This is a genomic window from Pseudobdellovibrionaceae bacterium (genome assembly GCA_023898385.1).
Lineage (GTDB): Bacteria > Bdellovibrionota > Bdellovibrionia > Bdellovibrionales > UBA1609.
On sequence record CP060220.1, the window covers coordinates 3,055,907 to 3,113,577 of the forward strand.

A 57,671-nucleotide genomic window follows, 5' to 3' on the forward strand; every position below is an offset into this window, starting at 1 on the left:
CTTGGTTCACCCAATCCAAATCGAGTTCAATAAGATCTTTTTCGGTGTCGAAAAAATCAGTGAGGTACCAAGGCTTGCCATTAAACGATGTGGATAGGGAAGAGTATCTATATTGCTCCGCCCGCCTGCAGATTCCAGCCTTCACCGGGTTTAGACATACATATTTAAGGGCATTCCAATAGTAGAGTTCATTTTCAATAACAGACCACTTGTATTTGCCGCCATAAAAATGGTTGATTTTGCCCATTGCACTGTTGGCGGATCGAGAAATTTCACGGTGGAGATACCTCATGGCAGAGTCAATGTTGCTGTTTGGGGTGTCTAGAATAAGATGGTGATGATTGCCCATCAAAACAAAGCAATGAAATCGGCAGCCAAATCGGTCGTGCACCTTTTCTAGGGTACCTAAATAGATATCCCAAAGCCTATCTAACTCTAAGTCGAACATCTCCTGGTTATTGGAGCGATTATAAATATGGTAAGGAAACTGATCGGTTCTAATTGTGTTTTTTCGTGGCATGGGGCCATACAAGAGCAAGGTAGATGCCAATGTCTAATGCTTTCTAAAAGAGTTTCGCATCCGAAGATGTCCGGAGTACTCTTATACTCCGGACATCATCACCGGCACTCCGCAACGCAAAAAGGAAAGGGATACCTTTTCATCCCGGGATACCTTTTCAGGGTTGCTTCATTTTATAGAGGCGCCTTGCGGCTTCGATCAATAGGCCTAGGCTGATCAGTGAGGAAATGCTCCATCCTAGGAGTTCGGTGCCTCTGGGGTCGGCGCGAAATGCTTCCATAAACATTCGGTTAAGGGCATGCAGCATAATCCAAAACAGAAACACACCGCCGCTTTTAAGCCATCGCGGGCGACGGCGTTCGATTTGGAGGAGAAAAATAGCAATACCCAGCTCTATAAGAGCTGCGTACAATTGAGTGGGGTGACGGAGACCCTCAAGGTGGGGAAATTGCACTCCCCAGGGCCAATGGCAAATTTCGCCATAACAGCAGCCATTAAAAAAGCAGCCCAAACGCCCCAGTGCATAACCGCCCGCTGCCACTGGCGCCATGAGATCGGCCCATTGACCGACGTTTTCCTTGCGCCAATTTGTATACAATAATCCAGCAAAAAAGGCGGAGATAGCGCCCCCGTAATAAACAAAGCCCCCTTGCCAAACCTTCAATACCGCCAATGGATTTTGGAGGTAATATATGGGCTCCTCATAGACAACATGAAATAGTCTGGCTCCGATAAAACCAAACACCATAATTACCAGGCACAAATCCAAAGCAAAAGAGGACGAAAGCTCGCTTTTTTTTGTCCTATATAGGACCCAAAATAACGCCAAAGAAAAAGCACTGCTAATAATCAAAAGATATGTGGGAAGGATTATCTGATCGGTGACAACTATCATCGGAAACAAGCCGCACTCCCCCCTGATGTGAAATAGTCGAAGCAGCTGTTAATGTTGCCTAGGCTTTGGCCTGGCTTTGAGCTTGTTGAGCCTTCTTTTTGGCCTTTTCTTCTTGGCCTTCTTTGTACATAAGGTACATGAGTATGCCAATGCCTACAACAATAGTGGAGTCGGCCACATTAAATGCCGGCCAGGCGTATTTATTTTTAATGTGAAAATCCAGGTAATCCACCACAAAACCCAGGCGAATACGGTCGATGTAATTGCCAATAGCACCGCCAAATACGCCGGAGAGTGCGTAGATTTGAATCTTATCATGGTCAGGAACAGTGCGAAGAATAAACAGGATGATCAAACACGCAATGGGCGGCATCGACATAAAAAAGATGGTACGGAAGATCTCATGACTATCTTTAAAGATCCCAAAGGCTGCACCCGTATTGGGAACATAGGTAAGATTGAAAAAATCTTTAATCACCGGAATCGATTCATGAAGTTGAAAATGGGTATGCACATAGAGCTTCACTATCTGGTCGATAGCAATAATAAACCCTGAAATGGCGATCAGCAGAAGGTACTTTCTTTGAATCATTGTAAAGCCTCGACGCATTTAGGGCAAACGCCCGGTAATGAGTCAATCTTACCCAGTTCTTTCGAATAATGCCAACAACGAACGCATTTTTCTCCTTCGACGCGCTGGGCTTCTACATGATTTTTCTCAGCAGAGATAATTTCAAGCTGGGAGACAATAAAAATCTCTCGCAAATACTGTTTGTAGCGCTCGAGCCGCTCAAACCTTGCAGGTTTGGCCGATAAAGTGACTTTTGCGTCCAGGCTAGAGCCGATCACTTTCTCTCGCCTTAGATCCTCTAGGACTTTTGAAATTTCACTTCGGACTTCCAGAATTTCCGGGAAATCTTCTAACACCGCATTGTTCTGCCACTCTGCTCTGGGTTTTGGAAATTCCGTAGTGAAAATACTTCGAGAGGTATCCACACCTGGAATATATTCGTAGGTCTCTTCAGCAAGAAAACTCAATATAGGCGCCATTAAACCAGAAAGGGTGGTGGCCATGGTATGCAAAACAGTTTGCGTGGCACGGCGTTCTCGCCCATCAGCTTTCCATGTGTAAAGACGATCTTTTATGATATCAAGATAGGTGGCCGAGAGCTCAACGGTGAAATAATTGTTGAGTGCGTGGTACACCTTGTAAAAGTCGTAGTTGTCATAGGAAGCTGTCACTGTTTTTATAAGCTCATTCAGTCGAAGCAGCGCCCATTGGTCAAGGGGCGGCATTTCGGCAAAGGCCACCTGATCTTTAACAGGATCAAAATCGTTGATGTTGCCCAAGAGAAAGCGAAGAGTGTTTCGAATTCGTCGATAGGTTTCAGTCACGCGGGTGAAAATCTCAGGGCCGGCACTGACATCTTGACCGTAGTCTTCGTAGGCCACCCAAAGCCGAAGAATTTCTGCCCCTGATTTTTTAAAAACATCCGCCGGGTCAACCACGTTGCCCTTACTCTTGCTCATCTTATAGCCTTGAGCATCGTTCACAAACCCATGCGTGATTAAAGCTTTAAAAGGCGGGGCATCGTAAGCCGCCACCGAAGAGAGTAAACTCGTCTGAAACCAGCCACGGTGTTGGTCACTGCCCTCAAGATAAATATCAGCTGGAAAATCCAACTCCGTTCGTTGTTTTTGCACAGCTGTGTGGCAAACGCCACTGTCAAACCATACGTCAAGAATATCCATGCCTCGGCGAAACTGTTTTTCACCGCAGGAAGCACAAGCTTCATCGCCGACAAAGGTGGCAATGTCTTCATCGTGATAGGCCTCAATACCTTTCTGCGAGGACTCCATGGCATCGGCCACTCGGTGCATGATTTTGGAAGAGACCAAAGCTTCATCACATTTTTCACAGTAAAAAACGGGAATCGGTACGCCCCAAATTCTTTGTCGACTCAAGCACCAATCAGGAGCGTGGCTGAGCATGGCTTGCAACCGTTGCTTTCCCCACGCCGGAAAAAACTCGATGGTTTCATCTACATAACCTAGTGCTTTATTTCGCAAGCTGAACTTTTTATCGTCCATACGAATAAACCACTGGGGAGTGGAGCGAAAAATAAGCGGCGTTTTAGAGCGTGGATTATGGGGATAGCTATGCACAATGTCTTTGTGAGCCAACAAGTGGTTTGATTTTTTTAAGTCTTCCACAATAGTTTTGTTGGCATCCCAAATGGACTGTCCCTCATATTGTGGGACATCTTTTGTGTAGCGTCCGGCCGGATCTACAGGACTGTGAACGGGGAGCTGATACTTCAACCCCACAACATAGTCTTCAAGTCCATGCCCAGGCGCCGTGTGCACACAGCCGGTTCCCGCTTCGAGTGTAACGTGATCGCCGAGAATGATTTGTGACTCTCTATCCATGAACGGGTGTTGGGCTGAGAGTCCCTCTAAGGAGTCACCCTTTAGAGGTTGCACAAGTTTTAGTGTAAGTCCGGTGTCTTTTTCCACGTTTTCTTTAAGATCCGTGGCAACTATGAGGTACTCCGCTCCCGCATCAAATACGCCATATTCAAACTGTCCATTCAAAGCAATGGCATAGTTGGCAGGTAAGGTCCACGGAGTGGTTGTCCAAATCACAAAGGCCACTGGTTTATCCCCGGGCAAAGAGGCGCTCTCTGGAGCATTTAAATAAAATTTGACATAAATGGATGGGCTTGTGTGGTCATGGTATTCCACCTCGGCCGCAGCTAAGGCTGTTTGTAGAGCCGGGCACCAGTAAACGGGCTTTTCGCCACGATATAAAATTCCATTGTCGAGAATTTTCGCCAAAACGCGGACCTCGGCGGCTTCGTATTCGGCATTCAATGTTAAATAGGGGTTTTCCCAGTCAGCAAACACTCCCAGTCGTTGAAACTGCGATCGCTGTTGCTCCACCCAGTGCAAGGCTTCCTTGCGACAAAGATCTCGTACTTGTTTGTCGGAGAGTTCTTTTCTCTTTGGTCCGAGCTTTTTAGTGACTTTTAATTCAATGGGCAGGCCATGACAGTCCCAACCGGGTACAAAAGCCGCCTGATAGCCCTGCATGTTTTTGTATTTAATAACAATGTCTTTAAGAACCTTGTTGAGCACATGACCCACATGGATATTTCCATTGGCGTAGGGTGGTCCATCGGGCATGACAAACTTCGGGCGCCCGGCATTTCGATCAAGCATTTTTTCATAGGTGTTTTGGTCTTCCCATTTCTTTAGTCGCTCAGGCTCTGTCTGAGGTAAATTGCCCTTCATGGGGAAGGCAGTATTTGGAAGGTTGAGGGTGTCTTTGTAGTTGGGGGTGTTGTCGGCGGCCACTGAAATCCTCTGTGGTAAAAGTCGGCAAAATCAAGCCTAGAAGCTATTCAGTTGCTGTGGGGCTGTCAAGTCTGCCTCAGGGGCTTTCATCAGGCGGGAGTATGCTTTTTAGGCTGTTAAAGCCTTGGGCAATCAGCATACGAATAGCTTCGGTTTCTGAGCTGAGGTTAAAGGCACTTTGAACCTTTTGAATGGCTGTTGTCGTTCGTTGATCGAAGTTAAAAGCACTGGCAGGTACAGGGGAGGATGCCGTTTTTTTAGGTGGCACTGGGGCGGGTACTTCACTGCGTGTTGACCTTGGAGGTTCAAAGTAACTCTCAGGCTTTGGCGAAGTGAGCTGCTGGGGTGGTGGCATGGCGGCTGTTGTCTGTGAGGGCTTTGTTGAAAAGGTGGAGGGCTTTTCGTCAACAAAGGCCGGGCGCGAGGGAATCCCCGTCCCCTGTTCTAAATCAGATGCTGAGGACCGTTGGGCCAAGCCCGCAAGATGTTGGCTAGAAAATCGCTCCAAGCCCTCAGCGAGCCCCTTCAGCTCTGTTTTAAATGCGGCTGAACTGGCAAGGTCTGACGTGAAATCACTCTGCATCGAAAGACGAGTTTGCAGATTGGCGCCTCGTTTAGATTGTAAGTAAAGGCCCACAAGATTGTCGGCCGAAGTGGCCAGTTCGCGCACAGATGGAGGTTGGCCCTTCAGCCATTCGTAGGCATCGGCCAGCACTTCTCGGGTATAGGCTTGAGGCGGTAAGGTTGTATTAGCCATGAGGCGAAAAAAATTACTAACAGATCACAAATACATCAATACAAATGCGCCGAGCGAGAGGGTATTTTTATAGGGGTAGTGTGTCATTCGCTGAGGTAAACGAGGCACGGCACATAAACGCGCGTTATATCAATCCATTAAAAAGACCAAAGTCAAAATAATGGTTGACTTGGTCTGCGCCACTTTTCGTTTTTAGACTTTCAAATGCGATTTATTGATCCGCGTAATCACGAGCCACGATTCCATATTTTTCAATCTTTCTAAGCAGTGTCTTTTTTGGAATGTTCGCATGCAGAGCGGTTTGATTAATTCGACCCTTAAACATCTTAAGGGCCTTCACAATAAATTCCCGTTCAAAGGCTTCTTTGTGGCGGTTGAAGTCCAAATTGTCGGTTTTTATCTGCACCAGATCCTCGGTTTCGCTTCCAGAAATAGGGGCCGTTGCAGCGTCACCATCGCCGTCGCTGTCTTCTGCCGAGGATGGCTTAAGATTTACAGCTGTGGGGCTTATGCCCGTCGCTGACAAGAATGATTCAGGAAGCGAACTTAAGTTAATTTGTGGACTGTCTTCTAAAATGAAAGCGTGTTCTATGACGTTTTCAAGTTCACGAATATTTCCGGGCCAATCATACTTTTTAAAACAAGCTAGTGCCTCTGGGGATAGGCCAGTGATTTTTTTATCATGTCGATCATTAAATCGTTTTATAAACATCCCTACTAATTGATCCAAATCACCTTTGCGCTCCTTAAGGGGCGGCAAAAATATGGGCATGACATTGAGGCGATAGTACAAATCTTCTCGAAAATCATTTTTTTGGATCATATCTTCTAAGGGACGATTTGTAGCCGCAATGATTCGCACATTTGTTTCTATTTCGCGGTTTGACCCTACTGGTGTAAAGACCCGCTCCTGCAACACACGCAGCAGTTTAACTTGCATCAATTGAGGCATGTCGCCCACTTCATCCAAAAATAGGGTGCCACCTTCGGCAAATTGAAATTTACCGATCTTACGTTGATCAGCACCGGTAAAAGCACCCTTTTCATGGCCGAACAGTTCACTTTCAAACAAATTTTCTGGTATGGCCGAGCAGTTAATAGCTACAAATTTTCCGGTTCTCTGTGCCGAGTTCATATGAATGGCGCGGGCCACGAGTTCTTTCCCGGTTCCCGAGGCTCCACGAATGAGTACGGGAGTTTGAACTTTCGAAAGTTTATTAATGATGTGAAACATTTTTTTCATCTGAGCCGTGTTACCAATAATTTTTCGCCCAGACTCCATAGTTAAAACAGGAGAAGAAAGGGCCACGTCAGAAATTAAACTGTGCGTGCGGAGGGCCTGGTCGACCATGTCCACAAGCTCGTCACCCTTAATGGGCTTTGAAACGTAGTCAAAGGCTCCTTCTTTAACGGCCTTGACCGCGTCATCAATGCGGGCATAGGCCGTCATGATTATGACTATTATTGACGGATCATGTTCTTTGATTTTTTGAAGTGCCTGCAAGCCATTCATGCGAGGCATATCCACATCCATCAACACCATATTATAATCATCGCTGGACTGAATTTTCTCTAGCGCGTTAACCCCATCAAAGGCCTCATACACCTCGAACTGGCCAGCCCCATTAAGGGCTTTTTTTACTGATAATCTAAGGCCAGCATCGTCATCGACGACTAAAACTTTTAACATGACTCCTCCTAAGATAAGTCCGTTGGCAATGACACGGTAAATGTTGAGCCATGCTGGGGCTCGCTTTCAACAGAAATAGTACCGTGGTGCAAATTTACAAAATAATTAGACAAATAGAGTCCAAGACCTGAACCTTTTATAGGTGAAATCTGAGCATCTTTGCTTCTATAAAATTTCATAAAAATATTTTCTTGTTCTTCTTTCGGAATTCCAACTCCCTGGTCAGCGACTTGGACTAACACTTGGCCCCCCATTTCTTCGGTGCTAATCAATATTTTTGATTCTTCAGGGCTATATTTGATGGCATTTTCAAGCAGGTTTGTAAACACTTGTCTTAACAGATCCTCATCCACTTTGATGCTAAATAGAGGCTCAAATTCAGTAATGATTCCTATGTTTTTCTTTTTTGCTAGGTAGTCGAGTTTTTCAATAATTGTTTTTAGTAAAGTGTTGATGTCCTTGCTTTTTAGCTGCAGGCGAATTTCCTTACTTTCGATACGGCTTAAGTTAAGTATAGAGCCAATAAACTCGTTCAACTCATCGGTGGATTTTTGAATGGTGTAAAGGGCTTCGCGCTGACTGTCGCTAACGGGCTGGGAATCCGTCATGACCATATGGGCCATGCCCTGTATGCGGGCGATGGGTGTTTTAAGGTCATGTGACATCATCTGCAAAAAATTGCTCTTAAGTTCTTCCACTTGTGTGAGTAAGGCATTCTTCTGGTAGTACTCCCAGCTTTTTCTATTTTCTATAATCAAACGGTAAGGAATAAAAAAGTAGTAACATACAAAAATAGCAATCAGGGGGTGGGTCATACCTAACCAAACGCCGGCGCTTGCAAATAACAAGTGCGACACGCCAATGAATATGGCCAGAGTGATGCCGAGAATAAGTAGTCCCTTTGCCGGTCGAAGCATTAAAACCACCATCACGGTGAGAAGAGAAATTAAGGCCGTAACTAAGAAATTAACCCACGCAGGCGGCAAAATAGGGGCTCGATTAAGAATGAATGTGTCAAGAACGTTGGCGTGATATTCAGCCAGACTCATGGCCGTCACATCACGCGAAAAGGGAGTAGTAATATAATCGTTAGCTTCTGCTTTAGTGTCTCGCCCAATCAGAACAATTTTATCGCGAAATCGGTCAGCGGGAATTTCATCATTCATCACAGAGAGAAAGCTTGCGGCTCGATAGGTTCCAGTGGGGCGAAAATCCACATAGGCCTGAGTGGTTCTCTTAAATTTAAATAGTCCGCCGTAGTCATCGGGCTGCAAGCCATTTACCGACGACGCCAGCGCGGCGTTCAGCACGGGTTCACCCAAAAATGAAAAAATCGCCCGGCGGGTCACGCCATCGTAGGCAAAGCTTCGATCATCACTTGTTTTTGGGGAAGACACCACTTTAAATCCATCGAGCGGGTACGGCAGTCGGTATTGGTCGGCTAATTCATCCTCCAGCAACATGGGATGGGCCATATAGACAGAAAACTCTTCAGCTACAGTTGTTAACTCTGCCAACTCCAAATCACTGCCGTGAATTTGACTGGGATCAACGACGTAAACCACGGCCCGCGGCTGGGCTTTGAAAAGTTTTGTTAGCAGCTTTCTGTGATCTTTGGCGTCGGGAATTCGCTCTAGGAGTCGCTGAGTGTGTTGGTCGATATTAATAATTTCAACGTCACCAGAGACGGGTGACGTGGGTTTAAGGCGAACTCTAAAGTCGTAAGTCAGCGCCTCGATGTTATCTACGCGAATTTGCGTTAATAACGCCGCAATTCCCAAAGCCAGGCCCACACGCAAAGCGTGCGGCAGCCATGGTTTTATGGTTTTGACAAACGACATTAAAGTTTTATTCATGCAAATCTCTTAAAGTTCAGGACATGCATGTTCAGCAACGGCATTTTGACGAAGCTGAGCGCGAGCACTGAGGTCTTTGTCTTTTTTCTTCGGAGTTTCTTTTATCTCAGGCTTTTCAGTTTTGATTTTCTTAACATGCTTCATTGTTTGTTCCTTTCGTTAAGGTCTTTAAATAATAATCAATGGCAGTGGCTGCCAAAAATCGAGATCGATTGCAAAAGTGGGGGTCTTTACCATGTTTGTCGCCAGTTTTGGTACGGTTGACAAACATACATCCGCCGCCACACAAATGTTTAGCCCAGCAGCTGTCACAGTGATTGAGTTCTATCAACGAGGGCGAGTAATGCTCAAGGGCCTTCTGGTCAATATGGTCAATCACACCCACGCGATCTTTGGCGTCGTTCATAAACCAGTTGCAGACGTGCAAGTCGCCCTTGGTGTCGGTTTGCAATAGAGACTTGCCAGCACCACAATAATTATGAGTTCTGGTTTTGGTCTCAAGCCGGGATAAGGGTCTTTTAAATTGATCAATGCGAACCAGCCCCATGAGGCCCTCTTCAGCAAAAGCGTGTTCGGCCACAGCCCGCATGCCTTCAACATAGCGGGGGCTAAAGGTCTCATCTTCATCGGAGGCCGCGTAGTTCAGATTCATACTGTCAAACTGAAAGGGCTGCAAAAATTGGTATGAACTCAGTACGTCGGTGTTGTGAGATCCAAAAACACTATTTACATGCAGGCCTCGAAGCCGATGGCGAACCTTTTGAATTTCCTTAAGGCCGTCAAGAATCAATTGGGTGGAGCTGCCACCTGTTTTCAACCGCCGAACTTTATCATTGGTTTCTGCAGATGCATCAAGGCTTATGGTCACGTTACAGTGAAGCTGCGCTAAAAGCTCCACATTTTCTGGAGAGAGCAGCGTCCCGTTGGTGACGATTGAAAATTGCAGTTTGATATTTCGTCCGGCCACTAAGAGTTGCGCAAAATGAGAGATTTCCCGAATCAGTTTCGGATAGAGTAGCGGCTCACCGCCCAAAAATCGAATTTCAAAAGACTCGTGGGCGGGGAGGTCGCCTAAAAGTCGACTGAGCTGACGGAAGACTTTGGTTGTATCAGCTTTCGGCACTCGAGCGCCGTAGGTGCCGTCACCATCAGCACCGCAATAGCTACACTTTAAGTTGCACACTTGTGCTATGTTAATTGAAAAGGCCCGAATACCTTTTGGAGTCTTAAGATCCTCAGTCTCGTTGCCAATTTCTTGGCTCCACTCATCGAGCTCATTTAGCGCTTCAGAGTTGGTTTCAGCAGCCATAGCTTGCCAAGCCTCTTGATCCAGTTCAGCCACGTCCAAGTTAAGGCGATGAAACCCCCAAATACGATGGGGTTCTGACTGAATGGCCAGAATGTTTTTGTATCGCCGAATTTCCATCAACGCTCCTCTATGATCAGGCAATAGAGCAAACGGGCTGCCAAGGTGTGGGATTTGTCTAAATGATAATAATTCATGTGATTTCAATGGGTTAACATTATTGTCGATGCGGCCAGGCTGGGCCATTCTGGAACTTTTTACACGACAGTGTCAATACTGGTGTCAATTTGCCCCTAAAGTTTAGTTGGCGGCGGATAAGATCCTGTTTTATTTGTTCTTTTTCTTTTGAGATTCGGCTTTTTCAGCGCGGGCCTTTTGTTCGGCGCTGCGGTCTTTTTTCATATCCCGACGATACACGAGGTAGGCCGTGCGCTGGCCAATTGTTTTTTCATTGTCTTCGTCACCTTCTACAATGGGAGCAGAGACTTTGATAATTAAGATACGGCCTTGGCGAGTCTTCACGCTCACAGTACCTAGGCTATTTGCATCTTCATATTGAAAATCTTCCGAGATTCTGGTTTGAGCATTTGAAAATACGCCCATGATATCCACGGTGCCGGGCTCGGAGACAGCTGCCCCAAGAGTGGTTTTGTTGGCGAGAGCTTTTTCAGCGTCGACCATAAGTTCAATAGATTCACCCACTTCGGTGTTTTTATCGTCGTTGACCAACATTAAAGGGGCTTTAAGGTGCAATCTGTCCAATAAAAAGTCTTCGGCCGTTGCGCTACTGTATTCAACCGACTGATCGTTGAGACCCAAGTTGTCAATTATGACATCATTGTTTTCGTTACGGGCCCGAACGAAGGTTAGGGCCTGTTTTAGAATCTCGTCTTTTGCCACTTCAGCTGTAGTGGTCTCTGAATTTGCGTTTTGCTTCACAAAATGAGTGGCCACATAAGATAGGTAGTAGGTGCCTTTGATGGAGTTATTGTCCCAGCTAATGTTTTCAGAAGGCTTTTTTCCAAGGATTCGGGCCAGTTTTTCTGCCATGTATTCGGGAGTGATCTGTACGGGGGTTTGATAAAGATGGGAGTCCGCTAAGAGCTCATCCATTTCTTGTATAGCCTCAGCCTCGTCTTTTTTCGTGGCCTGAACTGGCGTTTGCCCATCTCGAATAGAAGAACGAATCTGAGTTTTTCCCTTAGTGTCACCACAGCCAGACACGAAAGCCAGCAGAGCTAATGCAACCACGATTGATTTGTAAGAGAAGTTAAACATTTACGTTCCTCCAGATTTCCTGTGGTCCCGCAGGTTCAAGGATCATGCCTCATTCAAACCAAAATTAATAGGAGATGAGCAAAAAGTGGGTGTTGTTTCGGGCCTATTTTCGACGAAAAGAGCCCAAAAGTGTCACCGGATGTTATTAATTTTAAGTGTTGGAATTCGAATAGAACGCGGACTCTTGCAGCGGGATTTTTATTGTAGAGCTGCATTTTTACCCAAGTTTTTTGGTTCAATAATCCTCAACGCTGTTTGCAAGTTGCGATAAGTATCGCCACGTTACAATAGGTGCGAAATTGGCAAGTGTCACAAACCAGAAGTTTGTGGGGAGTGGTCCCCATTTCAGTCTGATTTTAGTGCTGCCAATGAACGAATAGGAACCTCAGTTAAAAGAGCATTGCGGTCTACAGGTGTGGGATTAACCCTTTCAACCCATTTAGTGAGTTGGCCGCGTGTTTTCAATTGAAGTTACCTATATTGTAGCGTATCAATATCGCAAACGGCCGGCGCGGGTACGGTAGGCCGAAAATTGGCACTCAAGTCGATTTCTTTGACAGCTCGTTCACATCAAGGCTCACTTATCGCCAAGAGAAATCAATAGAGGGTGGTACGGCAGCTGCAATAAAGGTCCAGGATGTTTAAATATTATGGAGAGACTATGAAGAGCTTAACGTTTCTTATATTAGGATGTGTTGTTACCGGGACAGTATCTAGCCCGACCTTTGCGGCCTCAGTGTCAAAAAAACAGGATTGTCAGCGACTCATTAAAAAGCAGTACCACGTGGTGGATGCCTACGACGTTTGGTTGAAAAAGCCTGGCATTGAATGGAATGCACCCGTGGCTTTAGAGCGCAATTATTTCGGCGTGATTGAGTCAGGGTATTTGGGCCAGCCGGGATTCGTATGGTCCATAAAGTTAGGGCAGACGAACTCAGGCGTCGATGAAATGTTAAGAGCAGCCAAAGAAATTGTAGAAAATCGGTCCTTTTACAATCGGTTAAATTCCAAGACTGAACTTAGAAGGCTGGTGAAACATTCTCTGTATTCTGTTGAAAATTCGCAGATAAAGGCAAAAGAAACAGTAGACAATGCTGTTCAATATATCGGTGACTCAGAGAAACCCGTCCGCGACAATCGTGTTCGCAACAAAGACAACGTTTACTCTGCACTCGAATGGGCCAACTTTTACTTGGCGATGACGGCAGACAATAGCCTTAAGTGGTTGGATATGAAGGCAATAGAGGCGCTGATCGAAAAAGCGGACACAGATGATGTAGGAAATGCCGTACGCACAATCGTTTATGGTCTGTATTTTAAAACTAACCGAGCCCTTGAAGCTAGCGATGTATTACCAACTGTGGCTTCCATGGTTCCTGGTAAAGAAAATCTTCTTATTTTAAAGGCTGTTTATCAGGCTACAAAATTGCAAACAGAAGACGCGAAGTTAGCCGTATTAGAAGCAATATGGAATACCTATTTTCATAACACTTACCCAACAGTTCAATATCCTCGACCAAAGCTGACAACCGAGCAGGGCGAGGAGCTGTCATTGGAACAGTACATTCTTTATATAAGCGGAAAGCCTTACTTGTCGGAAACAGCGGAAATTCAGAGTATGGTGAACAATTTTGGCTATAGATCTTGGAGTGAGATTTTCCGGATTGTAGACTAATGGACCACTTCATCTTGGTTTTGCGGAAGTGATGACCGGGTTTCCCCAATGACCCCAGGGAGGGAGCCGCCGCAAAAAGCTTCGGACATGCGTTCGGCAGCGGCGCTCACTTTGTGAGCACCGCACCAATCCGAACTTGTTTTTGCGGCGGCTCCCTCCCTGGGGTCATTGGGGAAAGTGTTTCATTGTTCGGGGTAGGGGCACTGTGGTTTTGGGCTTTTGGAAAGCCTTTGGGTCGGTGGTTGAAGTTTGGTTTGGATACGATAAAAGAGAGTTGTACTTACTAAAAATAGGGGGTTTTTAATGAAATCAGTTTTTCTAGCGTTGTTTCTGCTGTTTGTTGGTCATGTTTCGCTTGCAGAAACACTCGATGCTTCAATTGTGGTTGTTGATATTCCTGATGGTTATCACGTTCGAGTTGCTTCAACTTATTTGGCTACCACAGACCTCGATGAATGCAAACAGGGCCGTTGGGATGATGACGGCAATTATCGATTGGTGCCTATTCGTATTTTCGATGTAGAGGCCAATCAAACCGTCCACAATCACTTTGTGATGAGTGGTCAACGGCCTGGATCGGATTTTAAAGAGAGTGGCAACTGCGAATTCAAACGGTTAAATAGCCATCTGTCGGTATATACGTCGCGTGAACCCTCTTATAACGTGGTCGATGTTATAACTGGTGATGGCGACACGAGCGGTGACGTTCAAGCTGTAACCTGTTGGAAGGCTAATTTGGGCGACCATGGGTCTCAGATTGCCTGTGTGGGTGATGTTGTTTTGAACCCATCGGGCTCGGCTCTGGTAAAAGTGGAAATAGAATAAACAATTTGGTGAATGCCTGCCTCTGAGATTTGGTTTTTTCGAGGCAGGTATTTCATTGAATAGGGCTTTGGTGGCGTCACCTCAGGTAGCGTTTCAGGGGCCCCGAATCCTTCGCCCCACAGCAATTCATCTTGGGTGTTTTAGGTCGCAGGGGGCCATCGAAAACCCTACTGGACCATGGCACCTCGGCCTTGATCGTCCGCCAATTTTCAGATTTTATTTTAATGGAACAATAATATCGAGCTGTAGTGTGGGGCCCATTCGGTCTTGAAGCATGGCCAGTTCGTTTTCATCTAGTTTGCAGGGCTCAAGGCATCTTGCCCGTCCAAAACTGGCATCGATATCGATATCTCGTGCGTCGCCAAAAATAGCCTCAATGGCTCGGGTTTTAAGGTCGCGCCCCGTGCTTTCCCTTAACAGCGACAGGTCAGAGGGGGCCCTGTTAGAGGGAGATGACTTTTTTTCGGACGTTTCAATGTCTCTCAACACCGTGTCCATATCTAAATTGACTTCGCCAGGGTGTGCAACAGCAATGCTTTCTATGTCGGGGTCAATGGATGGGCATTCGTCCACATTTTTATCAATGATTTCGCCTTCTTTGAGAGTGACACGGATTTCAATAAACCCGTGGGAACACGCGTTTGTCTCAGCCCCATATGTATTTGAGTAAAATAGACTGAGTGTTATTAAAAATGTAAGCTTCTTGAACACAAATCACCTCTTATTTGGTCCTACATGACTCCAGTTGGATCCATTACAATTCTTGCGCCAATTTGGGTGCAAATAGAGTGACCTCTAGGAAGAGGGATGGACGTATTGATTATAAGTGGGGTGACAATTGTCGGCCTAAGTTACTGGCCAAAGGTGGGTTCGTTTCCCGTGCGAAAAATGAGGGGAATATCTTGTTTAAGCTCATTTTCTTCGAGATTCGGAACAACCATCTGGAGATCATTGGGAGAGTAAAAATACTGAGTGGTTCCTTCGGGCCATTTGAAATCTTCAGGCGGATACCGAGTGGCATAGCTTTTCATAAACTCAGCCCAAATGGGAAGTGCCCCAGAGGCTCCGGTTAGACCATGAGGAGTATTGTCGTCGTAGCCAACCCAGACGATTGTGAGTACGTAGGGCGTGAAACCCACAAACCAGGCATCGCGCGTGTCACTGGTTGTACCTGTTTTGCCAGCAGCGGGATGTTGAAAACCGCGCCATTGCACACTTCTGGCTGTACCCGTAAGCATTGTTTGTTTGAGCATGCCAACCAGTACTGCAGCCGAGGGAGCCGCCACAGCAGGTTGTGACCGCTCATCATGTTTAAACAGATTTTGTCCAGCCATGGACTCAACACTTGCAATGTAATGAATGGGTTGCCGGTTTCCAAAGTGGGCGATGGTGCTGTAGGCCTGCGCAACCTCCCAGGGGTACAGTTCATAAGCGCCAAGGGTGAGTGCGGGTAAAGGATCAATCGGCGATTGAATACCCAGTCGTCGGGCCACATCAATGATATTGGTAAGGCCAACAGATAACCCGAGCTGAGCCGTGGGTATATTTATAGAATTTTTAAGGGCAAAAAACAGAGGAACGTTGTCGCTATACTCATCTGAGTAGTTTTTAGGGCTCCACGATTGCCCTTCGTATTCATAGGTGAAGGGTTGATTGGGGAGCAAAGTCAGAGGCGTATAGGAGGAGCCCTCAGGCGAGACGCTTTCAAGTGCTGTTAAGTAGACTATGGGTTTCATAATTGAGCCCACTTGTCGGTGAGCATCTAATACTCGGTTGTATTGGGTGGTTTTGTATTTTCGTCCTCCGACGAGAGCAAGAATTCCGTTACTTTTCAAATCCACGCTTACTAAAAGGGCCTCAAGATCTTTGCCCTGGTCTTTGTATTTCGAAAGAGCCTTACTGGCTTCTAGTCGTTCCACTTCTTTCAGCACAGTTGTTTGCGCCACCTCTTGGGCCTGTTGGTTGAGAGTGGTGAACACACGAAGACCTTGATTTTGATCAATTTTCAGTCGCCCCAGTTCTCGTTGCACGGCTTGCACAAAATAGGGGGCTGGGTCGCTGAGTGTTCTCAGGCTCTTTTTCGGCAAAGGGGCCTTGTTGGCCTCTTCAAACTGAGAAGAAGTGATCATGTTGAGCTCAAGCATATCTCCTAATACTTTATTTCGGCGTTTGATTGCGGCATCGGGTTTAGAAAAAGGGTTGTAGCAGCCCGGGCAGTTCACAATTGCTGCAAGCAGTGCGCACTGATCGAGCTCCAGATTTTCTAGTGGTCTATGAAAATAGTGTTCAGAAGCGGCCCCAAAGCCACGAACCTGAAATGGACCATTTTGGCCCATGTAGATCACATTGAGATAATTTTCTAAGATTGTGTCTTTGCTTACGTAGGACTCGAGAATTAAAGCCATAAAGACTTCTTTTATTTTTCTTTTGAAAGTTCTCTCTGGCGTTAGAAAATAGTTTTTAATGAGCTGTTGGGTAATGGTACTGCCCCCTTGGGCGATGCGGCCGCGTAAAATATTGCGAAGGGCAGCTCGAATCATGCCACCAAAACTCACTCCACTGTGTTCTAAAAAGTTTCTATCTTCAATGGCGGTCACCGCCTGCAGACACTGAAGAGGAGTAACATCCACCGACACAATTCGCCGCAAAATCGGTTTGTCGCCGTAAAACTGGGCAAAAAGTTGTGGGGGCAGAGTGATTAATTCATTCTGCTGAAAGGGTTCCCCACTAAACAAATGAGTGACCGTGTCGTTGCCTGTCCAGGCCAACAAGTAGGTCTGAGATTTTCTTTGGGGGCCAAAATCTCGCTTTCGGGTTTTTAGAGCTAGACATGTGGTGACATCAGCGGGCAACGCCACACTGAGATGGCTCTGACAGAAATCAAAGGGCCAGAGCGAAAAATCTTTTTCAAAGAGTTTTTGATCTGGAGATCTTTGCCTGTAGTTCTGCTCACGAAGATAAGCAATTAAACTTTCGATTTGAAGCTTCTGGCCGCCAACAACGGATTCTGGGGCCGAGAAAATTTCAAGAGGAGGGACAAACCAATTGCCCGTCATCCTCTCCTTCATATCTTGGTGAAGGGTGAAAACCCAAATGACAATGGCAACGAGGCACAGAAGCACACCGATAGCAGAATATAAAATATAGGGTTTCCATTTTTGCCAAAACACGATGCATGATGATAGGAAACAACTCACGCAGTGTCAAAGAAGGCCACGCAAATACATTTGAAACCCCATTAGGCGGCAGTGGCCCAAGAAACTTGACTTCGGAGCAAAAGATTCGGTTAATCAAAGCATGAAGCTCAATGACAAGCAGATTCAAAGGTTAGTGACTACCGTATTTAAAGACTTAAAAGCTAAGGACTTGATCCAATTTAAACAAAAAGAGGACAAAGTTTACGATCGGGCTGTGGAAATAGTCAGAGCCGATTACCATCGCGAAGTGCTTCTTGATGAAGAGGTGAACAAAATGATGGATCAATTGGAGCGACAAAATCCTGGGCAGTTTGAGCGTTATAAGATGTTTCCCATGTTGAAAAAACGCTTGGCCAAAGAAAAGGGGATAATTCTTTGATTTCTGAAGATCGACAAAATTACTTAGCGTTTATTATTACTGACGGTTTATGGAAAGACGATTTGGTGGATTACGCCGATGACGATGTGGTGATTCGAACGGCCCGTCAAGCTGTTGCCAAATACAATCAAGAGTTGATCGAAATAGATACCAAAGCCCGACAAATGGTGGCTTCATTAAAACGAAATGTACAAGAAGGCTCACCTGAGTGGGATGTCATGTACAAAAAATACTTCGAAGAAGAGATGCAGCGCCGATCGGGCTAACTGTAAATTTATTTTTTAAAATCGCATTGAGATGTTCCGCCGCTCAATAATAAATGGCGTGTTTTGCTGCGGGAAGTGATGGCCTTAAACGCCCTAATTTTATAATGTATTGTAACGTATGGCATCCAGCCCTTTTCATTGACTCGGAATTCCAGAATGCTAGTCTCGACCATCACAAAAGAGGTGAGTCTATGAAAAAAACTGCTGTATTTACAGGCATTTTGACCTGCATTTTGGGTTTTGGCTCGGGCGCGATAGCTGGCGATCTCGAGTGGTCGGGCACCTATCGCATTGAGGGTCTTCACATCAACAACTCTGAGCTGTCGTCAGACAACAGAGAAAAGCAATATGGTCTGCATCACCTGGTATTAAAGCCTAAAATTGTGGCGGCTGACGGCCTCACTATTTTTGGTCGATTTGATCTTTTTAACAATGGCACTTATTCAAGCGGTCAGCTGGGACAGTTTTTTGGAAATGGCATTGGAGCAACTCCATCCACTTATGTAGATAATTCGAACGTTCTTTCTGAAACCCAATCGCCAGAGTCACTAGTAGTCAGTCACGTTTATTTCACATATGTGCAAGAGTGGGGTGCATTGATTGCAGGTCGTGCTCCTCTGCATTTCGGATTGGGGATGACCCACAATGCCGGGCAAGGTGAGTTTGATCATTGGCTCGATACCAGAGACCTTGTGGGATACAAGTTGGTGATGGGTAACCTTTATGTATTGCCCATGCTTGGCAAAGTGAGTGAAGGCGCCAGCATCGACACCAACGATGATGTCACGGATTACATGGTTCAGGCCGCGTATGAAAATCCAGAAACGGATTTGGCTATGGGTGTTTTTTATCAGCGGCGAGAAGCGGCACGGGCGGGCAATGATGCTCCAGCAGATGCTGTGTTTGGCGACACCGGAAGTGTTGTGGCCGATCAATTTCGTGCAGAATCAATTAACGTGTACGTTAAGAAAGAATTGGAAGACCTAACTTTCGGCGCTGAGATTGGTCAGCGCAATGGCACAAGTGGAATATTGAATTCATCGAGCGACAAGGTCAGTATTAGCGGTCTTGGCGTTGCTGCTGAGGCGGAGTGGCGGCCCAGTCAGTCGCCTTGGGTGTTTGGTGCTCGTTTTGGATGGGCATCTGGTGATAACCCATCCACGACGGACTCGATGGAGGGCTATTTCTTTGATCGAAACTATGAAGTGGCGTTGTTGATGTTTAATCATACTTTAGGCCGGGAAAATTTTCTTCAAAGTAACTATGTGGGTGGCGGACCGAATGTTACTGGTGTGAACGCACAGATAAAAACACCTGATGTCGAAACAGTCACCAATGCCGGCTATTTGGCTCCGTATGTGAATTATGCATGGACGGATCAGTGGCAATTGCAAGGTGTGTTTGCGACAGGAGTACTCAATGAAGTGGCTAACGATGGAAGTAGCGCCATGGGATTTGAGATTGACTTCAACTTATTTTACAGGCCGAATGAAAGAATGAGTTGGGTTAACCAATTCGGTTATTTTTTGCCGGGTGACGCATTTGCGGGGGGAACTAGCAATTATGACGTGAAACCGGCCTTTGGATTTGTGACAAAGGCTGCCATCAACTTCTAAGAATAGCATTTTTGTTAAGCATCTTGATTTTCAGCGTTGATGACACAAGTTTTGACAACCAGAAGATGGCGGTTGCAGGGCCCAGGGGGAAACCCCTGGGTTTTTTTGTGAACCTTTGCTAGTCTTCAAAATATGAGAACATTCAAGATTATTTTACTGTTGGTGATTGGTTTTCCTTTTGGGACCTCACGGGCTGCTGTGGACCCGTTGTCTGGAGCTCAAGTACACCATCCTGACACTTGGAACAAGTTTTATACATATGTTCCTACAAAAGAGGACTATGCTCTTGAAATTGGCTCTATGTGGGAGCGAAAAAACCTGTATTGGTTGGGGGCCCTCGTAGGATTTCACACCGGGACCTGTCCTTTTGCCAGAATGCGAGACTGTCAGAATTACGTTGATATCATTGCCGGTGCGGGGGGGAGAAACGGTCTGAATTCAAGGTTGATGTTGGCCTCCCTTCGGTTTCAGTTTGTGAATTTTCCTTCTTCCTACTCGCCTTTGGCGAGGGCATTCGTCGGTGGTATTCACATTCGCGACAGCGAGATGGATCGATCCAATCGATTTAACGTTGTTTATGGCTTCGGCTTTGGCGTGACCACTTCTGTGCATCAGCGCGTGGATTTGAAGACAGAAGTGCGCATTGGGCATGGCGACCAACTTTGGAGCCAGGTGTTCTTATCAGCCAATGTAAAAATTGATAAGTGGATCGACTACTTCGCTGCCCAAATCAATGAATTCAGTAGGGACACCACCGGCGTGGCCAAAGATGCTTTTAAGTCGACCATTGAGTTGCCTGGTGACTTGGCAGATCGTATTGAAAAAACAGTACAGGGCCAAAAAAAGAGCCCGTCTGAGGCGGACCAGACGGGCTCTGAGAGCAAATAAGTCGCTTCGTTTCAACTAACCACGAAGAGAGCGCGAGGTACGAACGGGAACAGCTGTCGGTTGAGTGTATCCATTAGAATAAGGTCGCGGGTTGTAGTAATTCGCAGGTTGTGAATTGGCATAGGGGTTAATCCCAGGGGTTCGAAAATCATAGGTGCTTCCGTTATAGGTGTTGTAGTAGTTGGGGCCGGCGCCACTGTAGTTATTCATGCTCGCAGGCTGTTGCATGCCAGGAGCCGTCGTGTTTACGCCATAGCCATTACCAAATGGGATTTGTTGCATCGTCGATGATGGAATACCGCCCGGGCTATAGAAGGTTCTTGAGCCACCCAAGCCTCGACCCGGCACAGGTCGTTGTTGGCCACTTTGGATCAGATTTTGCCCACGGTTGGCGGGGGAGTATGTGGATCGGTTGTCCGGGTTGTAATTGCTGTCGCCCGGGGCAGGCACATATTCATTTTGAAACCGGTCGCGTCCATTTCTAGGGTCAGTGACGGTTTCATCAGGGTTTTGGTATCCGCTATCTGGGGCCACGCGACCCAAGAATGTCTGAGGTTTCTTTTGGGCTTCCTCAATCTTATTGACGATCATTTGTCCGATTCCTGATCGGCCATGATAGGTCTCAACTTGTCGCTTGAGGTTGTCCATTTCGTAGTACATGGTCCAAACTTCATTGGAGCCTGAAGGCAAGTTAGCGTATTTAGGTACGTTGGCCAAAAGATACTGACTGACTTTATCCAAATAAGCATACTGATTTTTCAGCTCTTGGCTAACGCCATCAGTGACTCGAATGTTAAGGCCCATCTCTACAGCGCGTTCTCTAATCTTCTCATCGGGCGAGAAAAATAGATTTGGCAGCTCGTTATTCACGTCGTTCAAGAATGTTTTATAGCGAGGGTCTTCAATGTCCATGACAGAAAGTTTTTCGGCTTGGCACTCGATACGATCGATTTTCTTTAAAGATTTGCCATCTTCGTCTTCTTGACACCAATCAACCTTCTTTTGACGAGCCAGTCTCTTCTTTTCTTCTTCTTCGTCTTTCTTTTTCTGTTCTTCTTTTTCTTGCTGTTCTTGTTGAAATTGTTGGTCTAATTTTTGAGCTAATTCTTTGCCAAGTTCATGGTAGTAGCGAAACTGGGTTCCTGCACCGCGCTTGTATGACTCCCTATAAGAGTCACAAGAATCACAAGTTCCAGCCACAGTGATGTCCATGGTCTCTACTTCTTCATAATCTGAATCAGTGAGTTCGTCAGGGGTTTTTGTTCGAGCACGTTCTTTAACAACCCAGGTGCTGCCCTTTGTGATTTCGTAGGTGTAAGTTCTGGTCTTACTATCTTTGGTGATTCGCACTTGACAGCTAGAGTCGGTGTCTCTGTTACACTCGGGGTTGTCAGAGCTGGTCATCTTTTGAAATTCGATGGTCTCGCGCCGCTGACTGGGTTCAATGCGCTGTGGGCGAGTTAATTTTGGTTTTTCCGTAGCCTCTGAAGCAAAGGTCAACGAGTTGGACTCGCTAATTTGCCAAGATAAGTTCATGGCCATTGCCGCCATTAACATTAAAAAGAGGTTCCGCCTGTTATTAAAGCTTGTAGCTTTCATTTTTCATCCTCCGTTTTCAGCTCCACCTTATATATGTGGGGCCACGGTTAGTTCTTCTCAATAGATTATTATCCAATATGCACTCCAGTTTTTGGCATTATATAAGCACTTGAAATAATTAAGTATTCTTGGTCTCACGAAGAATCTTCTCTATTTTCAAATCGTGGACTAGGTTGACAACAGTCTTTTCACCCCAGGGGAAAGCTCAGATAAATTAGGAGGTTATCAGCGTACAAAAGGTAGACACTGAAAATGGGGTGATACCGACATTTCTTGTCACTTTCTTTGTGAAATGCCGGTGACGAATGCCCTAGGGTGTTTTATGACCGGCCTATGAAGTTTCATTTTCCCATGCTTGAACCGCCACCGGGTGTTTCCAATCAATCCTGGAGCGATTGGCGGTGGCAATTTAAATCAGCACTGCAATCCAAATCAGATTTTGAAGGTTTTTTTAATCTTTCAGATGAAGAATTAGCTGGATTTTCCGGGCTTGATCAATTGTTTCGGGTGCGAGTGACGCCGTATTATGCTGAGCTAGCCCGGCAGTCAAAATATTCAAGCCAAGATCCTATTCGAAAAATGCTTCTGCCCTCAGGAAGAGAACTCGCCCCGGGCTCTCAGCAAATGAGTGATCCGCTTGGTGAGAACCAACACAGTCCTGTGCCTCGAATCATTCATCGCTACTCCGATCGGGTGTTGTTCTTGGTCACAGATTTTTGCAGCGTCTATTGTAGGTACTGTTTAAGAAAGCACTTTACGGCCCATGATCAAGTCATGGTGCGAGGTGAGGAATACGAAAACGCCCTTTCGTACATAGCTTCAAAAAAAGGACTTCGCGAGGTCATACTTTCAGGCGGCGATCCTCTCACGCTCGCAGATGCCCCGCTAGAAAAGATACTGAGCGATCTTCGAAAAATTGAACACATTGAAATTATTCGAATAGGCACTCGCATTCCGGTGGTGGCTCCACAGCGAGTGACAAAAGAATTAGTAGAAATGTTGAGAAAATATAAACCTGTATTCATGATGACTCATTTTAACCACCCTCGCGAACTCACAGCTCAAGCTGCGGAAGCGCTATCGCAGTTGGTAGACCACGGTGTGCCGGTGTTTAATCAAATGGTTTTGCTCAATGGCATCAATAATCACCCAGCCCTTGTTCAGGCGCTATCGCGAAGGCTTTTGTATTTGCGAGTAAAACCTTATTATATGTTTCAGTGTGATCCTTCAGAGGGCACAGACCACTTGCGAACTTCTGTGGACGAATCACTAGCCATACAAAAAGAGCTGTGGGGTCACTTATCCGGCCTTGCCATGCCTAACCTCTCACTAGACATCCCAGGAGGAGGCGGAAAGGTGGGACTTGTGCCCCACTTTGAACTCACAAGTTCACCGAACGAACGCCACTACCGCGGCTGGGATGGCAGAGAGGGCAAATACATCAACCCCCCAAAAAACACCAGCATCCAGCCATCGGATGTCGACGAATACTCTCCAGAGTGGGAGTTAACTAAGTGACGGTCACACCGCTTCGAAAAGGCCATGATGCGCCGATCCTTGTTGCGCCGTAGTTTCGCCAACGTTTTGGCGACCACTGGGATTTCGCTGAAACTCTGTTTTTAGCATCTGAGAATTGCCGGCAGCAATCAACTAAATGACTTCTGAGGCGATGACGAATTTATCTACAAAACCAGTAATTTCCTGGTGGGACAACGGTCTTTGCTCATTGGGTTTCCGTGTAGGGAGTATTGCAGCTTCAATCAGTTCACGAGGCCAGATCAAATTCAATTTTCTCATACTCAACGATGGGAACTTTTACTGTAACTTCACCCTTTTTTTGTTCTTTGATTTTTACAATTCCGTATTGTTCAAAAAAGCCAATGAGTTTAGCAATATTTGACGGGTCTTTATCTAAAAGTTGAGCCAAGTCGTAAACCGATTTAGGTTTAAGTTGTCGGATCCAAAGAAGAACGGTCATGTTTTTAACAAAGCGATTGAAATCCTTTGGATCTGTAAAGGACAGGTGGTATTCCGGATGCTTCTTCTTCCCAGCCTTAATATCCTTAGCCGCAGCAATAAAGTTCTTAAGCGAATCATCCGTCGACCTAAGCGAAACAATTAATTTTTTCTTCATATCGAAACTCCTAAATGCTTTAAACAAAAAGACTTAAAATCTTTAACTAGAATTTCAAGACTAATAAAAACATAGCCAAACTCTAAACCATCCAGGTGGACATGATGTCCTTTTGGGTGGTGATTATCCATCAAAACCTTCTTGCCAGTTCTTGCTTCAACAAGAATCAGGCTATATTTGTAACCCTCTGGGAAGCGAAACAGATCTTTTGTAGGAACTTTCCAGATGGACACCTCTAAAATGAAGGCCTTTCCAATGTACTGCTTTTCGTAGTAGAGTTGCTTGGCTTTCATATTATAAGTATGACCATCAAACAGAACGAATGTCAATTTAATGGTAAAAAATAACCATTAAATGACTGCATCGTCAGTTTGGTTGTTTTTAAATGGCTTTAATTTAGTTATCAGTTTCAGTTTCCCTTTCCCTTTCGTAATTTGAATACGATCGATTCCTGCGGTGGCTAATTTGGCCAAAAAACCAGTAATTTCCGGTTGAGATAACGGTCCTTATTCATTTTCTTGGTGACTTGTGTTTTTGCATTAATACGAACAATAGCTAAATAGAGTCCAATAGCATTTTCCAATACCAATTGAACCCAATTAGTGTACCAGCTGAGTATACTACGGTATTTCCCGCAAAAATCTTGCCATTGGTTGATCGAATAACTCGCACTGGCATACATTGCGCCCCATAGCCCTCTCCCACAATGGGACATGGCGATGTGGCCAGTTGTTGAAATTGTGACGACCTAACGGTGGGAAGTTAGATCCTCGAAAATTTGAATCACTTGTTGAAACAACGTCTGAGTATGACTGTTGATATAGTTTTGAACATTTGCATCAAACAAGTATAGCCCAGCACCTCCGGCGGTGGCCGTGGCAACTACGCCTTGGGCGATGTGTGTGTTTCTGGAGTATCGCTTTAAAATCTGCATCCAGTCCGTAAAATCCCAGGTGTTAAATGTCAGATACAGCTCTGGTTCGCCACGTCGATGCAGTTCGTAGGCCACCTTGAGTAACTGGAGGGCATTTTGATAACGCAATATCAGGGCCTGATTTCTTTTTTTGAAGTTTTCCGGGCTGTCTGATGAATATTGCTCAAGTATGTTGGTGGTATCTAAATAACGTTCAAGATCAACCAAACCTAATTGCAATTCGTCAATGCTGTGATTAATTTCATTTACTGTTGTGGCTATATTGCCAACGGAACTTTGCTGGCCGTACATATCAGCAAACTTTTTGATAAGATCTTCAGCTGTGTTCAAGGTTTTTCGAAAGGGTTGTTCGTTGTTTCTCATTTTTTCGGCTTCTTCTTTTACTTCGTTTAGGCCATAAACAAATCGATCCCCGGTGTCATAGGAGCCAGAGATATGATCTTCAAAAGTGGGGTAAACAGTCCGATCTCTATATCTTGTTTCGTAGCGAAATTTTTCTCTTCTTTGGGTCTTGCCTTGGCTATCTTTGTATTCTTCATATCCGTCGGAAACTCTGACCGTATATCTTTCTTCCACTGTATAGCTCACATTTGACTGAGTGTTTGTGATATCAAGATAGGTTGCCTTTGTTCGTGCCACACGTCTCTTGGTGGCTCCAAATCGAATCTGCAGTTCGGAAGTTGGATAGCCATCCTCATCACGCTCCTTTTGCCCTTGGCGTAGTCGAGCCTTGTCTAAGATTTTATCCAATTGGTCTAAGGCCCGAAGATTCATGATGTCAAAATCTGCTCCGGCGGTTTCGAGGTTAATACTCTTAGCGCGTCTATAAGTGGCCCGAACATCTATTTCTTGGATGTTGGGTGCATTGTCTGAGTGAAAAGTTGGTCCAAAAACATTTCGCATTTGATCTACTAAGTTTTGAATGTCTGGGCGTGAGTCGGTCAACAAGTCGATGAGGTCATTTTGCTCATCGTCAGTTAATGCGAGTTCTTTCGCCTTGCCCAATCCTTCTTGTACCACTATTCGATCCACTGCCACGACCCGATCGATTTGGCGTTCAAATGTTTGCACGACTCGTATTATTTCCTGGACTTTGTAAAAATGGGGGTGAAAAAAACGCGTGATGCTTTGCCATTTGCGACTGAAAAACCCTTCACTAAATGGATTTCCTTCGTATTCTTTTTGAGCTGCATCGATAAGGTTTCTAATGGTTCGATAAAGTGTATAGTGGAGGGTTGTGGCCGAGGTGCTCGAGTTTACATACTCGATATGTCCATCGAGACTGTTTTTAGGGTTGAATCGGGGATTTGTTAGAATCTTATTTATAACATAGGTGGCATTAGCCAAATAGAAAAGGCCTGGGAAGCGTTCATTGAGTTCCAAAAGGTCGTAAACCACAAACTCTAACTCTGGAAACTCCAAAAATGTTTTTTTGAGCCCCTCATTAACCTGGCCCGTTCGAATCTCTTGGAGTAGCTCCGCCGTATTGGAGTGTTTTAAATAGCTAACTATCTGTTGTTGTTGATTTTGATTGAGTGAATCAAAAAATGCTTTGAGTCGATTTTTTTGATTCTGAGTGAGGTGTTGGTCGGACCGTGAAATAGCGTTGGTTGAGGGGTCAAGCATATCTCCACAGCGAGAATCAGAGCCAAAGGCCGCAACCTTTAGGAAAATCAAAAACAACACACTAAAATAAATAATCGCTTTCATATGAGGTTACGCCACTCGCAAATCTTGTGCCAGCTCAATGCGAAAGAATGTCAGGCAACGCGTTGATGTTGCTGATGAAAAATTCAGGCCAAGGTCAAAAGATGATGATGGATTTAACAGCTCGCAAAAATTGGCACTTTTCAATAAAAATCTGGATTGCAGATTCCAAATTTTTTACTGGCAGGGATAATGCATGAAAATCGTTTTAAATAAGCCGCCGGTTACTAGAACGCAATAGTAGTCAGCAGATAGCATATGAGGGTCAATTTTGGGCAGTTTTAGTAAAACATTGATAGCACTTACGAGGATTTTATCGGTTCTAATTTTATTGAGCCCATTGGTTGCAATGGGCGGCGCCCGCGACGAAATTATAGGTGCCATAGACAGTTCCCTTGTTATTCATCCTAGTGTGACCTACTCGGTTGATCCGACTATTGCCCGTTGTGGTGAGTTGTACCCCAACGGTTGGAGCCAAAAGGTGGATCGAGTTGTAGAGGCACCTTGTCGAGATGATTACAATTTAGAAACAAAAGGCAAATACACCTTGTTCAAAGAAAACGGCCGGCTGGGAATAGAATTTTCAATTTATTTTCACTATACGGGTGAGTTGGAGAATTTCGAAAAAGCAAAGCTGAGATTAGCTCAGTCCCTGGAATGCGTGGGTCTGTTTTTTGAACGATCTGGCTTTCAGTTTAGAATCAACTATGAAGTAGGCATGGGAATGTGGGGTAGATTTTTTGGGGACAAAAACTATGATGTTAAAGTGAATCTGATTGATTCGGGTGCGGCAGAAAAATATAGCTGGCCGCTCTACTCTCAAGGGGGAAAGGGGTTTAAAACATCTCTCCCATTTTCAAAAATGTGTGCCTTACACATTCACGAGCTTTTGCACCATACAGGGCTACATGACACTTATCCCATTTATGAAGATATATCTGTTCAAGATAAACATCTATGCGACGGTCGCCAGCGAGTCGAAGATCTGACTGATATAATGAATAATGCGTACGTGACCCACAAACCGCCATTTGTATTTTTAATGCCCTACGCCATCCAGACGATTCTAGAGCCTGTGTGCAGGTAAGTGTACCGAAACTCTAGACCCGCTCGAGCCGGGCATATTTTGCCACAAATTTTTTCGCAGTTCGGTCTTGAAACATCACACTGACTTTTTGCATGTCGCCGCTTCCTTCTACGGCATAAATGGAGCCAACACCGAAGGTGGGGTGCCGCACTCGCATGCCTTTTTCGAAATCTGAGGGCTTGTGTGAGTTGGGATCATCTGAAAAATCCTCATATCTCGGCATGGAATCAGCAAAGTCATCAAAGCCGGACGAGCTGGTTTTACGTTCGTACCCTGGCGAGTTGACGCCGTACTTCTGTAGAAAACGGGGGCGAGACATGGCAGAAGTGCGTTCCACATATTTTTCGGGTATTTCATGAAAAAACCGACTGGGTGGATGTTGTTGTTCTTGGCCCCACACCCGGCGGTTGCGAGCGTGAGTCAAATACAAATGTTGTCGGGCCCGGGTCATGCCTACGTAGGCCAAGCGTCGCTCCTCTTCCACATCATCATCGTCATCTTGAAAAGAGCGAGCACTGGGAAATAGGCCTTCTTCCATGCCCACAATAAAGACCACCGGAAACTCGAGGCCCTTAGAAATGTGAAGAGTCATCAGGGTCACTGAGGTTTCGCTTTCATCCATTTGGTCCACGTCAGAAACTAAAGCCATTTCTTCTAAGAAATTTTGTAGGGTGGCGTCTTCACCTCGCTCTTTTTCGAATTGTAAAATGGCATTGTTAAATTCTTCTAAGTTGTCAATGCGCGCACTAGCCTCGGGAGTGTCTTCAAGCTTTAGTTTTTCCACGTAGCCGGTTTCATCTAGAATGCTCAAATACATTTCATTCAAGGACATGTGGTTTACGTTGTTACGAAGTCGCTCCATAAGGCTAAAAAATTGCCCAAGCTTGTTTCTTGCGCCCGCGTGTACCAATTGACTTTCAATAATTAGCGGCAGCGTTTCATAACTGCTTTTGTTTTCGGATGTGGCTAAGTTTTCTAGGCGCTCTACTGTGGTTTTGCCAATGCCTCTGGCGGGTACATTGATAATTCGTTTGAGTGCCATATCGTCAGCCGGGTTGAGTGCCAGTCGCATGTAAGCTATTACATTTTTAATTTCCATTCGATCATAGAACTTGAGGCCCCCAACAATTTTGTAGGGCAATGAGGAAGCGCGCAACTGTTCTTCAAGTACTCGCGATTGGGCGTTGGTTCGATAAAAAATGGCAAAGTCCTCGTAAGAGTAACTTCCGGTGTTCATTAAGTCTTGAATTTTTTTGACCACAAAACGGGCTTCTTCATATTCGTCAGTTTCTTCGCGAATATGAATACGACTTCCTTCGGGATTATTTGTAAAAAGGGTTTTATCTTTTCTTTGCGAGTTGTTCTTAATCACATGAGATGCGGCTTCAACAATCACTTGCGTCGATCGATAATTTTCTTCAAGCTTTATAACTCGGGCTTCTGAAAAATCTTTTTCAAAATCCAAGATATTGGTGATATCGGCGCCTCGCCAGCTATAGATGGACTGGTCTTCGTCACCGACCACGCAAATGTTGTGGTGCCCTGAGGCCAACATTTTGACAATGAGATACTGTAAGTGATTTGTATCTTGGTACTCATCGACCATGATAAAACGGAATTTTTGCTGGTATTCTTCAAGGACGGCAGGGTAGAGGCGAAACAGCTCATATGTTTTTAACAAAAGGTCGCCAAAATCCAAGGCGTTGGCCTTTTTCATTTCTTGTTCATACAGTTTGTACACGGCCAAAGATTTTTCATCCATAATGTGATGGCTGCGCTTTTCAATATCTTCAGGAAAGAGAGCCAGTGATTTGGCTTCATTGATGCGGGATCGAAAACCTTTGGCTGGGTGAATCTTGTCGTTGATATTTAGGGTGTTCATCACTTTTTTAATGAGCGCCAACTGGTCAGAATCATCATAGATGACGAAAAACGGTTTATACTCCAGGAGGTGAATGTGCTCGCGCAGGATTCGGGCACAACCCGAATGAAAGGTGGTCACCCAAAGGTCTTCGTGAATGGGGACCTGCAAATCCATCAACAGCGATCTCACTCGCGCTTCCATTTCGCGCGCGGCCTTATTAGTGAATGTGACGGCAAGGATTTGCCCCGGTGTGGCCTCTCCCTGCAAAATCAGATTGGCCATCCGATAAGTCAGCACGCGGGTTTTCCCGGAACCGGCCCCGGCTAATATGAGAAGTGGTCCCTGTAAACTGTTCACTGCATCCCACTGGGGGCCGTTGAGCTGTCTTTGGAACGGGTGAGTTTCTGTGTTCATATTCGGATGCCCCTTTGTCGCAAGAGAGATAGGCTTACCTTAATCCGACCATTATCTCAATGATGGGACCTTGTGGGGTTGCATTCCCGGGATTTTCAAGTTAGTGTCCCCCCAGTGCCCCGACATTTTAATGCGCAGCATAAAACATCTGCGTAGGCAAGATTAGAGGAAATAAAGAATGGCCAAATTGAGTGCAGTAAACAAAAACAATCGGCGTAAAGAAAAGGCCGATAAGTATTGGCAGTATCGCCGTGAACTAAAAGACAAGATCGTTAACGAAAAGCTTTCGGACGAAGATCGTATGGATGCTCAAATGAAATTGCAAAAGCTTCCTCGCGATACATCGCCATTTCGCGTGGTCAGTCGTTGCCGAATTACAGGTCGTCCAAAGGGTGTTTTGAAAAAGTTTGGTCTTTCAAGAATTGCCCTTCGTGATATGGCTCTTGATGGAAAGCTTCCGGGCGTCACAAAATCTTCTTGGTAATTGTTGATTGAGTTCAGCAAAGAAAAAAAACCGGCCCCACGCCGGTTTTTTTTTATTTTTTCTGGACGCTATTGGCGTCGAGGCATTCACTTTTTAATGCCTTAATAAATTTCACAAAGCCGTGGGCTTGTTGCTCAAGCAGTTGAGCTGAGTTTTCATCAGTGATGGCTCCGTCTTTGAGGATGTTCCAAATATTCATCAAAAAAACCCGAGTGGGAAAACAAAAGGCATTTCTATAACCGAACACTCCCTGCAGGTGTTCTACAGGTCTTAGGCCGCCAAAGCGTCCGCCGAGTCCAACAAATGCCACAGGTCGGTGTTCAAAACTTTTTGGATAACTCCATTGATCAATAAAATACTTGAGCACCCCCGGCATGGAGCCATTATATTCCGGCGTGATCATCACAAGCCCGTCAGAAGAGTTCACTTTTTCTACGACTTCGGCGAGACTCTTCGGAAGGGGTTCGTCGTTGTAGGCTCCTTTTACGGCAGACTCTAGAGGCACGGTATGAAGGTCAATGATCTCCGTTTCAGCACCGGCTTTCACAAGGTGCCCTCTTACGATCTCTGCCACTTGTCGAGAGCGCGAGTCTTTTCTGTCTGAACCACTAATAACTTGAATCACGGTTTACCCCTTTTTCATCGAAAACAAAGTTGCTATTTTTTCACCACGAGTCGGCGGCTGTAAAGTCTGTTTTGGCCCGGTCCAAATGCTGTCACATCTATTTGAAGCAAAGTGGGCTTCACCAGGCTTTGTATAATCATATAATTAAGGCTTTCAGCACGACCGGTAATCTGTCGAAGATTGGGGGTTTTGTCCCATCCAGAGGGATAGGTCTTCGCATGAATCCCACTGGTGGTGATTTCAAATGTGGGATAGGCGAACTCTGGGGGTTTAATGGCCATAACTTCTGTCAGGTGTCGATCGCCAGATAGAAAAATCACCGGACTTTGTGTTTTCCCCAGTCGATCCATTGTGTTTTTAAAGTTCATGGGATGGTTGTATTCATAGGACTCGAACTTGTGATATCCCCCCCAAATTTGATCACCGTTAATAATCCATGTGGGCATAGAGCCGGCGTTTAGATTTTCAAGAATCCAGTTTTCTTGGTCTATGCCCCAGTGGGTCTCATCATCATCATTTTGATTGTTGGGAGAGCGAAAAGTTCTGTTGTCAGCGAAAAGGAATCCCTGTTGAAAGCCTTTAAAGTATTGGGACACACCAGGTCCTTTGATCAACGAATCCGACAGGGCCCGTTGGGGGAAGAAGGCTCTAAATATTTCAGCCGACTCATTTTTATACTTATAGGTTCGATCACCATTGTTGGCGCCATAGTCGTGATCATCCCACACAGCGAAAATAGGGGTTAGTGAGGATGTGCGAAAAACAGCGAGCCTGTTTCGGGTCTCAGCGTTTCGACGCCAAAGATCTTTGGGGCGAGCATGGGGCCGAAGCCCTATGCCCATATCGGCATAACTGTTGTCGCCGATCATAAAGATGATTTGCGGCTTGTTTTTTAAAACCTCTGGCCAAATCTCAGCTTGTTCTTTTTCAAAGTGATCATCCATGCACGAGGCCACAGCCAACGTCACTGCGGGGGAAGAGAGATCCAAGGTTTTTAGCTGCCTGCGATCAATGACCTGGCCCCTGTCTCCGACAACGTCCAGCCAGTAAGGTGTGCTGGGTTTCAGTTCTTGATAGTAAACATGGTCAACGACCCAGTCCGAATCTTCGCGCTCCCACTTTTTTTGAGATTCAGCCATGATGGGTTGAGGCTGCCCCTCGGCCATCCAATAAAGCACATATTCCAGTGGCTGGTTTTTTTTGCGAAGGATGGCAACCTGGGTGGTGGTCTCTGACGTGGCCCCCTGCAAGATGGCCAAGGGGAAGGTGGTGCCCGCGGAGTGGTCTTGCCCCATCTGTAGACAGGCGGCACCGGCCTGGTCTTGGCAAAGCTGGTTGAAAATAGCCGCGGCTTCAGCCTCGTGGCCCTGAGCCCGCAGCTCCACCGCCTTTTTGAATTGGTTTTGAATGGCTGAGGGCGAATGAGCGCAAGCGGTTAAAAACAAAAAGAAAACCCAAAGCTTTGCAAAAGTAGGGGCCAGAGGCTGCCGAACAGATTTCATGGTCAAATTCCCTTCAATGTTGATATTGGCCGAAGATGATCGATTCTGTTGGCAATGGCGAGTCATTGTGCTACATGTCAAAAACTTCTGATTTTCAAGGAGGCTTGGTTTGCTTCTTCGAGACCCTATGGGCCAGCTGCGGGGTTGGCTATTGTGGCTTTTGATTCCCTTTTTAGCGGGATGTTGGGCGAATTCACGTTCGGGCCCAAGCACCTACCTATTGCCGTGGGCCAATGAGCCGGGGCATTATTCTCTTCAAGAAATCACCTTAACCACCCTAGATGACCCCTATCAACTAAGTGGGCAGGCGGCCAAAATTTATTTTGGTTCAGAATTGAACGGCAGGAATTTTGACGGGGAGCCCGCCCGACCGCGATTGTTAGAGCAATCCGGTGTTTTTTACCCCGCAGACCGGGCCAGCATATTGGCGGTGACGGCCTATGCCCACTACGAACATATGTTCAAAAAAGATCAAGAGCTGGGAGTGAGTGCGGGAGTGGGTTGGCCACGTCAAGTGAGTGTGGACTCCGAGTACCTTGATGAAAATCTTGGGATGGTCACTCGCAACGCTGAATACATTGGTATTTACGATGTGACTCGGGTGGCGCCCCATTCTGGTGATGGGATTCCAGTGGCGCTTAATGGTGGGGTGCTGGCTCATGAAAATTTTCATGCCTATTTTGATAAGGCCGTGAGTGGTCCCGTCAGGCGGACCTATCCTTTTCGCCCGAAAATCAACTTGTATTGGCCGGCGTTGAATGGCGGGCCCCTGAATGAGTTGTGGCTGGCCTCGCAGTGGAAGTCCGATCACACCAATGATGATGACCCCGATGAATGGCTTTTGTATAACTTGTTGGTGCTTCGGGCATGGGATGAGGGGCTGGCCGACTATTTTGGTTATTTCTATGCTAAAGACCCTCAATTTATGGCAGCGAGTTTTAAAGAAGTAGCCCCTTTTCGTTCGGTAGAAGGTTTTTATCCGCCAATACCTAGTATTGAGAGCCTTTCTGAAAAGTTTTATGGCGTTGATGATCCCGACTGCATAAAGGTTTGCCAATCCTACACTTATGGAACCTTTAACACGCGATTTTTGCTCGATTTCCAAAAATCTACGGGGCTATCAGATGAGGCTATCGCACGATCCATCAAATTGAATTTACCTCGATTGGGAAAACAAGTTCTTGAGGCCATGGCCCGAGGCGAGCACTTGCCGTTTGGTATGGTTTGGGACGTTTTGTTAAGTGATGAATCAAAGCTTGCAAATGAAAGCGGCTGTCCTGTTATTGAGTACTATTTTAATTGGAAGCAAGTTCCTCGTAGTGAGAAAAACCGTTGGGCCCAGTTGTGTAAATCTCTTGGCCCCTGGAGTGGATCTGATGGTTAGATGGTGGCACTGGCTTTTGGTTTTAGGGTTGGGGATGATGAGTGGGTCTTTGCACGCTAAATCCCATAGAAGCTTTGGCCTGTCTTACCAGGCGTTGATACGGTCTTCTTTGAGTTCATCCACCACAGACATTGGTGATCAAACCAACTATTTTTTGACTTACGAAAAAGGCGAATGGCAGTTCGTGGTTGAAGTGGGCCAGCAAGTTCAAAAGGAAAGATCTGGGTCCTTATCTGTGCAGACTTCGCTATCTGATGTTGCTGGTTGGGCACGTTGGATACCCTATCCCTATGATAAATGGCGGCGGTTTTACTCTATGGGCCTTGGGGCACAACATAAAACAGTGAACATTCAATTGGCGCAAGCTCCAGCAAAGCAGGCCTCTGAATTGGGGTTGTCGCCTGGTTTTGGCGTGGGATTTACGGGAGAAAGTTTTAGAGATGTCATCTTGGGAACTGAACTTCGATTTGTCGTGGATCCATATCAAAAATTAGCGGTGAATCTAGAGTGGGGAGCTTGGTGCGGTATTGGGTTTTAAATCCCAGGATAAATAAACCTCCTGGGATTTAACCAATGCCAGTTTTACTTTTCAATGCGTTGAACGATAGACGAGGTCACGCCGGCTTGGGTCTTTAATTCATTTTGAAAGGCCATGGCCTTTTTCTGGTCAGAATACAAGCCGACACTCACTCGATACCAGTTTTGTCCACGAACCGTAGCCGGTATATAAAAAGCACTGTACCCCTTTTTCATTAGCGAGGCAGCGTGGGATTTGGCTTCGTCTTCAGTGCCGTAAGAGGCCACTTGTACAGTGTACTTGCCGGCTGCGGCAGTGATGGGGTCTGTGGGTAGAGTGCTTGTGATGTGTCTTTTCTTGGGATCTTCAACGGGAGCTTTTCCAAGGGCCACTCTTTCAGCCGGTTTGGCCACTTCATGTTTTACATGGGAGTCATGACTGTTGGCCATTGCATGTTGTTCTGTTTTTTCCGAAGCCACTTCGCGTTGAGCATGATCACTAGAAGTGGTGCTATGCATGTCACGAGCCGGTTCGACGTGGTCATTGGCTGCGGTTTCGTGATGGCTCTCAGATGCAGGGGTGTCGCCTTTTTTACCATAGTGGCTGTAACCATCTTCTGTCGTCTTATGTTCTTCATGTGTTGATGCTGTGGCGTGGGAGCCTTCATGAGCCGCTGAGTCAGATTTTTCATCACTTAAGAATTCTTCTTGAAGGCTTGCAATCTCTTCTTCAGAAAGGGCGCCTCCCTCTTCATGGTGATCGCTAGACGACGCTACGTGCCGGTCTGTACCGTGGCCGTCTTCAAGAGTTACGCGTTTGTTTTCGGCATCACTCACTTGCTTTCCAACATAAGTGCCCACTGAAAATGACAATAAAGATATGAAAACGACTAGCGCCAGTTTCACGATCATATCGGTTTTTGAACCGCCCCGTTGCTTTCCCATAGCAATCCTCCCCAAAAAAACAGGTATTTCCATATATGTTATTCGCAGCCGTTGTTGTGGTCAATCGGACCAAGCCTTGACAAAAGCCCGTGGCCGAGGTTTTTAAAGGCTATATGGCGTCGGAATCTATAGATTTTCAATTGGCTTTGCAAGCGGCAAAAGAGGCGGCAAATCGAGGCCGTGAGATTCTTAAGAAGTATTTTGGTAACCTGTCCAATGTTGACGAAAAACACCAAGCGGGGTTGGTGACCGAAGCCGACGTCAATAGTGAAAAGGCGATAATTTCTTTTTTGAAGGGTGAGTTTCCCAATTTAGGATTTTTGGCTGAAGAATCCAGTTATCTTAACTCGACCGAAGGCCAGCAAAGTCATCACGCGGGGAGATGGATCATCGATCCACTTGATGGAACCACCAATTTTGTTCATCGATTTCCGATTTTTTGTATAAGCATTGGGTTAGAGTGGAAAAACGAAATTGTCGTTGGTCTCATTGATGTACCCATTCTGAATGACACCTATTGGGCCATCAAAGGCCAAGGGGCATTTAAAAACGGTAAGCCCATACATGTGAGCCACACCGCTGTGCTGAAAGAAGCATTGCTTGCCACAGGGTTTTCTGTGCACAAACCCAATGCGCTTGAACAGCAGCTACAGATTTTTACCCATCTTATTCGAGAGTCGCGTGGTGTGCGGCGAGCTGGGGCCGCCGCCTTTGATCTTTGCATGGTGGCTGAAGGAATTTTTGACGTATTTTGGGAGCGCGATCTTTCGCCTTGGGATGTAGCGGCAGGTGCATTGATAGTGAGAGAAGCCGGCGGCACAGTGACTGATTTTTCAGGACAAAGGCACACTCCTTATATGCCAAATATTTTGGCGTCAGGTCCTAATATCCATCAGACAATGGTCAATCATATTGGCAGTGTGAGCAGTTAAATTATTCCAATTTGTTTTCTCGAAACGGGTAGCAAGGCTCCTTTAAGTCCTGTCAAATTTTTGCTCTACCTTTGACCCTATTCAGTCAAAATCCTGAGTTCTTACCCTTCTAGACTCTACGTTTACCTAGCCTGAGAGTTCAATTTTTTGACTCTGAAAAAAATCACGCACTCAAGTCGAGTTGGCATCTCTGTTGCTCTAATGTTTTAGTGAAGAACTAGGTTTTTACCAAAGTCGTGTGCCAAGGAGGCTACAGTGGCAGAGGATAATGCGGCAGTACAATCACCCTCAGGTGGCGGGCAGGGCCAGAAGCCCGTCTTATTTATTGGCCTAGCCATTTTTAATATGTTGGTGGTTGTTGGCGTTGGCGTCATGGTCATGATGGCGAAAAAGAAGGAAGCCGAAAAGGCAAACATAGATGATGTTATTCAAGGTGAGCACAAGGCTCAAATGGAAGAAGCCCACTCAGAAGAGTTTATTGGTCAGCTTGTCCCCCTTGAAACATTTATTGTGAACTTGGCTCAGTCGCGTGGACGAAAGATTGCGAAAATCAATATGGAATTCGAAGTGAATACACTCGATGTACAAAAAGAAATCGCAGAGCTTAAACCAAAAATCCGAGACATTATTATTATTATTATTTCGAGTAAGACTTACGCCCAAGTATCCACGAAAGAGGGTAAAGACGATTTGAGAAATGAAATTCGCGACAAGGTGAATTTGTTTCTTACTAAGGGTCGGATTGAGCGAGTTTATTTTACTGAGTTTATTTATAACTAGGAATTAAGGAAGAGTTCTTATGAGTCAGGTTTTATCTCAAAGCGAAGTTGATGCCCTCCTCGCCGCAGTATCTGACGGTGAGTTAGGTGATTCTGGCGATGGTGAAGGCGGTGGTGGCGGTGGTAGTGTTGATGACCGCGTGGTTGTTGTCTATGATTTGACTAGCCAAGATAGAATTATTCGCGGTCGGCTTCCACAGCTTGACGTTATTTATGAGCGATTTATGCGGTCTTTCCGAGTTTCACTGTCTTCGTCGCTACGAAAAATAGCGAGCTTAAACCATGCCAGTACAGACTTTTTAAAATTTGGCGAATTCATCAATACCCTTCCAATGCCTACTTGTATGAGTGTGCTCCGATTTAACGCCTTAAGAGGATCGGCGCTTCTAGTTATAGAAAGTAAGCTAGCCTATGCCCTGGTGGACAACTTCTTTGGCGGTGCTGATCGGCCCTATACAAAAATCGAAGGAAAAGATTTTACCCCTATTGAACTACAGATTATCAGAAAAGTCGTAAATATTGCCATTGCCGATTTAGAAGAAGCGTGGGCTTCAGTAGAGACCATTGACTGTAGCTTTGTTCGAACAGAAATTAACCCTCAGTTTGTGGGAATTGTGCCTCCAACAGATATTGTTATCGCGTCAACGTTTGACGTGGAATTAGAAAACGCGAACGGCACCATCACATTGGTGATTCCCTACGCGACTATTGAGCCCATAAAGCAAAAGTTGGCATCAGGGTTCCAAGTGGAGTCAGACCAAACAGATAAAAAACTTTGGACAAGTACCATTACTGATCAGCTGATGGGTACAGAGATTAACCTTAAGGTGAACCTGGGTAATACAGAAATCAGTCTTGAACAGTTGATGAAATTAAAAACAGGGGACGTTCTGCCGTTGGACCAGGACGCCACTGGCGAATTTGACATGCAGATCGAAGGAACCAAAAAATTTAAATGTTTTTACGGCATTCACCATGGAACGGTGGCTGTGCAAGTAACTCGACCGATAGAAAAGTGAGGGGAATATGGCAGACGAAAATGCTGCAAGTGCTGAAGAAAGCCTAGAGGCAATCATGTCAGAGGCAGCCGGAGCCGAGGGATTAACCGCCATTGATGGCGGTAAAAGCGGCGGTGGCGGCGGTAAAGGGAGCGGCGACGGTAGGTCCAGGAAACTAGGAGAGAAGCAAGATCGCAACCTCGATTTGATTCTTGATATTCCGCTTAAAGTAACAGTGGAGTTGGGTCGGACGCGAATGGTTGTGAGTGAACTGCTCAATTTAGGCCAAGGTAGCGTGGTTGAACTCAATAAACTTGCCGGTGAGCCAATGGAAGTGTTGGTCAACGACAAGCTTGTGGCTCGCGGGGAAGCTGTTGTGGTGAACGAAAAGTTCGGGGTTCGATTGACAGATATTATTTCGCCTTCGGAACGCGCTGAACAACTGAAATAAGAGTTTGGCGGGGTCAAAAACCTATATAGCTCAGGGAGGAGCTGTGGTTAAGGTAACAAAGTGGATTATTGGAGCAGTTTTAGGTTTACATGTATTTGCAGCAAATGCAGAAATTCCTACGATCGAGTCGGTAGAAAGTCGTAGAGAGGGACAGAGCTTTGCGACGAACATGACCTTCAATCAGCCCGTATCAATAAAAAATGCCAACGTTGAATACATCAATCAGACCGTACAGATAGATGTTCCCAATGTTAAGATACAAAAAGGCAAAAAGCTCTTTAGAATAGAAGATGAGCGGGTGCGCAGTATTTATTTATACCAAGTCACTGCCGAAAATCTAAGAGTTCGTATTATTCACCATAAACCCATCAATGCAGTGGAGCTTAAAGGTCACGTTCACCTCTCCAGTGAAGGAAATAATCTGGTAATTCGGGTCGACAATCCTGCGATGGCGGTTGCGACGACCTTGCCACCGAAAATTGACATTGAGTCCACTCCGCCGCTGGATCTCAACGAAGAAATAGAACAGGCGATGAAGGTCAACCGCCCTGAGGGTGTAGTGCCCGCTGAGGCGATTTTAAAGGCCGAACTGAGCGAGGGCCGCAAAACTGCATCAATCATTGAAAAAGTAGAACTGAAAGTAGATTCACCACAAATTAAAAAAAATGAAAGCAAAGAGGCGCCGAAGAGTGCCGCCAACGTTCAGACTCAAGAACAAGAGTTGCCCCTATTTAAGAAAGAGTCAGAGATCCCTGTATTTAAAAGTGAGCCACAAAAGGCAAAAGTGTCATCCAGTCAGATGTATTTTCGGGTGATCGGTAGTCTGGCCGTTGTTTTGGTTATTGGTGCCGGGCTTGCGTTCTTCGGACGTTGGTGGATGAAGAAGAATCAGAAAACCCTCAATAATAATAAGATAAGTGTGATGACTCAGCACTATCTGGGGCCGAAAAAATCTCTGGCCATCATTCGAGTGGCCGGCGAATTCATACTCATCGGTGTGACGGAACATAACATTAACCATATAAAGACACTTTCACTAATTGATGATGAATATCCTGCAGATTCTGCTTCTCAGTTTGGAGACACACTTCGGCAGTTTTCAGGCAACTCGATGGCGCAGGTTCCAGCACTAAAAAATGACGAGGCCGAGGAAGATTTTTCGTTTAAGTCAGTGAAGGATATGGTGACTGGAAAAATAAAGGACATGAGGTCGATTTAATGATAGCAAAGTTCCCTGTGTGGTTGAAAATTTTATTTGTTGTGGCTGGCTCCATCTTGGTTGCCGGTGCCGCTCACGCACAGGGTTTGACTTTACCTAATGTCAACCTGGGTTTTAAAACTACAGAAAACCCTCAAGACACCGTCAATGCCATAAAAGTCATTATTATGCTGACCGTGTTGACGCTAGCACCAGCTATTTTGATAATGATGACAAGTTTTACGCGCATTGTGATTGTTTTATCATTTGTCCGCCAAGCGTTGGGTACGCAACAAATGCCACCGAATCAATTGCTGGTAGGATTGGCACTGTTTATCACTCTGTTTGTAATGTCTCCTTTTCTTTCTGAAATAAATAATGCAGCTGTGCAACCGTATTTAGAGGGAACTATTGGCCAGGAAGAGGCCCTTGAAAAAGGATTGGCACCGCTTCGAACATTTATGTTTGCCCAAACCAGAGATACAGATCTAGCTATGTTTTTGAAAATGTCAAAATCCGAACAGCCGAAAACGCGAGCCGACGTGGGTACGCAGGTTTTGATTCCAGCCTTCGTAGTGTCCGAGCTGAAGACGGCCTTTCAGATTGGATTTATAATTTATCTTCCGTTTTTGGTAATTGATATGGTTACAGCAAGCGTACTCATGGCAATGGGTATGATGATGCTTCCCCCAGTGATCATTTCGTTGCCGTTTAAGATTATGCTGTTTGTTTTTGTTGATGGCTGGGCGTTGATTGTTGGATCTCTCGTGAAGAGTTTTGGGTGAAGTTATGAATGAAGAACTGATTTTAAAACTGGGCATTGATACTCTAAAGACCACAGCCATGTTGGCGACACCGATGCTCGCTGCAGCTCTGGTCATAGGTTTAATTGTCAGCGTTTTGCAGGCCATCACTCAAATTAACGAAGCGACTTTGACCTTTATCCCAAAGATGGCGGTGGTGGCGTTAGTGTTTGTTATTGCAGCACCTTGGATGATGGATGTGATGAGCCGGTTTACCATTGAGTTAATTGAGAATATTGCGATTTTTGTGAGGGAATAGTGGCTTCAGTTTATCAATTTTCACAGACAGAGATTCTCGCATTTTTTCTTGTGTTGATGAGAATATCTGCATTTGTGGTGGCGTGGCCCGTATTTGGTATGGGCCAAATGCCGAACTTAACAAAAGTACTTTTCGCTTTGGTTGTAGCGTTCGTCGTGTTTCCGGTCGTTGGATGGGGGCATGTCACACAAGATCTGCAGTCTGGATTGATTGTGTGGATGACTATACGAGAAGTTTTTATCGGTCTGGCTTTTGGTTTTTTAGCGAGGATCTTTTTCTTCGTGGCAAGCATCGGTGGTCAGCTGGCCAGTGTTTCAATGGGCATATCAAGTGCTCAGCTTTTTAGTCCGGCTACGGGTGAGTCGACAAGTGCGCTTGAGAAAGTTCAAGTGATACTGGCCACTATATTTTTTCTCACAATTGACGGGCATCTTATTTTTTTGAGCGGACTTGTGGACAGCTACCAACTTTTGCCCTTGTCGGTGTCGGGCGTGGACGTGGCCGTTTTTGGTACATTTGGACAGTTACTTGGAGAGGTCATGTTAATTGGGGTGAAAGTGGCCGCGCCTGTGATGATTGCCGTTTTGTTTATGAACCTGACCATGGCGGTCATTGGGCGGGCTGTGCCTCAGATCAACGTATTAATTACGAGTCTGCCTGTGAATATACTTGTTGGTTTTTTGATTTTAATTTTGGCAATGCCGCTGATGGTGTGGCAGATGGGCGATATTCTAGAGTATTCAGTGGATCGAGTATTTTCAGTATTAAAAGCGATGTAAGGGTGTTTTAGGAAGGCATAATGGCTGAGTCAGATCAGGGTGAAAAAACAGAAGAAGCGACACAGCAGCGAAGAGAAGATTTTCGCAAGCGTGGCCAAGTGGCTCAGACCAAAGAGCTTGGTAGTGTTTTGGCGCTGCTGGGTACGGTGGGTGCGGTGTGGCTTTTAGGACGCTTCTTTTTTACTCAGGTGTACGAGGTATTTTTTCACAGTTTCGATGATTTCATTGCGCTAGCGGCCAGAGATAACGGGATGCTGCCAGCGATGAAGTTTGCATTGGATAAATCGTTTTTAATGGTGGCTCCATTTATGGGGCTTATGTGGCTGGCAAGTTTTGCATCTTCAATTTTGCAAGTGGGCTTTTTGCAGAACGAAGAGGCTATGCAGTTTAAATTGGACCGATTGGACCCCATTCAGGGGCTGAAGCGGATTTTTAGCCTTCGTTCTTTGGTTGAAGGCATTAAAGCTGTTTTTAAAGTGATAATTGTTGGTTTTATTGCCTATCTTGTTATTGAGTCTGAGGTGATGACTCTTCCTCAGCTGGTCAATTATTCAGTTCCCCAGATGTTTGTCTATCTCGGTGAGGTACTTTTGAAGCTTATGGGCGGCGTGGGCTTTTTTATGGTGGCGCTCGCTGGGTTGGATTTTTTGTTTCAGAAATGGGATCTTGAGCAGCAAATGAAGATGACTAAACAAGAAGTCAAAGAAGAGCTTAAGTCTCGCGAAGGGGATCCATTAATAAAAGCGCGAATTCGTCGTGTACAAAGAGAAATGGCAAACAAACGAATGATGGAAGCGGTTCCTAAGGCAGATGTAATCATCACAAACCCCACGCATATTGCTGTGGCACTTCAGTACTCCGCTGAAATGGTTGCGCCGAAAGTGGTGGCCATGGGAGCGGGTTTTATCGCTGAACGGATTAAAGAATTGGCCAGAGAACACAAAGTTCCTGTGATTGAAAATAAGCCCCTAGCACGAACGATGTATAAAACATTGAAAATTGGCCAGGCTGTGCCTCGAGAGCTGTATAAGGCAGTAGCTGAAGTTCTGTCCTACGTATTTAAACTTAAACGGAAGAGGAAATAGCCTAAATGGAAGGCGTGTACCAGTTTCTAAAAAGATTTGAGGGCCTCACAAAGAACGCCGATCTCTTTGTCGCGGTGGGGTTAATCTCTATTCTGGGCGTCATGCTTATACCGCTTCCAGCGATCATATTGGATCTATCCCTAACGATTTCATTGACCATTGCCTTATTAATACTTTTGGTGGCAATTTATACTAAAAAACCACTCGATTTTAGTGTGTTCCCAAGTTTGTTGTTGATGACTACTTTGTTTAGGCTGTCGCTGAACGTAGCATCAACAAGATTGATCTTGGCCGAAGGTCATTCGGGCGTCGATGCGGTTGGCCAGGTGATTAAGGCTTTTGGTAGTTTTGTGGTTGGAAACAACTACGTGATTGGTTTTATTGTGTTTGTCATTCTTGTGGTGATTAACTTTGTGGTGATCACCAAAGGTTCTGGGCGCGTGGCTGAAGTGGCAGCGCGATTCACGTTGGATGCGATGCCTGGTAAGCAAATGTCTATTGATGCTGATTTGAACTCTGGCTTAATAACGGAACAAGAAGCTCGAAATCGGCGGCGCGAAATTGAAAAAGAAGCCGACTTTTATGGAGCCATGGATGGTGCCAGTAAGTTCGTTCGCGGTGACGCCATCGCCGGCATTATTATTACATTAGTGAACATCATTGGCGGTCTTCTTGTCGGCGTGTTGCAAAAGGGTCTTGATATCTCAACGGCCGCTCAAAATTACACCATGTTGACCATAGGTGATGGGCTTGTCAGTCAGATACCGGCACTCATTATATCCACTGCCGCAGGTACTGTCGTAACTCGGAGCACTTCTGACCGGCACATGGGGCAAGAAATGGCCGGCCAGTTATTCTTGAACCCGAGAGCTGTAGCCATTGTGGGTGCGATCATCGGCCTTTTGGGGATGGTGCCAGGGCTTCCGAAAACGCCTTTCTTTCTTATATCGATCATCATGGGTGGCGTGGCGTGGGTGATTCATCGGTCACAAATTGAAGAACGAGAAGCCAAAGAACAACGTGAAGTGGCAGAAGCCAACACGCCGAAGAAAGACAATGTCGAAAACCTACTTCCTTTAGATTTGGTTGAACTGGAAGTGGGCTATGGTCTGATCAACGTTGTTGAATCAGAACACTCTGGCGATCTGCTTGAGAGAATTGTGAGCATCCGTAAGCAATTTGCTCTAGATCTCGGTATAGTGGTGCCTAGCATTCATATTAGAGACAATCTTCAGTTAGAGCCCGGCGAGTACAGAATAATGATAAAAGGCAACCGAGTGGCGGGCGGTCATTTGCGTGCGGATCACTACCTGGCAATGGACCCTGGAAATGTCTCGCAAATAATTGATGGCACGCCAACTAAAGAACCCGCGTTCGGACTGGATGCTTTGTGGATTTCTAAGAGTCAAAGAGAAAAAGCTGAAGTGGCGGGGTACACCGTGGTCGATCTGCCCACGGTGATGGCCACTCACATCACAGAGGTCATTCGAGCCCATGCCTTTGAGCTTTTGGGTCGTCAAGAAGCTGATGTGCTCATTGAAAACTTCAAAAAGTCTTATCCAAAAGTGGTGGACGAGCTCATACCTGATCTTCTGCCCTTTGGAACAGTGGTTAAAGTGTTGCAGAACCTGTTAAAGGAACAGGTTTCAATCAGGGATTTGCTCACAGTATTTGAGACTCTGGCCGATGATTCCACCCGCACAAAAGATCCCGAGGCCTTGACCGAATATGTTCGTCGGGCTCTGGCAAGAAGCATTTCATCTAGGTTTATGGATGACCAGGGAACAGTACATGTATTGTCTTTGGGGCCCTACATTGAAGAGCAGATTGCCAATTCATTAATTCAAACAGAACAAGGCATTCAATTGGTGATGGACCCTCATACGGCAAACGACATGATCATGCAGATATCAAGCACTATTGAAAGTCATCCTGAAATAGCGGGGCAACCGGTATTGATGACAAGCCCGACTGCCCGGCGCCATATTGCCAAGCTCACCCATCGCTTTATCCCACAACTAACAGTTTTAGCTCACACCGAACTTGCCTCTGATGTGAACGTAACTTCCGTGGGCCTTGTGGAGTTAAGCCATGCAAGTTAAGAAATTTGAAGCTAAATCAATGAAAGAAGCGCTCGATCTTGTGAAATCCCACATGGGACCAGAGGCGATTATTCTCTCGGCCAGAGAACACTCCAAGAGTTTTGGCATCGGTGGATCGCAAAGTGTTGAAGTGACGGCTGCGGTATCTGACCAGGTTTTGCAGAAAAAGCGAATGGCAGAAACTAAATTGTCTGAAAAAGAAAGAGCCCGATATGTTTCAAGCTCGGCGCGTGTTCAGAAGCAATACATAGAAAAAGTATTCGATAACTATCGAACAGAGGCAGACAGAAAGCCCGTGACCTCAGTGCCCTATATAGACATCGGTGATGATCATCAAGAGAGCAGTTCTCAATCCGCCATTGAAGCCCACTCGGCTTTTTCGGGCTTGCCGTGGTTGGAGCGGCAGTCTGACCGCACAATGCTTGACGGTTCAGGTGGAGACGTTGCGCGAGGTCGTATTCGTTCTGCTACATTGGATGCCGTGAAAGCCGTTCAAAGAATGGTGGGGCGAGAAGAAGAAAGGGCGCAGGTTTCGCCAAGAAACAGCGACGAAAAAGATCGAACGATTGAGCGATTGCAGAGAGAGTTGTGGCAGTTGCAGGGGTTGATTGAACGGTTTCAACGGGTGCCACAGACTTTTACCAGCGCCCATCCGGGCGCAGATTTTGGCTTGCCTTATGAGCTGAGTTTTATGTTTGAAAAACTCACATCGGCGGGCTTGTCAGGCGAGAACGCGGCTGAAATCTTAAAGAAAGCCCGTGAGTCATTGCCCATAGAGCAACTTAAGAAAAAGCCATTTGTGGATGCTTGGGTGGTTAAGTATTTTCTAGACAACACTCTGATCACGCCAAATAGAACACAAGGCCGGTTTCATGTGTTTGTTGGAACCACCGGCCAGGGCAAAACAAGTAGCTTGGTGAAGTTTGCCAGCGATTTAGTCATTCGCGAGAAAAAGACGGTAGCCATAGTGACGGCCGACACCTTCAAGGTGGGTGCATCAGAACAGCTAAAGATCTTTGCGCAGATCTTGAATATCCCCTTTGCTGAGGTTCGAAAAAAATCGGATTGGGACGTGTTAAAGGCCCGGCTGGCTCAAGATTATATTTTGGTGGATATGCCAGGATTAAATCTTCGAGACAAAAGGCAGCTGGATTTTCTTATTGAACTAATGCCGCCGTCGTCATTTGCTCCTCGGGTTCACTACGTGCAGTCACTGTTGGCAAAGGATCAGGATATCTATGAGGTGGCCAGTCGCTATAAGTTTGTTCCGTTTGATGACGTGATATTCACTCGATTGGATGAGTCGACTCAACATGGCGCCATCTACAATTTTCAAAGAAAATTTAATGTGCCCCTTCATTCTTTTGGAATTGGCTCAAATGTGCCTGAAGACTTCGAGCCCGCAACTAAAGAACGAGTCGTGGATTTGATATTTAAGTTAAGCAAACTGAGAAAGGACAGCCCTTTATGACAACGGCAATGAGTCACAGAATAGGCCATCAACCCTCTACCAAAACCATCAGTATAACCTCAGGCAAGGGTGGTGTAGGTAAGTCCACGTTGGTGGCTAACCTGGGTCAATACTTAGGAAAAAAAGGCCACCGGGTGTTGTTGCTCGACGGAGACTTAGGGATGTCTAACTTGGATATTATGTACAACGTGGCAACGGCCTTTAGCGTTGAGCATGTCATCAGCGGGCGAAAATTTTTGGAAGACATTGTGGTCGAGGTAGCCCCAAATGTTTCGCTCATTCCTGGTGGCAGCGGCGTTTTTGGTTTGAGCGATTTGAATATTATGGAAAAGCGATTGCTGATGGAGCAAGTTAGTCGGCTTGAGCAGCATTTTGATTATATGCTAATCGATACAGCACCAGGAATTGCAGACAGTGTCTTATATTTGAATGCGGCAGCTCAAGAAACGCTGGTGATTATCACTCCGGACCCATCCAGTGTCACTGACGCCTACGCCTTGATCAAAGTCCTGCACCAGCGTTACCGGGAGAATCGATTTTCAATTGTTTGCAACATGGTGCAAGATCAGCAAGAAGCCAATCGGCTGTATCAACGATTTAGCGATGTGGTGAGCCAGTTTTTATGCGTGAGCCTGGATCTCGTAGGATTCGTTCCCTTGGACCAAGAGCTACGACGGGCAACAAAGTCACAACAATTGATTATTGAAAAATCCCCGCAGGCTTCTGCGGCCGTAGCGATTCGAAATGTAGGGGAAAAATTGAGAGTTTTTAAGGATATAGAGCACACAAAGGGTGGGATGCAGTTCTTCTGGGAGCAAATTGTTGGGGTGGCATAGAAGAATAGGACTTTTTTGGTGTATCTCAATTTGATAAAATTTGAGTGAGGGGTGAGGACAATGGCAGAAAATTCAAATGCGTCTACTTTGTTGAAAAAGTACAAAGAAGAGCCAAGCAAGCTGACACCACAGCAGAAGGACCGATTAATCATGGAGTACGCTCCCTTGATTAAGTTTATTGCGCAGAAAATTGCTGCTCGATTGCCGTCCCATATTGAACTTGATGACCTTATATCTAGCGGTGTCATCGGTCTAATGGACGCCATCGATAAGTATGATCCTACCCGGGATAATAAATTTAAAACTTATGCAGAGTTTAGGATTCGCGGATCTATCTTGGATGAACTTCGAGCTCAGGATTGGGTACCACGCTCTGTTCGAGATAAGGCAAAGCTTCTAGACAGAACCATGGTCCAGCTTGAGGCCGACCTTGGTCGCATGGCTTCTGATGAAGAAGTGGCCCAGCGCCTTGAAATGAACATGGAAGAATTTTATGACTTCGTCAATGAAGTGCGACCAGTGAGTGTGCTCTCTATTGATGACTCAACGACATTTAGTAACGTCGACAAGAAGTCTATTTTGAACATTCTTGAAGGCTGTAAAATCACAAATCCATTAAATAGCTTAAACCACAAATCTATAAAGGGTGTGGTCACTAGAGCCATCGAAGAATTACCCGAGCGGCAGCGCTTGGTTCTATCACTTTACTACTATGAAGACCTCAACCTAAAAGAAATCGGTCGCATCTTAAGAGTCACAGAAAGTCGTGTGTCGCAATTGCACGCCCAAGCTGTGGCTCGACTGCGAGCGCGTTTGCTGGTCTTTATCGAAGAACAAGAGCTAGAAGCGGGCTAAGGGGCTTCACATCTCAGAATTTGTTGATGTGTCCATTTTTTCGCGAATCTTTTTAATCACTCGAGCTTCCATTTGCCGAACGGCTTCGCGAGTCACTCCATATTGATCGGCTATTTCTTGCAGCGTGAGTGGGTTGTCTGCCAAAAGACGTTTATCGAGAAGCTCCTCTTCTCGTTCATTGAGTGTGGGGCGAACGGCCTCAATGTTTTCTTCTAATATGACCAACTCTTGTTGATGGGCAAGATGGTCGTCGATGGACTCTTGGCCTGAGTCATCTTGCAGGTCTAAAAAAGTGCTATTGCTATCAGACCTCAAAGGCGCATCAAGGCTGACATCGCGGCCCGACATTCGTTTTGTCATCATTCGTACATCTTTTTCAGATACGTCCAACTTGCTGCTGAGTTTTTTTACGGCTTCTTCGTAACCGAGTTTTTCCAGTTCTTCGCGGCTTTTCTGCAATTGGTAAAAGAGTTTTCTTTGGGAGGCGGTGGTCCCAATGCGGACCATGGAGTATTGGCGCATTAAGTACTCTTGAATGTAGCCACGAATCCACCACACTGCATAGGTGATCAATCGCACACCTTTGTAGGGGTTAAATTCTTTAACCGCGTGCATGAGCCCAAGGTTACCCTCTTGAATAAGGTCAATCAGGCGGGCCCCAAACTTTGAATACTCAGCAGCCACTTTAACCACAAAGCGCAAATTAGCAGTGACCAGGGCTTCGGCCGCTTTTGAATCACCAGTTTCATAATATTTTACGGCCAGTCGATTTTCTTCTTCTTTAGACAAAAGAGGATAGCGGCGGACTTCTGCCAAATATCTTGCCGTAGGATCAGTGGCCGCTAAGGCTTTCGAATCGTCTGTTTTGGCCTCTGTGAATTCATCGGCCAAAATCACTTCCGGATCTATCACTTCAATTTCTTCGGCCTTGGGAGTCTTATCTTTTTTGCCAATCTTTTTTTGCGGGCTCATCCTGGATGCACTCTAGATGGGTTAGCCAAGGACTTGGTCGAGTTTTTTTCTCAGCGTCTTTTCTACCATACCTTTAACCAAAGCTAGCTTCATCGGCAAGTCCACAATGATTTCTACATTGGAACCTTCGCCATTAGCCTGTACGCTCATATCGGCTTTGAACATCTTACCCGAGGCAGTGCCAGAAAGGGTAGACGAATTAAATTGACTGGCGTAGCCGGGGTCGAGTTTACGCAGGTCAGGGTCATTTTCTAAAACATGGGCGACACGCTTAAAAGCTTCATCCGCATTACACTTAGACTGACATTGCACTTTGACTTTAGGCATGACAAAAACATACTTTGTTTCTATAGGGCTGTCCATGACAAACTCCGAGGTAAACTAGTGGCTTTTGTAAAAGATGTTAAGCGAACTCATTATTGTGGGGATGTGCGTCCGGCACATGCAGAATCAGAGGTGGTACTCATGGGCTGGGTCGATACCCGGCGTGATCATGGGGGACTCGTTTTTGTGGATTTGCGTGATCGCCAGGGGTTGGTGCAGGTGGTGCTTGACCCGGCAAGTCCGGCCACTCAAGTGGCAAAAGATGTGCGCAATGAATTTGTTCTGGCTGTTAGAGGGACAGTGAAGTTGCGGCCTGAGGGAATGATCAATAAAAACCTAGATACAGGCGAAGTTGAAATAATAGCTACAGAGTGTGAGGTTCTCTCTGCGGCCAAGACACCCCCTTTTCAACCCGATGATGAAAAGGTTTCTGAACCTCTGCGTCTCAAGTATCGTTATCTTGATTTACGACGGCCCCGCCTGCAGCAGCACCTGATCGTTCGACATAATGCATTAATGAAGGTTCGGCAGGTTCTGGCGGGCAAAGGGTTTATCGAGGTGGAAACTCCCATTCTCTATAAGAGTACGCCGGAGGGGGCCCGCGATTATCTCGTGCCTTCCCGTGTAAACTTGGGTCGCTTTTATGCCCTTCCGCAGAGCCCTCAGACATTGAAGCAACTTCTGATGGTTGCCGGAATGGATCGCTATTTTCAGATTGCCAGATGTTTTCGAGATGAAGATTTGCGTGCGGATCGTCAGCCCGAGTTCACCCAAATCGATATTGAAATGAGTTTTGTTGATGCCGAAGATGTGATGGCGGTGAATGAGTTGTTGGCTCGAGAGATATGGAAGGCCGTCAAGGGCGTTGATCTGGGAGAAATCCCGCGCATTTCTTACTATGAAGCAATGAACCGATATGGTTGTGATAAGCCCGACTTGCGAGTGAGTTGGGAGCTTAAAGACCTTGGCGAACTTGTAAAAGGTAGTGGTTTTCAGGTCTTTGATGATGTGGTGGACCGAGGTGATGCGGTTAAGGGTTTGGCGGTGCCGGGCATTGGCAATTATTCGCGCGGTCAGTTTGATAAACTCACAGCACTAGCCAAGCAAATGGGGGCCAAGGGTCTGGTGTGGATCAAGTCAGGCGAAGGTGGCGAGCTTACGTCGCCGGTGTCGAAATTTTTTAGTGCTGAAAAGTTGCAAGAAATATTTAAGGCAGCAGGTGGTGAAACGGGTGGAGCCGTTCTGGTTGTTGCTGACCAATTTGACGTGACTTGTGCCGCCCTCTCGTTGTTGCGCACGCATTTGTCCCATGAGTTGGGAGCCATTGACACCAGCCGGGATCGATTTTTATGGGTGACGGATTTTCCATTATTTGAATACGACACGGACAATGGTCGGTGGGCTGCTAAACATCATCCGTTTACAATGACAGCGGATGACGATGTTTCGGTGCTTGTTAATGGCAAAGAAAATGAGTTTGGAAAAATTAGAGCCAAAGCTTATGACTTGGTCTGTAACGGGCACGAGTTGGGTGGTGGGTCCGTGCGGATACACCAGCCTGAGGTGCAACAAGCCATGTTCAATGCTCTTGGTCTGGGTGAAGAAGAGGTCAAACTGAAGTTTGGCTATTTTGTTGAGGCATTGGGTTACGGTACACCACCTCATGGCGGGTTCGCATGGGGTGTGGACCGGTTGGTGATGATACTTTGCGGAACAGATGCCATTAGAGATGTGATTGCTTTTCCAAAAACAGCAAAAGCAACATGCCTCATGTCGGAAGCCCCCAGTCCGGTGGCCCTGGAGCAGCTCATAGAAGTGGGCATAAAACTCTCTGGAACCGCTGATAAGGAAAAGTGATTTATCGGGGCTTGTATGATCGTAGCCCCGCATTTCTGGTCCTAGGTCCTCTCATAATTGTCTCATTTTGATCCGAAGAGAATGATGAAAGCAGCAATCCCTGCTGTATTCAGGCCACATGGAGGTGTGCCATGGACAAAATTAGTGGTATTTTACCCTCAACATCAAGGATTAAATCCGTCGACCTTCGGGAAGCGGGTGCAGCAAGGCCCGGCATGCCCAGTTTCGGACGTCCCATCGGGACTTCGGAGCTTTCAAATTCACAAAATCGGGCAACCACAGCTCAGGCCGCTTCAGCGGTTCACGGCCAACTCATGGATGCGCGATCGAAGTCGCAAAACGATGCGGCGATCGCTCAAAAAATCACAGATGGTTTTTTTATGAAGCGATTTGCCACACCATCGCCGGAGTCAACTGAATTGGAGATGCCGATCATTGATGAAATGTCTCCTGCCATCGAACCCCTACAAATAGATGAGGGTTTTGAAATGAGCGGCGGCGTTGATGCTGAGGATGTGGGTTTGTACATTGAAGAACCAGAGGCCGAGGTTGATTTGGATCAGCCCATTGCAGGCCGATACTTAGATGTAATGGTTTGATCGTTGATTTGTTAAACTTCTTCTAAAAGCACACCGGTAGCTTCCACAGAAGCGAGCCGGTGTATGCCCTTGAGCTTGCGCTCTCCGAAACTCTTTTCTACAACAATAATGTATTGAATACTCAAACCAATCAGATGTCTGATGGCTTCAATTTTCCAATGAGGGGCTCCGAGTTGGATGAGCATCTCTAGGCGAAGGAGAGCTTGTCTGGCGGAGTCAGCATGCAGTGTTCCCATCCCGCCTTGGTGACCCGTGGCTAGCGCCATAAGCAAATCTTTAGCCTCGCCCCCGCGAACTTCGCCCACCACAATGCGATCCGGGCGCATGCGCAGTGACTGTACGATAAGATCAGACTGATCAAAATCTCTTAAGTGGCCATGCGGATCCACACGAGTGAGAAGTTTTGCAGACAAGGCGTTGGGGAGAACAATCTCATCAGTGTCTTCAATGCAAATGGTTCTCTCAATGGCCGGCGTGTGTTGTAAGCAAGCGTTGAGAACGGCGGTTTTTCCTGATCCAGTGGGGCCCACGATGAGTAAACTTTTTTTTGTATCAATCAGACGTTTAATGAACGAAATTCGGTCGGGCTCAGCCCAGTTTAGGTCTTGCAGGCGATGCAGGGTCCATGGCGATCGGGGTCGATACCGCAGGCTCACGTGAGTTTCTCCAGAGACCAGTGGTGGTCGTAGCAAGTGGACGCGAAAACGATTCCAAACGCCGTTAGCAAAGGGTCGATCCAGGTTAGCTTGAAGCTGGGCTTCGTTAGACATTCTCAGCAGAAACTGTTCGTAACTGTGAGGGCAAAGAAAGCCTTCTGGGTGCCGTTGAATTTGACCACGTTGTTCTAACCAGATTTCATTATGACCGTTGATCATAATCTCAGTGAGATCTTCACGGTTTAAGAGTTCATCGAGAGGTCCATAACCGGTCATTTCTTGTTTTAGTCGTTTTTTTTCGTCCGCGGTGAGATGGTCGGTATCGAGAATGGACTTATGTATTTGGTCGACGGCATCGATTTCTTCATTGAGAAGGCTATCGGGCTGTTCTAGTTTTCTCAGTATTTCGTGATAGGAGGTGAGGAGGTGGTGGTTAGGAGCTTGTTGCATTTCAATTACTCGCTTCAAGGGGTAAAATTTCTGGCGTTAAAAAGACCAAAGTTTCAGTGGTTTCTTCGCGATCAAATTGTCCGCTAAAGAGGCGACCCAATAATGGGATTTGAGTCAACCAGCGCAACCCCAATTGGGTTTCACCGGTGGAAGTTCGTTCAAGACCTGAAATGGCTAAGGTGCGAGAGGATTTCATATTCAATTGTGTTTCGATGCGATGGGTTTTTAATCCCGGTACACCGTCAAAGGCCTGTCCCATATCAAGACTAGAAAGTTCGGCCGATATATGAATGGTCATGGCGCCCATGGTGCCCGCATGGGGAGTGATGTTGAGCAATAGGCCATGTTTCTTCCAAGTGACAGATTTAGATTTAAAACCTCGAATCACCAGCGGAAACTCGCCGCCTGAATGGAAACTGGCTGGCTCACCACTTCGAGTGAGTAAATAGGGGGAGGCCACAAGATGCCCCTTTGAATGGCCTTCTTCAGCATTAACAGTGGCCGTAAAATCAGAAACATCTAAAGTCTCAGGAAGCACTTGAACAGTCATTTCACCCGATGGGGTTAAACCAAATTCACTGGCAAAGCTCTTGGTTGTCTCCACAATTCTTAGTTGCACTTTTATAAGTGGCCTGAGTTCGATTTGCGATTTACTGAATTCAAGTTTTATGCCGAAGGGCGAAAAATATTTTTGAAGCGGCTCTTTTTGACTTAAGTGTTCGTCAGAAATTGTTAGTTTGCCAGTTTGTTCGCGGTTCCAGTGAAAATGTCGCACGCCCAAACCGGCTAAACCATCTCGAAAGAAATTTTCAGCATCAATAATGACGTCTTCATCGCACTCGGCAGCGAAGGTGTAAGTGCCTGTGGGTACTTTTTCGGCCAGTGCTAGCCAATCAGAAAACCGATAAAGGTGACCGGCCACAACGATGTTATTGTCGCGAAGCCTCACCTCAAGGCCCAAAAAGTCTTTCACTAGCGGCGTAAGGGCGTGAAAAACCTGAAGGGTCATTTTTTCGAGCACTTGCACACTGAGAACCCTATCGGCCAACACCAGTTGAGTGGTCCCTGGTTTTTTCGCCATCAACAAAAGGTGGGATTCGTTATCGACGACTTTTAGTATTTTAGAATCTCCCACCCTCACATCGCCAGATCTGGATATCGGCCAGGTCTTGACCTCGCCAACTCCCATAATTAACGGCTCCGGAGGGCGGGCCCAGGTTGGGAAAGTGAAAAGACATAGAATATTTAAGAATAATAAACGCATGAGGGGTCTCCGTAGACCTCAATGGGCTGCAAACTCATGCCAAGATTACAGAAGAAAAATAACGGGAAATAGCGTCCGGCGAGTCCGAAAAAGAATTCCTACGCGGCCGGAAGCGAAAAAGAAACTCTCACTTGTCCTTTGGGGCAGGTGATTTCAAGGGCGGTGCCATGCAATTTCAATAGGGCTTGGCTTACGCTCAACCCTAGTCCCAATCCCTGGCTGTGGTGCATGATGTTTTCATCCAGAGCAAAGGGCTTAAGAATCTTTTCGATGGTGGCCGGCTTTAGGGCCTTTCCTTCATTGGTGATTGTAATTTGAATGTGCTCGCCTTCGGCTTCAGCCGTTACAGAAATGGGGGTTTGCTTTTTTCTAAACTTAACTGCGTTTTCGATAAGGCGGCCGATGACATTTTGAACGATTGCAGGGTCTGCCTTCACATTCAAATCATCAATTTGCCAATGCAGATCTTCGGCGGATGAGAACGGCTGGGCTGCTGCTGAGAGCAATTTTTCAGTGGAGGTTTTTCGGGCGTTAACAGTAGTCAGGCCTGTTTGAGCGGAAACCAATTCAAGTACGTCATTAATGATTTTATGTAGTTTATCGGAGCTTTTCCCAATGCGATCTACATATTGAGTTTGATCGGCGTCGAGCGAGGTTTCTTTGAGAAGTTCTAAAAAGCTCGATATCACAGTCAGCGGCGTTTTTAACTCATGGTTGATAAGAATCATAAACTGGTTTTTTGCCTCATCTAAAACTTTAAGCTCTGACAGGGCCTTCTCAAGAGCATCGTTTTTTTCTTTGAGCTCCCTTCGAATATTGAACTTTTCAACAGCCTTATCCACTGTATTCACAAGGTCAACAGGGTCCCAGGGTTTTGTGAGGTAGCGATAAACTTGGCCGGAGTTGATGGCGCCAATCACCGAATCCATATCGGTGTAACCAGTTAACAAAATACGAATAGCGTCGGGGTGAGTCTTGATTGATTTTTTCAACATTTCAACGCCGGTCATTTCAGGCATGCGTTGATCGCTGATGATCAGAGCCACATCAGGATGCCCTTTAAGTTGTGCTAGACCTTCGGCTGCCGAAGTGGCTTTGAGCACATTGTATCCCCGACGAAAGAGCCGCTCGAGCGCATCTACGTTATCAATTTCGTCATCAACAATGAGAATGGACTGTTTCATATCTATATTTCATGCCACAATTAAAATTGGATTAAGCGTATTGTTAAAGCTTAGACCAATGGCGTGATCAGTCAATAGAGAACTTTGAATACAAATTTTGTGCCCCAATTTATTAGCTGAGGTGAATTTAAAAAATGAAAACAAACATTCGGTGGAGTCAATGCTTGTTTGCGGTTTTAGTCATTTCGTCATTTTCGTTTGCGGAAGGGCGCACTCAAAAAAAAGTACCTAAATCTCAAAAAACCGCAGCAGAAAAAGCGTCACTAGAAAACCCGCCATTGCATTTTTTGAAGTTTGAGCAAGTGGCGAAGTTGGAGTACTGGCAGGGCGTCCGATATGTAAAACATTTTAGAAAATCTCTTGTTGCTGCAGACGAACTTTTTGGAAAATTCAATGAAAGTCTACCCGCCTATGCCAGTATTGACCCGATTAAAAATCAGTGGCAGTGGGAGATGCTATTTGGCAACAAAGCCTATGCCGCGGCAGGGGTTCATGGTCGGGGCAGTTTGCCTTCAGATGAGTGCATTTATGCTGTGACTCTGCAAAAATGGGTCGACAACAACGGCCGATATGTACCGAACTTTGGCTGTGCGAAGCCCAGTGATTGTTCGGGAAGCTTTGGTCGTGGCGTGGCCTGTGGTGTTATCGGGTCGGGATTGATCGGCAGCGATGCGTGTGTGCCCCACGCAGACAGATTGCGCTCCACAGTGACTTGTTTTGATCGAGTCACTCAAAAGATCAATTCGGCTGAAGGTAGTCAGGCCGTGCAGGTGGCGCGAGAGTACGAAGCTTATCTAAAATCAAACAGTGCCAACCCCGAAGCAATTCTTAACGATAAGACTTGGACAAAGCGTCTGGCTGAATACATGTGGCACCCGCAGGTGTACATGCACTTACTGAAGCGAGCGGATTATTTCAAAAAAAACGGGCGCAAGTTTGAGTCCTCAGATTTGGCAAAGGGCTTTGGCCCCACAGCGCAGTTGGGTGATTGGGATGAATACGGATCTTTTGAAAACGCATTCAATTCATTGGCTTCAGGATTAGAAGGTGTCTTCGGCAAGTTTGTTTATCATTGTGATAAACTTCTTGATAAGAAAGTGGTTGAAGAAATTCGCAGCCAAACTCGAGTGACGCCAAAATGGGCTGATCGTGAAAAGCAGAGAAAGCAGTGGCTTGAAGAAGAAGAAAAGGGTGGCCGATCGGCAACAGTGCGTTCGGTGTTGCAAAAACCAGAGTGTATTTCTCTAGAAAAACGCATAGCTGACCTGCGGCGCGCGGAGCAAACCATTGCCGATACTTATCCTTGTATTCGTGGTGATAAAGATTGTGCCGTTGGCGCGCCGGTAGTGCCACCACCTCCGCCACCTGTGCGACCAGACATGATCACTGAGTCCGTGAAGTCGTTGGGCTGTGAAAGCTACGGTAATGAAACGGGTATTTATCAAGAGGGAATGCGTTGTGTAGCCTGTGCGGCTGAGCGTGACGTGATAAATACTGAACAAAAAGACCATGTCATTTCGGATCGCTGGTTGTCACTGCTTGAGGTGATGGCTCATGCTTGTCATGAAACCGGGCAAGTGACGGGTAAAGACGTGCCAGCTTCGGTGGCGAGAGAATATATCGAGACCTTTGGTCAGTGCAGTGTGGATGAATATAATTTTTCACAATCGCCTCGATTAGATGTGGTCGAAAAGACCGTGAAACAGTGGTCTCTCAAAGGCATTGGTGATGATGACGAGCCGGATAAGGGGGATTTGTTTAAAAAAGTTTATGGCTTGAGTTTTTCAGAGGCAAAAAAGATTTTTGATTGTGAAGCTAAGGGCAAGAAAAGTTTCTTTGACCTATTTAAAAGCACTCCCAAATGTCTTGACGGGGACCTCGACTGTCGTAGAAATCTTCGGCGTCAGTCATTTGAAAAGAACAGCAAAAGCATTCGAAACGAAGCCGATAGTAGTAGTTATGCCAGTGGCGATTTGCGCAAATCGCTAGGTCAATGTATGGACAGAGCCTTGGAGTTACAAAAGAAGTTGAACCCCAATGGCTGTCGGACGGTGCAGAAACCCTTAGACAGGTCTTTCTTTTTAGGTCGTGGCTCGCAACCCGGATATGTGAACCAA

General features: G+C 46.0%; 51 protein-coding genes (2 of these 51 running past the window's edge). 27 read left to right on the forward strand and 24 right to left on the reverse strand.

Going from position 1 to position 57,671, the window contains the following annotated elements; genetic code table 11:
• The 9 genes from H6626_14080 to H6626_14120 form a co-directional block, all read right to left on the reverse strand.
• Positions 1-520, reverse strand: partial view of a transposase gene (locus H6626_14080; GenBank protein USN47299.1) — the 5' portion only. The gene continues 143 nt to the left of window position 1, outside the view; 520 of the gene's 663 nt are visible here — the first part of the coding sequence; it begins with the start codon at positions 518-520; its stop codon lies beyond the left edge, outside the window.
• 157 nt (positions 521-677) lie between these two features.
• Complete coding sequence (gene lgt, locus H6626_14085) at positions 678-1,424, reverse strand: prolipoprotein diacylglyceryl transferase (GenBank protein ID USN47300.1); 747 nt, start codon at positions 1,422-1,424, stop codon at positions 678-680.
• A gap of 49 nt (positions 1,425-1,473) precedes the next feature.
• The gene (gene lspA, locus H6626_14090) at positions 1,474-2,004 is read right to left on the reverse strand and encodes a signal peptidase II (GenBank protein USN49046.1); all 531 of its coding nucleotides are present in this window, start codon (positions 2,002-2,004) and stop codon (positions 1,474-1,476) included.
• Positions 2,004-4,772 (reverse strand): isoleucine--tRNA ligase, encoded by a 2,769-nt coding sequence (gene ileS, locus H6626_14095; GenBank protein ID USN47301.1) that lies wholly within the window; start codon positions 4,770-4,772, stop codon positions 2,004-2,006. Before ileS ends, lspA begins: the two co-directional genes overlap by 1 nt.
• 76 nt (positions 4,773-4,848) lie before the next feature.
• Complete coding sequence (locus tag H6626_14100; GenBank protein USN47302.1) at positions 4,849-5,529, reverse strand: hypothetical protein; 681 nt, start codon at positions 5,527-5,529, stop codon at positions 4,849-4,851.
• A 211-nt stretch (positions 5,530-5,740) separates the two neighbouring features.
• A complete protein-coding gene (locus H6626_14105) occupies positions 5,741-7,219 on the reverse strand; it encodes a sigma-54-dependent Fis family transcriptional regulator (protein USN47303.1) in 1,479 nt (492 codons plus the stop codon).
• Between the two features lie 8 nt (positions 7,220-7,227).
• On the reverse strand, positions 7,228-9,075 hold the full coding sequence (locus H6626_14110; protein USN47304.1) for a CHASE2 domain-containing protein: 1,848 nt from the start codon (positions 9,073-9,075) through the stop codon (positions 7,228-7,230).
• A gap of 130 nt (positions 9,076-9,205) precedes the next feature.
• Positions 9,206-10,501, reverse strand: a complete 1,296-nt coding sequence (locus tag H6626_14115; GenBank protein ID USN47305.1) for a radical SAM protein — start codon at positions 10,499-10,501, stop codon at positions 9,206-9,208.
• 207 nt (positions 10,502-10,708) lie between these two features.
• Complete coding sequence (locus H6626_14120) at positions 10,709-11,659, reverse strand: hypothetical protein (GenBank protein ID USN47306.1); 951 nt, start codon at positions 11,657-11,659, stop codon at positions 10,709-10,711.
• Between the two features lie 661 nt (positions 11,660-12,320).
• On the opposite strand from H6626_14120, the gene H6626_14125 reads away from it, so the two are divergent.
• Both H6626_14125 and H6626_14130 read left to right on the forward strand, forming a co-directional pair.
• Positions 12,321-13,334 carry a hypothetical protein gene (locus tag H6626_14125; GenBank protein ID USN47307.1) on the forward strand — a complete coding sequence of 338 codons (1,014 nt, stop codon included), beginning with the start codon at positions 12,321-12,323 and terminating at the stop codon, positions 13,332-13,334.
• A gap of 303 nt (positions 13,335-13,637) precedes the next feature.
• Positions 13,638-14,159 carry a hypothetical protein gene (locus H6626_14130; GenBank protein ID USN47308.1) on the forward strand — a complete coding sequence of 174 codons (522 nt, stop codon included), beginning with the start codon at positions 13,638-13,640 and terminating at the stop codon, positions 14,157-14,159.
• 216 nt (positions 14,160-14,375) lie between these two features.
• Here the strand turns inward: H6626_14130 and H6626_14135 are convergent, their stop codons facing one another.
• A complete protein-coding gene (locus tag H6626_14135) occupies positions 14,376-14,870 on the reverse strand; it encodes a hypothetical protein (protein ID USN47309.1) in 495 nt (164 codons plus the stop codon).
• A gap of 140 nt (positions 14,871-15,010) precedes the next feature.
• A complete protein-coding gene (locus tag H6626_14140; GenBank protein USN47310.1) occupies positions 15,011-17,215 on the reverse strand; it encodes a PBP1A family penicillin-binding protein in 2,205 nt (734 codons plus the stop codon).
• A 241-nt stretch (positions 17,216-17,456) separates the two neighbouring features.
• Between H6626_14140 and H6626_14145 the strand changes: the two genes are divergently transcribed.
• The 4 genes from H6626_14145 (at position 17,457) to H6626_14160 (ending at position 20,505) form a co-directional block, all read left to right on the forward strand.
• Positions 17,457-17,735 (forward strand): DUF507 family protein, encoded by a 279-nt coding sequence (locus H6626_14145; protein USN47311.1) that lies wholly within the window; start codon positions 17,457-17,459, stop codon positions 17,733-17,735.
• Positions 17,732-18,001 carry a DUF507 family protein gene (locus H6626_14150; protein USN47312.1) on the forward strand — a complete coding sequence of 90 codons (270 nt, stop codon included), beginning with the start codon at positions 17,732-17,734 and terminating at the stop codon, positions 17,999-18,001. The genes H6626_14145 and H6626_14150 overlap by 4 nt, the downstream gene beginning before the upstream one ends.
• Before the next feature lie 191 nt (positions 18,002-18,192).
• A complete protein-coding gene (locus H6626_14155) occupies positions 18,193-19,617 on the forward strand; it encodes a hypothetical protein (GenBank protein USN47313.1) in 1,425 nt (474 codons plus the stop codon).
• 132 nt (positions 19,618-19,749) lie between these two features.
• A complete protein-coding gene (locus H6626_14160; GenBank protein ID USN47314.1) occupies positions 19,750-20,505 on the forward strand; it encodes a hypothetical protein in 756 nt (251 codons plus the stop codon).
• Positions 20,506-20,520: 15 nt separating this feature from the next.
• On the opposite strand, the gene H6626_14165 is transcribed toward H6626_14160, so the two are convergent.
• Positions 20,521-22,104: a hypothetical protein gene (locus H6626_14165; protein ID USN47315.1), complete on the reverse strand. Its 1,584-nt coding sequence runs from the start codon at positions 22,102-22,104 to the stop codon at positions 20,521-20,523.
• A gap of 333 nt (positions 22,105-22,437) precedes the next feature.
• Here H6626_14165 and H6626_14170 point away from each other — a divergent pair, with 333 nt between their 5' ends.
• Complete coding sequence (locus H6626_14170) at positions 22,438-23,622, forward strand: KamA family radical SAM protein (protein USN47316.1); 1,185 nt, start codon at positions 22,438-22,440, stop codon at positions 23,620-23,622.
• Positions 23,623-23,869: 247 nt separating this feature from the next.
• On the opposite strand, the gene H6626_14175 is transcribed toward H6626_14170, so the two are convergent.
• From H6626_14175 to H6626_14185, 3 genes are all read right to left on the reverse strand, one after another.
• On the reverse strand, positions 23,870-24,238 hold the full coding sequence (locus tag H6626_14175) for a hypothetical protein (GenBank protein ID USN47317.1): 369 nt from the start codon (positions 24,236-24,238) through the stop codon (positions 23,870-23,872).
• Positions 24,235-24,531, reverse strand: coding sequence for a hypothetical protein (locus H6626_14180; protein ID USN47318.1), 297 nt, complete (start codon positions 24,529-24,531; stop codon positions 24,235-24,237). The genes H6626_14175 and H6626_14180 overlap by 4 nt, the downstream gene beginning before the upstream one ends.
• Before the next feature lie 455 nt (positions 24,532-24,986).
• The gene (locus H6626_14185; GenBank protein ID USN47319.1) at positions 24,987-26,882 is read right to left on the reverse strand and encodes a hypothetical protein; all 1,896 of its coding nucleotides are present in this window, start codon (positions 26,880-26,882) and stop codon (positions 24,987-24,989) included.
• Between the two features lie 268 nt (positions 26,883-27,150).
• Between H6626_14185 and H6626_14190 the strand changes: the two genes are divergently transcribed.
• Positions 27,151-27,966, forward strand: coding sequence for a hypothetical protein (locus H6626_14190; GenBank protein ID USN47320.1), 816 nt, complete (start codon positions 27,151-27,153; stop codon positions 27,964-27,966).
• 13 nt (positions 27,967-27,979) lie between these two features.
• On the opposite strand, the gene H6626_14195 is transcribed toward H6626_14190, so the two are convergent.
• Positions 27,980-30,244: a UvrD-helicase domain-containing protein gene (locus tag H6626_14195; protein ID USN47321.1), complete on the reverse strand. Its 2,265-nt coding sequence runs from the start codon at positions 30,242-30,244 to the stop codon at positions 27,980-27,982.
• Positions 30,245-30,422: 178 nt separating this feature from the next.
• On the opposite strand from H6626_14195, the gene rpsN reads away from it, so the two are divergent.
• Positions 30,423-30,728: a 30S ribosomal protein S14 gene (gene rpsN / locus H6626_14200; GenBank protein ID USN47322.1), complete on the forward strand. Its 306-nt coding sequence runs from the start codon at positions 30,423-30,425 to the stop codon at positions 30,726-30,728.
• Positions 30,729-30,780: 52 nt separating this feature from the next.
• On the opposite strand, the gene H6626_14205 is transcribed toward rpsN, so the two are convergent.
• Together H6626_14205 and H6626_14210 are read right to left on the reverse strand one after the other, a co-directional pair.
• Positions 30,781-31,353, reverse strand: a complete 573-nt coding sequence (locus tag H6626_14205; protein ID USN47323.1) for an NAD(P)H-dependent oxidoreductase — start codon at positions 31,351-31,353, stop codon at positions 30,781-30,783.
• Positions 31,354-31,385: 32 nt separating this feature from the next.
• A complete protein-coding gene (locus H6626_14210) occupies positions 31,386-32,855 on the reverse strand; it encodes an alkaline phosphatase family protein (protein ID USN47324.1) in 1,470 nt (489 codons plus the stop codon).
• A gap of 109 nt (positions 32,856-32,964) precedes the next feature.
• Between H6626_14210 and H6626_14215 the strand changes: the two genes are divergently transcribed.
• Complete coding sequence (locus tag H6626_14215) at positions 32,965-34,239, forward strand: hypothetical protein (GenBank protein ID USN47325.1); 1,275 nt, start codon at positions 32,965-32,967, stop codon at positions 34,237-34,239.
• Complete coding sequence (locus tag H6626_14220; GenBank protein ID USN47326.1) at positions 34,232-34,777, forward strand: hypothetical protein; 546 nt, start codon at positions 34,232-34,234, stop codon at positions 34,775-34,777. Before H6626_14215 ends, H6626_14220 begins: the two co-directional genes overlap by 8 nt.
• Positions 34,778-34,821: 44 nt before the next feature.
• On the opposite strand, the gene H6626_14225 is transcribed toward H6626_14220, so the two are convergent.
• Positions 34,822-35,700, reverse strand: coding sequence for an SPOR domain-containing protein (locus tag H6626_14225; GenBank protein ID USN47327.1), 879 nt, complete (start codon positions 35,698-35,700; stop codon positions 34,822-34,824).
• Between the two features lie 113 nt (positions 35,701-35,813).
• Here H6626_14225 and H6626_14230 point away from each other — a divergent pair, with 113 nt between their 5' ends.
• The 13 genes from H6626_14230 to H6626_14290 all read left to right on the forward strand — a co-directional run bounded on the left by H6626_14230 (position 35,814) and on the right by H6626_14290 (position 48,248).
• A complete protein-coding gene (locus H6626_14230; GenBank protein ID USN47328.1) occupies positions 35,814-36,632 on the forward strand; it encodes an inositol monophosphatase in 819 nt (272 codons plus the stop codon).
• Between the two features lie 345 nt (positions 36,633-36,977).
• Positions 36,978-37,412 (forward strand): flagellar basal body-associated FliL family protein, encoded by a 435-nt coding sequence (locus H6626_14235; protein ID USN49047.1) that lies wholly within the window; start codon positions 36,978-36,980, stop codon positions 37,410-37,412.
• A gap of 19 nt (positions 37,413-37,431) precedes the next feature.
• Positions 37,432-38,430 (forward strand): flagellar motor switch protein FliM, encoded by a 999-nt coding sequence (gene fliM, locus H6626_14240; protein ID USN47329.1) that lies wholly within the window; start codon positions 37,432-37,434, stop codon positions 38,428-38,430.
• Between the two features lie 55 nt (positions 38,431-38,485).
• The gene (fliN, locus tag H6626_14245) at positions 38,486-38,860 is read left to right on the forward strand and encodes a flagellar motor switch protein FliN (protein USN49048.1); all 375 of its coding nucleotides are present in this window, start codon (positions 38,486-38,488) and stop codon (positions 38,858-38,860) included.
• A gap of 43 nt (positions 38,861-38,903) precedes the next feature.
• A complete protein-coding gene (locus H6626_14250) occupies positions 38,904-40,079 on the forward strand; it encodes a flagellar biosynthetic protein FliO (GenBank protein USN47330.1) in 1,176 nt (391 codons plus the stop codon).
• Positions 40,079-40,843 carry a flagellar type III secretion system pore protein FliP gene (fliP, locus tag H6626_14255; GenBank protein USN47331.1) on the forward strand — a complete coding sequence of 255 codons (765 nt, stop codon included), beginning with the start codon at positions 40,079-40,081 and terminating at the stop codon, positions 40,841-40,843. The genes H6626_14250 and fliP overlap by 1 nt, the downstream gene beginning before the upstream one ends.
• A 4-nt stretch (positions 40,844-40,847) precedes the next feature.
• Entirely contained in the window at positions 40,848-41,120 is a 273-nt protein-coding gene (gene fliQ, locus H6626_14260; GenBank protein USN47332.1) for a flagellar biosynthesis protein FliQ, read from the forward strand.
• Positions 41,120-41,899, forward strand: coding sequence for a flagellar biosynthetic protein FliR (gene fliR / locus H6626_14265; protein ID USN47333.1), 780 nt, complete (start codon positions 41,120-41,122; stop codon positions 41,897-41,899). The genes fliQ and fliR overlap by 1 nt, the downstream gene beginning before the upstream one ends.
• Before the next feature lie 20 nt (positions 41,900-41,919).
• A complete protein-coding gene (flhB, locus tag H6626_14270; GenBank protein ID USN47334.1) occupies positions 41,920-42,984 on the forward strand; it encodes a flagellar biosynthesis protein FlhB in 1,065 nt (354 codons plus the stop codon).
• A 5-nt stretch (positions 42,985-42,989) separates the two neighbouring features.
• Positions 42,990-45,086 (forward strand): flagellar biosynthesis protein FlhA, encoded by a 2,097-nt coding sequence (gene flhA / locus H6626_14275; protein USN47335.1) that lies wholly within the window; start codon positions 42,990-42,992, stop codon positions 45,084-45,086.
• Entirely contained in the window at positions 45,076-46,557 is a 1,482-nt protein-coding gene (locus H6626_14280) for a flagellar biosynthesis protein FlhF (GenBank protein USN47336.1), read from the forward strand. Before flhA ends, H6626_14280 begins: the two co-directional genes overlap by 11 nt.
• A gap of 8 nt (positions 46,558-46,565) precedes the next feature.
• The gene (locus tag H6626_14285) at positions 46,566-47,393 is read left to right on the forward strand and encodes a MinD/ParA family protein (GenBank protein ID USN47337.1); all 828 of its coding nucleotides are present in this window, start codon (positions 46,566-46,568) and stop codon (positions 47,391-47,393) included.
• Positions 47,394-47,453: 60 nt separating this feature from the next.
• Positions 47,454-48,248, forward strand: a complete 795-nt coding sequence (locus H6626_14290) for a FliA/WhiG family RNA polymerase sigma factor (protein ID USN47338.1) — start codon at positions 47,454-47,456, stop codon at positions 48,246-48,248.
• A 6-nt stretch (positions 48,249-48,254) separates the two neighbouring features.
• Here H6626_14290 and H6626_14295 read toward each other — a convergent pair whose 3' ends face one another.
• Complete coding sequence (locus H6626_14295) at positions 48,255-49,220, reverse strand: RNA polymerase factor sigma-32 (protein USN47339.1); 966 nt, start codon at positions 49,218-49,220, stop codon at positions 48,255-48,257.
• 21 nt (positions 49,221-49,241) lie between these two features.
• Positions 49,242-49,583, reverse strand: a complete 342-nt coding sequence (locus H6626_14300; protein USN49064.1) for a hypothetical protein — start codon at positions 49,581-49,583, stop codon at positions 49,242-49,244.
• Between H6626_14300 and aspS the strand changes: the two genes are divergently transcribed.
• A complete protein-coding gene (gene aspS, locus H6626_14305) occupies positions 49,479-51,401 on the forward strand; it encodes an aspartate--tRNA ligase (protein USN47340.1) in 1,923 nt (640 codons plus the stop codon). The genes H6626_14300 and aspS overlap by 105 nt on opposite strands.
• A 131-nt stretch (positions 51,402-51,532) precedes the next feature.
• Complete coding sequence (locus tag H6626_14310) at positions 51,533-52,000, forward strand: hypothetical protein (GenBank protein USN47341.1); 468 nt, start codon at positions 51,533-51,535, stop codon at positions 51,998-52,000.
• Positions 52,001-52,011: 11 nt separating this feature from the next.
• Here H6626_14310 and H6626_14315 read toward each other — a convergent pair whose 3' ends face one another.
• The 3 genes from H6626_14315 to H6626_14325 form a co-directional block, all read right to left on the reverse strand.
• Positions 52,012-53,106: a CpaF family protein gene (locus H6626_14315; protein ID USN47342.1), complete on the reverse strand. Its 1,095-nt coding sequence runs from the start codon at positions 53,104-53,106 to the stop codon at positions 52,012-52,014.
• Position 53,107: 1 nt separating this feature from the next.
• The gene (locus H6626_14320) at positions 53,108-54,370 is read right to left on the reverse strand and encodes a hypothetical protein (GenBank protein ID USN47343.1); all 1,263 of its coding nucleotides are present in this window, start codon (positions 54,368-54,370) and stop codon (positions 53,108-53,110) included.
• 98 nt (positions 54,371-54,468) lie between these two features.
• On the reverse strand, positions 54,469-55,554 hold the full coding sequence (locus H6626_14325; protein ID USN47344.1) for a hybrid sensor histidine kinase/response regulator: 1,086 nt from the start codon (positions 55,552-55,554) through the stop codon (positions 54,469-54,471).
• Positions 55,555-55,688: 134 nt separating this feature from the next.
• Here H6626_14325 and H6626_14330 point away from each other — a divergent pair, with 134 nt between their 5' ends.
• Positions 55,689-57,671, forward strand: the 5' portion of a protein-coding gene (locus H6626_14330) for a hypothetical protein (protein USN47345.1). 333 nt of this gene lie beyond the right edge of the window; 1,983 of the gene's 2,316 nt are visible here — the first part of the coding sequence; its start codon is at positions 55,689-55,691; the stop codon falls past the right edge of the window.

Bases quoted from the DNA above. Each gene is read 5' to 3' on its own strand.
- H6626_14100 (USN47302.1), bottom strand. From the start codon at position 5,529: ATGGCTAATACAACCTTACCGCCTCAAGCCTATACCCGAGAAGTGCTG.
- H6626_14105 (USN47303.1), bottom strand. From the start codon at position 7,219: ATGTTAAAAGTTTTAGTCGTCGATGACGATGCTGGCCTTAGATTATCA.
- H6626_14110 (USN47304.1), bottom strand. From the start codon at position 9,075: ATGAATAAAACTTTAATGTCGTTTGTCAAAACCATAAAACCATGGCTG.
- H6626_14115 (USN47305.1), bottom strand. From the start codon at position 10,501: ATGGAAATTCGGCGATACAAAAACATTCTGGCCATTCAGTCAGAACCC.
- H6626_14120 (USN47306.1), bottom strand. From the start codon at position 11,659: ATGTTTAACTTCTCTTACAAATCAATCGTGGTTGCATTAGCTCTGCTG.
- H6626_14125 (USN47307.1), top strand. From the start codon at position 12,321: ATGAAGAGCTTAACGTTTCTTATATTAGGATGTGTTGTTACCGGGACA.
- H6626_14130 (USN47308.1), top strand. From the start codon at position 13,638: ATGAAATCAGTTTTTCTAGCGTTGTTTCTGCTGTTTGTTGGTCATGTT.
- H6626_14140 (USN47310.1), bottom strand. From the start codon at position 17,215: ATGACGGGCAATTGGTTTGTCCCTCCTCTTGAAATTTTCTCGGCCCCA.
- H6626_14145 (USN47311.1), top strand. From the start codon at position 17,457: ATGAAGCTCAATGACAAGCAGATTCAAAGGTTAGTGACTACCGTATTT.
- H6626_14155 (USN47313.1), top strand. From the start codon at position 18,193: ATGAAAAAAACTGCTGTATTTACAGGCATTTTGACCTGCATTTTGGGT.
- H6626_14160 (USN47314.1), top strand. From the start codon at position 19,750: ATGAGAACATTCAAGATTATTTTACTGTTGGTGATTGGTTTTCCTTTT.
- H6626_14165 (USN47315.1), bottom strand. From the start codon at position 22,104: ATGAAAGCTACAAGCTTTAATAACAGGCGGAACCTCTTTTTAATGTTA.
- H6626_14170 (USN47316.1), top strand. From the start codon at position 22,438: ATGAAGTTTCATTTTCCCATGCTTGAACCGCCACCGGGTGTTTCCAAT.
- H6626_14175 (USN47317.1), bottom strand. From the start codon at position 24,238: ATGAAGAAAAAATTAATTGTTTCGCTTAGGTCGACGGATGATTCGCTT.
- H6626_14180 (USN47318.1), bottom strand. From the start codon at position 24,531: ATGAAAGCCAAGCAACTCTACTACGAAAAGCAGTACATTGGAAAGGCC.
- H6626_14185 (USN47319.1), bottom strand. From the start codon at position 26,882: ATGAAAGCGATTATTTATTTTAGTGTGTTGTTTTTGATTTTCCTAAAG.
- H6626_14195 (USN47321.1), bottom strand. From the start codon at position 30,244: ATGAACACAGAAACTCACCCGTTCCAAAGACAGCTCAACGGCCCCCAG.
- rpsN (USN47322.1), top strand. From the start codon at position 30,423: ATGGCCAAATTGAGTGCAGTAAACAAAAACAATCGGCGTAAAGAAAAG.
- H6626_14210 (USN47324.1), bottom strand. From the start codon at position 32,855: ATGAAATCTGTTCGGCAGCCTCTGGCCCCTACTTTTGCAAAGCTTTGG.
- H6626_14220 (USN47326.1), top strand. From the start codon at position 34,232: ATGGTTAGATGGTGGCACTGGCTTTTGGTTTTAGGGTTGGGGATGATG.
- H6626_14225 (USN47327.1), bottom strand. From the start codon at position 35,700: ATGGGAAAGCAACGGGGCGGTTCAAAAACCGATATGATCGTGAAACTG.
- H6626_14230 (USN47328.1), top strand. From the start codon at position 35,814: ATGGCGTCGGAATCTATAGATTTTCAATTGGCTTTGCAAGCGGCAAAA.
- H6626_14235 (USN49047.1), top strand. From the start codon at position 36,978: ATGTTGGTGGTTGTTGGCGTTGGCGTCATGGTCATGATGGCGAAAAAG.
- fliM (USN47329.1), top strand. From the start codon at position 37,432: ATGAGTCAGGTTTTATCTCAAAGCGAAGTTGATGCCCTCCTCGCCGCA.
- fliN (USN49048.1), top strand. From the start codon at position 38,486: ATGTCAGAGGCAGCCGGAGCCGAGGGATTAACCGCCATTGATGGCGGT.
- fliP (USN47331.1), top strand. From the start codon at position 40,079: ATGATAGCAAAGTTCCCTGTGTGGTTGAAAATTTTATTTGTTGTGGCT.
- fliQ (USN47332.1), top strand. From the start codon at position 40,848: ATGAATGAAGAACTGATTTTAAAACTGGGCATTGATACTCTAAAGACC.
- flhB (USN47334.1), top strand. From the start codon at position 41,920: ATGGCTGAGTCAGATCAGGGTGAAAAAACAGAAGAAGCGACACAGCAG.
- flhA (USN47335.1), top strand. From the start codon at position 42,990: ATGGAAGGCGTGTACCAGTTTCTAAAAAGATTTGAGGGCCTCACAAAG.
- H6626_14280 (USN47336.1), top strand. From the start codon at position 45,076: ATGCAAGTTAAGAAATTTGAAGCTAAATCAATGAAAGAAGCGCTCGAT.
- H6626_14285 (USN47337.1), top strand. From the start codon at position 46,566: ATGAGTCACAGAATAGGCCATCAACCCTCTACCAAAACCATCAGTATA.
- H6626_14290 (USN47338.1), top strand. From the start codon at position 47,454: ATGGCAGAAAATTCAAATGCGTCTACTTTGTTGAAAAAGTACAAAGAA.
- H6626_14295 (USN47339.1), bottom strand. From the start codon at position 49,220: ATGAGCCCGCAAAAAAAGATTGGCAAAAAAGATAAGACTCCCAAGGCC.
- aspS (USN47340.1), top strand. From the start codon at position 49,479: ATGGGCGACACGCTTAAAAGCTTCATCCGCATTACACTTAGACTGACA.
- H6626_14300 (USN49064.1), bottom strand. From the start codon at position 49,583: ATGGACAGCCCTATAGAAACAAAGTATGTTTTTGTCATGCCTAAAGTC.
- H6626_14310 (USN47341.1), top strand. From the start codon at position 51,533: ATGGACAAAATTAGTGGTATTTTACCCTCAACATCAAGGATTAAATCC.
- H6626_14315 (USN47342.1), bottom strand. From the start codon at position 53,106: ATGCAACAAGCTCCTAACCACCACCTCCTCACCTCCTATCACGAAATA.
- H6626_14320 (USN47343.1), bottom strand. From the start codon at position 54,370: ATGCGTTTATTATTCTTAAATATTCTATGTCTTTTCACTTTCCCAACC.
- H6626_14325 (USN47344.1), bottom strand. From the start codon at position 55,554: ATGAAACAGTCCATTCTCATTGTTGATGACGAAATTGATAACGTAGAT.